The following is a 56,228-nucleotide window of genomic DNA, read 5'->3' as shown; positions in this document are numbered from 1 at the left end:
CGACGACCCGGCTCCGCGCACCGAACGGATCAGCGTCGCACCCGATGGCGCCGGCGGGAACTGGCACTCGGTGGATCCGACTGTCAGCGCGGACGGGCGCGTCGTCGCCTTCATGTCCTCGGCGAACAACCTGCTGCCCGGGACGGACATGCCCAACAACGTCTTCTACCGAACGGCTCCCGGTGCGTCCCTCCAGCGTGTGGAGGTGCCGGGTGAGTCGACGATGGCGCCCAGGGTGTCCGAGTCGGGGCGCCATCTGACGTTCACCTCGTGGTCCGCCACGAGCCAGAAGTACTCCGTGCACGTGATGGATCTGCGCACCGGGCGCACCGAACCCGTCGCGCCCGCACTCCCGGGAGGCTATCGCGCGTACTACGGCCCTGCCCCGCTCAGCGCGAACGGACGCTACCTCGCCTTCGTGGCCAGGACAGCCGCCGACGAGGACGGGGTGGCCCGCTGCCGGATCATGCTCCTGGACCGCCAAAGTCAGCGGCTGTGGCGGGCGGGACCGTCCACGACCCGTGGCTGCCAGGACATCTCCCTGAGTGCCGACGGCCGCAAGGTGGCCTATCAGGTCGGTTATTCGGGCCCGTCCGACGACGACAAGGCGGACATCCTGGTGTACGACCGCGTGACCGGGAAGACCGTGCAGGCCGATGTCACCCATGACGGGGCACCGGCCGACAGGTCGGCACAGGCGCCGGTGCTCAGCGCCGACGGCTCCAAGGTCGGCTTCAACTCGGTGGCGACGAACCTGGTCCCGGGCACGGACCCCAACGGGGACACCAGCACGTCCTGGAACGCCTTCGTCCGCGATCTGCGCACCGGCACGCTTCAGCGCTACGACGGCCACTCCCCCACCGATGTCACCTTGGTGTCGGACTTGTCGGCGGACGGCTCAAAGCTGCTCCTCAACACGGCCGACGCGAACCACGTCTCCCTGGGTCTGATCCTGCGCGAGGTGCGCACCGGTCACGAGGAGTTGCTCTCGCCCGGCCAGGACGGCAAGCCCGTCACCGTGGGCCGCGCGGCACTGAGCGCGGACGAGTCGACGGCCGTCTTCGACTCCTACTACCCCGGCCTGGTGCCCGACGACAACAACCTGATCGGGGATGTCTTCGTGCGCACTCTGCGTTGAGCGGGCGCCCGCCCCGGTGCGTGCCGAGCGGCTCGCACCGGGGCGGGCGGTGGGGTCACCGCGTCGGCAGTCCGTTTCCTGCCGCCGCCTTGGGCTTGGCCGCCCCGGCCGAGGGGAGAGCGAGGGTGAATGGCGGCAGGTCGGGCTTGCACTTCACCCCGTCCGCCGCCTTCAGGTCGACGAGATACCGCGCGACCAGCCGGTTCATACACAAGCTCCGGAACAAGGAGCCGCCATGGCCCCAGCCCTCCAGGGTGGCCACGCGGGCGTCGGGGAAGTGGTCGGCGAACGGGCGGGGGACCACATCCGAACGCAACACCGTCACCCGCGCCCCCACCGCCGCCGGATGCACCACCACCTGACACCCCTGCCCCGCCGCGCGGTGGGATCAGGGGCGGACTGGTACCCGGCGGGCGGCAGGCGTGCCATCGTCAGGCGCGTATCGGCTGGTAACGAGGGTCTCTCCGGTGTCGTCGAACTCCCAGCGATGTGCCAAATGGCCGGCCGCGGCGGGCCATTCGGCACGAACGACAGGGCGGCGCAACAGGCTCTCGAACCAGTCGGCGCAGCGCAGAGCGAGCTCGTCGACCGTGCCAGAGGCCTGGAAGAAGCCGCGCTCGTCTGACTCATGCAGGTTGAAGAACTGATCGGAGACTTTCCCGGCCCGCACGCGCGTGCCATAGAAGTACACGGCCCACTCACCGAGTATCACTCGGCGTTCCTCATCGAGGAGGGAGACCCAGACGAGCAGTGCCGAATCGTCCTCGGGCCTTGAGACATCGCTGGGAGCCCATGGCACCCGCCACGCGGCGGCACGGGAGCGCAGGGCTGCAAAGAAGGCGAGTTCGGCCTCGTCGAAGTCCCAAGGATCCTCGTCATACTCTGCCGAATGCTCAACCTCAAACCAGATGTTGTTGCCCACACACAGACTCTAACCTTGTCCTGCCGCTCCAGTAATCCAGCCGTACTGCACCATTACCGCTGTTCAACGGCTTGTTTGCTAGAGAACTGAGCACGATCATCAGCTTGCTAGCGATGCTCGTGCGGCCCGATCGGTCGCCCTTCGAAGGACCGCTGGAAGTACGCCGGGAGGTGTGCGGCTGACTTCACACCAACCGCACCTCACGTCCGCCCAGTCATGCCGCGCAATTTCGATCTGCGCCGCGTTGATCGATCCCCAGCGCCGGTGTCCCGCTCCTGCGCCACTGAGTCATCCTGATCGCCCACCTACGCCGCCGCGCCCCAGGGCGACATGACCGGCGCGGCCGCCGCCCACGAGGCTGCCCGCAGCGAGGCCGAACGGCACGGCGTCGCTGGGGAACGCGCCCACGGTCAGGCCCACCGCGCCCTGGCCATGACCTTCACCGACCCCGCCGGCGCCAATGACGAGATCGACCTCGCAAGGCAGTACCTGACCTGCCTCGACCTGCGCGCCACCTCCCTGACCGTGCAGATCGCCGCCCTCATCCGCGACGCCGGCACCACAACCACCCAGTTCGACGAACGCGCCCACCTGCCGCGCACCGAAGCCGAACTCACCGGACTCACCACCCTCCAGGTCCTGCTCGAACTCGCCGTCGCCTTCCACCACGCCGTCCGCGGCGAACTGACCGACGCGGGCCTGGAGCGGCCGCGCACCCTCACCGGGCGGCGGTGAGTACCCGTACTACGTGGACATCGCCGCTTTCATGGCCGGCCTGCCCCTGAGCGTCCCCTCCCCCGCCCGGTGGCTGGACGACCCGGATACCACCCGCCGGGGCGAGGCTCCCAGCGTCCGGGAGATCGGCCGCGCCGTCGGGCTGTCCAGCCCCTCCTCCGTGCTCTACCAGCCGCGCCGCCTCGAACAGGCCGGGGCTGTCGTACGGGCCAGCGGCAGCGGCTGGCGGGACTACCGGCTCAGTTGATGAACGAGATCCGGCGCATCGACGTGGTCCGCTTCCTGGAACGGGTGCAGGAACGCGACCTAGTGCTGGATTCCGCTTTCGCTAGGTATATGTCTTGGTGGCGGGGTAGTTGATGGTGTTCGGGGCGGGTGCTGGTTCATGGTTTTGCGGGCACGGCCAGGGCGTGATGAGGTCGAGCGGGCCGTCGTTCGCCGCTTGTCGCGGGCTCGGAAGGCGCCGCGTGATGTGGTGATGCGGGCCCGGATGGTTGAGTTGAGTTGGTCGGGTCTACGGGTTCCGGCTCGTGAAGCGCGTGGCGAAGCGCCCGCACGTTAGGCCCACTGGGCCGGGCGGCGGGCGTTATTAGCGTCGTGCGGATCCGGTTGGGTGTCGGTCCGGGAGGAGAAACAGGGAGGGGGCAGCGCCGGCCATGAACGATCTCTCCGTCACGGCCGGCCCCGCCTCAACCGCGGGCTCCAGTGCTGCGGGAGTGCCTTGGTGCCCGGGAGTCAAGGCCGGTGGCATCGCCCGTGCAGAAATCAACGCGGTCGGTGCCGCCGGATACTCGAAAAAGCTTCCCCGATCGGCAAGACCAACACCGGTTGAAAGATTGCCGAGTTCCCTCCCCCACAGGACTCGCCTCCCGGCGCAGACCACGCCGGCCAGACAGGCGGGGCGAGCGTGGACGCCCCGTCCGGCAGCCTGCCCCTCCGGCTGACCGGGCGTGCCGCGGCCCTCGCCGGGGAGACGGGCGTACGGTCCTGGCTGATCATTCTCACCCACAGCCGGAACCTGGCCCAGGCCCTGGTGGCCGGCCTCGCGCCGGGCAGCCCGTCCCGCCTCTCCGGAGAGCAGGAGGGATAGACGGCCTTGTGCGCGTCACCGACATGCCGGGCCGCGTTCCTCGGTTCCGGGGCGGTTCACCCGGCGGGACTGCGCGAGACAGGGCTCGCAAGAAGCAATGTAGGTCATCTCCACGCTGCGAGGGGATCCTCACCTGGCGAGTTCCTCGTCGCCGCGCGGCAGGGTGCGTCGGCTCAGCGAATGGACCAGGCCGTAGGCGCGCTTGGCCGCCTCTTGCAAGATGTCGGGGGGGTCTTCGGCGGCGGCGCGTTCTAGACCGAAAGCGAGCGTGAGTTTGTGCACGTGAAACCATGCTTGGTCACCGGTGACGCGAGCGACGGTGACGAAGTGCGTCTCGAGGAGGGGGTCGAGGCGGTCTTCCGCCTTGGCCAGGCTGAGATTCTCGAGCGCGGCGACGGCCTGGAGCGGGAACTCGGCGATACCCAGATAGCAGAGTTTGCGCAGGGTGGCCCGTGCCCCGACGGGAAGTTGGACATAGCTGAGCGCCAGGGTGTCGCGCACGCCGCGTCCGCCGACCTCGAACTCATTGAGGCGGGTGCCGTCATGGGCGAGACGTTCTGCAACCTGGGAGAAGCGCTGGTTCGGCCGGGCGGCCATCCGTGCGCCGAGCGTGTCCAGAGCGAGCATGGAGCCGGCACACACCTGCAGGACCCGCCGCACCTCCTCTGGTTCGGTCCGCACCCGGGAGCGGCCCACATGGGATTCAAGCACGGAGAGTGACTCGCCGTCCGAGACCTGCCGTATGGTGATCCGGTGCGTCGCCTGCGGGAGCCCGCACAGGGCGGTGCGGGCCGTGATGAGCACGGCGCACCGTGGTTCCGAGGGAAGCAGCAACTCGACCTGGGTCGCAGCGCTCACGTTGTCCAGGACGATGAGCAGGCGCCTGCCGGCAGTCCGCGAGCGGAAGCGGACGGCTCGCTCCTGCGGCGTGCCCGGGATCTCCGCAGCACCAAGACCGAGGTCGCCGAGGAACCGGCCGAGGATCTCGTGCGCGGTGGCCGCCCCGGCCCCGGCTGCGTGGAAGGCGGCGAAGAGCTGCCCGTCGGGGTAGTCGACGGCTGCCCGGTGCGCCGCCTCCACCGCGATGGTGGACTTCCCGAAGCTCGGCGGTCCTGTCATGACGACAATGGGCGGGCAATCCCGTGGCCCGTTTCCGGCGAGTGCGGCTGTCGTCGCCGCGACGTCTGCCTGCCGCACGGTGCCCGAGGCGCGGGCGGGGAGTTGGCGAGGGGCGGGTGCCGGGGATGGCCGCGCCTCGGCGGCCGGGGCGAGTGCGGGATCGTGGTTAAGGATCTGTTCGTGGAGTCGCTCCAGCTCGGGGCTCGGAGACAGGCCCATCTCATCGGCCAGGAGAGTACGCAAACGAGTGAACTCCGCAAGTGCCCGGTCGATTCGGCCGTCCCGGTAGAGCGCGAGCAGCTGCAGGCGACGGAACCGCTCGGCGAGGGGATCGCTCTCCACGGCAGCCTCGATGACGGGGATGGCCAGGGCCGCCTGCCCCAGCTGCAGCTGCGACTCGACCCAGTTCTCCAACGCGCAGCGATGCAGCCCCTCATGCCAGTTGATGACGCCGTGGACCCCAGCGGCCACCGGGTCGGGAACGGTGAGGTCCCCCCATAACCCCACGGCACAGCTGAGCGTCCGTTCGCCCTCCCGCCAACGACCGTCCTGTATCTCAGTGAGCCCTGCACGGCAGCCCTGCTCGAACTCGGCTAAGTCCAGGGATGCTGTGGCGGAGAGGGTGAGGCGGTAGCCGCCGTTGACGCTGTCGACTGCCGCAGCGCCGGGCTTGAGCGCCTTGCGGATCACGCTGACGTGGGCGCGTAGCTGCGCGCCTGCGCTCCGGGGCGGAGTTCCTTCGTAGATCCCGTCGATCAACCGGTCCTTGGGGACGACCTCGCCCCGCCGCAGGGCCAGGATGCGCAGCACGTAGCCCGGCAGTTTGCAGGACAGGTCGAGACTACGGTCTGGTCGGTCGATGCGGACGGCCCCCAACACGGCAAGCCGAATATCCCCCGTCACGAGCAATACCTCCGTCCCCCGGTGTTGCTGGGGAGAAGGTAGCACTCAGGTTGAACTCATGAACTAAATTAGAACTTGAGGATCAATGCATAGCCGAGTTGGCCGGGCGCACCGCAGGCCGCCGCTACTCTGCCGCACGAGACTTGGCGTACGCCTCGATGATGGTGCGCTCCTGGTCGAAGAGGTTGCCGGGCAGGCCGTGGACGTCGAAGTAGGAGAGTTCCAGAACCTCGCTGCGATCGGGGCGGACCTCGCTCGGCAGGAGTGGCGCCGAATAGACAACCGTGACCTTGAAGATTTCGTCCCCATTGGGGTACTTGTAGTAGAAATCCTTCCCGGAGAAGATACCTACCAGTTCCAGCTCGCCAACCTCGATATTGGTCTCCTCGCGGACCTCTCGCCGTGCCGTGTCCTGGATGGTTTCACCAGGCTCCATGTGGCCGCCGGGCAGACTCCACTCACCCGTGTCGGTGCGCCGGGTGAGAAGGATCTTTCCGTCGCCCCTTTCCACGATGACGAGTGCGCCGGGAAGAAGCAGAGGCCTGGTTCCCACCAGGCCGCGCATTTCCTTGATGTAGTCCATGGCTCAACTCTCTGTGTTTGTCACGTAGGCCAAGGCGATCCGCGCAACTTCTTCGGTGAACTCGTGTCCCAGTTCGGGCAGCACGATATGGCGGGCAAGCCGGCCATATCCCGATCCCGAGTCTAGATCCGCGCGGACCGCGTCGTGCCGCACGAACCGGTCGCGCCCTCCGGTCACCACCAGGACGTCAGGTACCGCGTGCCCGGTATCCGGAGCCGGTATCCGACCGCAGACCAGCACGGCTCGCCCGCAGAGCGACGAGCCGGCCACCGTCATGGCGGCCACCGAGGCTCCCTGAGAGAACCCCACGACACCGGTACGCCGCGCCGGCACCTGGTGGCGCTGCTGCATCCGCGCGATGTACTCGGCCACGGCCGGGGCGGCCCGGCGGGACCGCTCCGCGATCACCGAGGGCTGCGAGGAGATTTCGAACCAGGCCCGCCCCTCCCGGGCGAACCTGGGTGTGCACGGCCCGTCCGGGCCGGCGACCACCGTTCGGGTGTCCTGGCGATCGCTGCCGCCTATGGCCGAGGCCAGGACTCCGGCGATCCCCGCCCCCGTCCCGCCGTACCCGTGCAGCGCGACGATCAGTCGGCGGTGCCTAGGCACTGACCGGCACCTCGCTCCTGGCCGCGGAGTCATCCAGCCAGTGGAGCCACTCCACGGTGGACAACAGCGCGAACGCCAGGGTGCAGGCCACCGCGTCACCGGCGGCCAGGCGCTCACGCAACTGCAGCATTCCGGCAGGCCGCACGCCCAGGCGCTGGTGCAGCGACTCGGTGGCGTCGCCCAGGGTCCGGTCCACCCGCGGCAGCAGGCCGCCCCGCAGCCACTGGCGAACGGGGGCGCGGAAGGGCTGCTTTGGCTGCACGCGGTAGGACGGCGGGAGCAGGTCGGCGAACGCCTCGCGCAGCACTGCCTTCGTCTGGCTGTCACGCACCAGCGAACGCGCCGGGTACCGCCTGGAGAGTTCGGTAACTCCACCGTGCAGGAAGGGCGTTCTGCCTTCGATGCCCTCAGCCATCAACAGATGGTCGGTGCGGCGCAGCAGCGGTTCGAGGCTGTGCTCGTACTCGTGCTCCCGTACCACATCGATGACGGTGGGCTCGATGCCGTGGCGTTGGGCGGCGGCCTCCCGCGACCGGCCCACCGCTCTCCTCAGTTCTCCGGTGGCGGTGGCACACGCGTCTCTTCCGAGTAGTGCGGTGACGAGTTCCAGCCGCTCGTACGGGAGGTAGAAGTCGACGGGATCGGTGAACGCACCGGCGTAGAGCGCCCGGTAGCGGTGGTAGCCGGCGAACAATTCGTCCGCTCCTTCGCCGACCAGCAGCACCGTAATCCCGGCGACTCTGGCCAGCTTCGCCAGCGCCCGGTACATCGGCAGGCTCGACATGGCCACCGGTTCACCGAGCGACCGGACCGCGGCCGGCAGCCCGGCGAGCAGGTCAGCCGGGCCGAACGAAGTCGAGTGGTGCTGCCAGGTTTTGATGACGCCATCGGTAAGACCCAGGTCGCTGAGGTCGCGGACCCCGTCGCCGGTGTCCTGGGGCAGGACGCTGACCGTGGGCAGATCGCGGATGCCGCGCCGCGCGAGCAGCCTGGCCACCAGGGTGGAATCCAAGCCACCGCTGACGGCAAGGCCCACTCGGCGATCGGTCAGCAGCATCCGGTCAACAGCCGTCTCAAGGGCGGTCCGCAGCTCCGCCGCCTCGGGTATGCCGGGGGCACAGGGCGTCGGGCGTGTCAGGACCGACTGGGTGATGCGCCCGTCGCGCAGCGTCAGCCGCTCTCCTGGCCTGACCGCTCTGATCCCCTCGAAGAACGATCCGCCGTCGACGACTCGGCGCCCACTGAGCAGGAACTGCGCGAACGCCGCCGGCCTGACGGGAGCCCGGCCGAAGACGTCCACCAGCGGCCCCACCTCGGAAGCGACCGCAACGCCGTCCGCTGATTCGCGCAGGTAGAGAGGTTTGATGCCCAGCGGGTCGCGCACGGCTCGCAGCGTCCCGTCGGGGAGCCCGCCGACCACCGCGTACATTCCGTCCACCGCCGCTGCCGCGTCCGGTTCGCTGGCACGCCGCGCCTCTTCGAAACCGCCCTCCGGCACCAGGCCGTCGGCGCGGTAGACTTCCCCGTTGAACGCGAAGACGGCGCCTGACCTGGCGAAGGGCACGGAATCCCGGTGTCTGCTCCGTATCCGGAGCCGGGCCATCCCCAGGGCCGCGGTTCCGTGGTCGACGAGGCCGAGGCCGTCCGGTCCGCGATGCCGTAGCTGCTCAAGGACCCCGGCAGCCACTTCGCTTGCCGACCGCTCCCCCGTGTGCGGTTTCAGCGAGACACCCACCACGCCGCACACGGTCAGTCCCGGCTGCCGCAGGGCGGCGGGTCGAGGAGACTGCTGTTGTAGTCGCCGGCCAGCACATGGTTGAGGTAGGTGCCGGAACCGGCGATTACTTGGTAGCTGTGCCGCACCCCCGCGGGGATGAACACCGCGGCCGGACTGTACACCCGAAAGGACTCCTCACCCAGGTGCACGTCCACTTCGAGCCCCTGGTAGTTCTCCTGGGTGCCGAGGAAGACGAACAGGCTGTCGCAGTGGTGCACATGGCCATCGACATGCCCGGCGCCATAGCTGTCGAGTTCGGGGATGCGGCGGGCGATGCAGTACTGGCCGGCGCCGGTGACAAACCTGTCGTCCACCAGGACGAACCGGTCGCCGGGTCCTGCGCGGTGGTGACGCAGTTCCGTCGCGGACACGACCGGCGGCTTGACGATCCACTCGGCCGGAGTCCTCGGCAGTCCGTCTCCGCCGATGACCCGTTCGGCTCCGAACAGTTCAGGAGCGATCCACTCGTAGGAGGCAGGATCGCGATCCACCGCCATGAGATGGAGCCTGGACACATGGCGGAAGACGTTCTTGCCCACGACGGGCCGTCGGTCATCCGGCGCCGACCGGGAGTAGGCGCCGACGCGACGGCTGAGGTCGCGCAGCCGCTGACCGTTCGCACACGTGCGGGTGCCCCGGTGGTCGAGGTTGGCGAGCAGCGCGCCCAGATCAACGATTCCGGCCCGCTCTCCGAGCCCGTTGACCGAGGTGGAAACCCAGGTGGCGCCGGCGTCGATGGCTGCGAGTGCGTTGGCGAGGGCGAGTCCTCTGTCGTCGTGCAGGTGCACCTCGATCTCAGCGTCAAGGCCGCTCGACACCAGCCTCCGCACGAGTTCGCCCGTTCTCCCCGGTTCCAGCACCCCCACGGTGTCGGCGATACCGATCCGGTCAGCGCCCGCTTTGATCGCTCTGGTGTACGTCTCCACCAGCAGGTCGAAGTCGGTACGGCTGCTGTCCTCGACGGTGAACCGCACCTGCAGGCCCAATTGACGTGCGTATCCGACGGACTCGTCGATTTTGCGGTGCACGTCGTCTCTGCTGTAGCCGGGGAGCCTGCTGTTGAGTGAAATCTCGTTGACCCCGAGGAAGATGCCCACCCAGTCGGCACCGGTCTTGGCCACCGCGTCGACGTCGTTGTTGTTCGCCCTGGCGTGTGCGAGAACAGGCACCGCACCACTGGCTTCCACTACCGCTGCCACCCGAAGCTGCTCATGCTGGCCGATCGCGGGGTGCCCGCATTCCACCGTGTCGACGCCGCACGCTATGAGACATCGAGCCACTTCCACGCTCTGCTCTTTGGTGAAGGCGCCGTTGGCAGCCTGCATTCCTTCACGCAGCGTGGCGTCGATGATGCGCACTGGCCGGTCATTCATGGTCGCCCCTCTCCGTTGCCCAAGTCGGACCAGCACCCGTCGCACACACCCCGCCCCGGTACGCGCCGCCGGTGGTATTGCCGTACATGTCGGCGTATTCGGGCGGCAGGGCAGGGCTCCCCGCAAAAGAGAGCCACAACCGTAGAAGCAACCTGCCCTCGTCAGGACCGGCGGCATTACGGAACGCACTCCTGGCGTGCAGGATGTGGAAGTTGTTGATCCATTGCATGTCACCTGGCTGCAGTTCCATCTGCAGCGCCACTCCCTTCCGGTGGAGCAGCTCGTCCATGAAATCCATGGCAGCGACCTGCTCGGCGGTCAGCCGCGGTGCCCGCGCATGACGCTGGGATCCTTCGACGAAGCGCCGCACATAGCGGGCTGAGAAATCCCCTGCGAACTGGCTGAACACCGGAAGTTCACACCAGTCGGGACGACCCGGAGGGGCCTCGCCTCGTTGGTCGTGCGGGAACGCCTGATACAACACCGCCAGCAGATCGGGACGTTCGCATAAAATGAGGTTGTGGAGGGCTTTGCTCGAGACCAGTTGGCTGTGTCCGCCCTCGGCGGCGGCGCGGATGCACAGCAGTCCGATGGCGTCCGTACGGTCGGCGTGAAATGCGAGGGCGCTGGAACTATGGTGGCCACGCTGGGTGGGAACTGCGATCTTCGCCCCTTGATCCTCGACCCGGGCGATGAAGTTTCCTGCACGTGTCTGCGAAACGGGCGCGCCGATCAACCTGCCGAACAGCCAATACGCTGCTTCCACCAGTTCGAACTCGGCGTCCACCGGGAAACCGGTGATCTGGACGAAGCCGGGGAAACCGGCGAGACGCCGGTGTACGTGCCCGATCAGGGAACGTGTTGCGGGCCCGGCCGGGGGAGGCGATGCGTTGGGGTTCTTCTCCGCTGCCTCGTCAAGGAAATCGCGGGCCAGCATGAGCAGTTCGTATGCGACTTGCTGCGGAATGGGGAGGCGCCACTGTTCAGGGTCAGCGGCCAGGTCCGCCCCGAGCCAGTCTCCCGCTACTGCTGTCGGTGCACTGCGTGTCTCGGTCATACACCACTTCCTGCGCGGCAATCAGGCGTGACGTCCGGATGCCCCAGGCCGGACCGGCACCGTCCAGCCGGATCACCGCGCTGGACGGACGCGGACACGGACAGATGGTCGCTGTAGCGCTCATGGGCGTAATCGGCGAACTCGCCTGCGGTGAGTGAATCTCTCATCTCTCTGATGCCATCGACGACTCTCAGGTCCGCGCGAAACCCGATGCGCTTCTCTATGCGGTCGAAGCTGACCCGGTAATCACGTACGTCGGTAGCGGAATCCAGCGTGACGAGTTCAGCTCCTGGCACCTCGGCCGCGATCAACCGACCGATGTCACCGAGTTGGTAGCAGTCTGTAGCGGAGCCGCAGTTGTACACCTGCGGCACGGAGGGTGTGGCGCCTGCTTCTACTGCCAGTTGCAGCGCCTTCGCCGCGTCGTTGACGTGGAGGAATGGCCGCCATTGTTTTCCGCCATGGACTTCGACCTTGCTGTTATGGACCGCGTTCGCCGTCATCACGTTCACCGCAAGGTCAAATCTCATGCGAGGCGCCAACCCGTACAGTGTGGCGAGCCGGACAATGACAGGCGTGAATCCGACATCCTGACTCACCAGGAGATGATGTTCGGCGCGGACCTTGGATTCCGCGTAATCCGACTGCGGTTGCAGAGGTGAGTAGATGTCCGCCACCTCGTCTACGACACCGTAGTTGCTGCAGGTCGAGGAGAAGACGAAGCGGGCCACCCCGGCCTTGCGGCACTCCGTGGCCAGCCGCACGGTGGCAAGGTAGTTGACCTCCCAGGTCAACTGGGTATTGATGCTGCAGGCCGGATCACCTACGACTGCTGCCAGATGAACCACGCAGTCCACGTTCTTCAGCACCGCTGACCAATCAGCGAGGTCGCGAACATCGCCTTCGATATAGTCAACGGGGCCTCCTTCCATGCGCCAGCCCGGAATCAGCCCGTTGTCGAGAACGGTAACGTGATACCCCCCGTCCCGAACCAGCCTTTTCACCAGGGCAGATCCGACGTACCCACAGCCTCCGGTAATCAGAACCCTTCGTCTCACGCTCCCTCCCTGGATTCTCCGGCTCCCTCGCTGTGAGGCTCGATGGCAAGCACGTCAGGAACAATGGCACCCGCGTACCACGGCTGCGCTCGGCGCAACTGTGCTCGCAGTTCCTTCTCGTCCGGCGCACCGCGCACCGTCAGCCGCGCGTGCAGCACCATCGAGCCGTCTTCTGCGTGCCGGGGAGTCAGTTCGCAACTCGTGACGCCGGGCGCGGAAAGCACCAACCGCCTGGTCATCTCTGGATCGATGGCGACCTCACTTCGGTGCCCGTACAGCAGCGAGCCCCGCGCGCCGAGTTCCGGAATCCCCAACTCTGCGATGGGCAGGTCGGGATGTTCGGCCAGCGCCTCGAGGAACGTGAGTCCGTGGTCCAGGAGTTTCCGCGCATCCCTCTCCGCGCACAGCGGCCCGCGCACGGTGAGCAGGAGGAGAGGCTCCGGCAAGTGGCGAATGGTGAGGGCGAGGTCCGGCTTACCCGCGGCCGGGTCGTATCGCATCGTCACGTTCCGCAGCTGCTCCGGAGCGGGTCCGTAGAGAAACGACGCGTGTGCGCGACGGATCGTCGGTACGTAGTTCACTTCGAAGGCGGGCTGGAACACCGAGCCGCTGGAGCGCTCCTCGGAATTGAGCCAGTCCAGCAGTGCGTTCGCGTCGTACATGGTGTTTCCGTTGGCCGCGTCGAGCACCTTGCCCGACTTCTCCAGTCTCATGCGGAGGGTGTCCTCACGATCACCGTCCACGACACAGAAGAAGGGCTGTGCGATCTGCGCAACGGCCCGGAAGTCCGCCGGCAGCGCACGATTCCCGTGGGTGGTCTTGAACGTGTGGCGATGCTGGCCCGACAACAGGCCAACCACCGTGCTGAGCGCGGCCACCCACGCCGTCTGCGGAGACACACGCAACCTGCGGCAGGTCACCATCAGGCGGTCCGACGTATCCCGGTCCAACGGCACCTGACTCACCTGAGCCTGCTCGGTCTCCGGCCGCTCTGCCGCACCGTACGTGCAAGACCGCGGGGCGTTCGCGAGCACCGATCTCCAGTACGCGGTGCTCTCTTGAACATCCGGATGCTCGTTGCCCTTCGCATAGGTGCTCGCCTGCGGTGTGATGCTGCGCGCGGCGCTGCCGTTCTTCCGCAGCAACTCGGCCAGGTGCGCGGTCACCGCCTGCTTGCCGAGCGAATCGACGAAGACGTGCGAAAGGCTCAGTTTGATCGCCGTCACGCGGTCCCGCACGAGGTAGAACACCGCTTTGACGGACGACTCCCGTGGCTGGACCGGAACCGTGCCCCAAAGGTTCTCGTCGGGCCCGTAGGGCCTCGTCTCGATGCAGTCGTGGATCTCGGCGAGTGCCTCACGTGCTGATACCACCCGCTGCCGCGGGATTCCGTCGTCGTCGTGGCACAGGCGGCTGCGGAGTCCCTCGTGCGCGCTGATCAGTTCGCTCAGTGCCTGCGTCGCGGCGTCCAGGGAAATGTCCTCGACCGGCGAGAGGACGAGGGTCTGAACTCGTTCCGGCAGCTCGGCGTCAGTCCAGTTGCGGTGGTTTCGCAGCTGGGATGGATTGAGTTCCAGCAGGTTGTCGTCTTCCTTCATATCGCATCCAACTTTCCTGCAGTACGGCGGCCACTCAGCGAAACGACGGTTACTCAGAGAACTCGATCATGACTGCGGTCGCATCATCCGAGGCCTTCCTGCGGGGAAATCTGGTAGCTGACTCATCGGCCAGCTCCAGCACCCTGGTCTTGTCGATGACCTCCTGGCAACTGGCCGCTCTGAGCGATCGGTAGATTTCGTGGCGGTCGCTGTGGCCGAATATGTCGGTAAGTTGCGTCACGCCGTCTGTTACCAGCGCGGCACCAGCGACCTCGGTCATCGAGAAGCGTCCGTTCACCGCCTCCTCGGCCACACCCGGATCGGCGGCCACCGTAAAGAAGCCCCCCTTGGCATTTCGGAAGGCGTCACCAAATTCCTGATATTCCTTGGTGGTGCGCTCCCACTCATCGGATCCGATGGGAAGGGCATCAAGCCGAGCCCGCCAGGCCCGCATGTCCGGCCGTTCCCTGACGGCCTCTACGCGAATGTCGCGGAGGAAGTGCACCTGAGCCGTGGCTGCCACCGTGGTCTCCAGCATCGCCTCGCTGTCGCCGAGAACCAGGTACTCGAGGTGGTCCACGTCCCAGCGGACCGCCGCCAGCGTCGCCTGCGGTGTGCGCGGATGCCCGAGATCGCATACTCCGGAGTGCTGCTCGGTCGTCCTGGAGATCGCATCGGCCAGACACTGGGCGAAGGACCGGTCCATCCTGGCGGCGAGCTCCAGCAGGCTTCCGCCGACCGAGGTGGTGAACCACGGCGTGCCGTGTGAGCATCCCGTTCCAGGGGCGACGGGCGCGCTGACGCCATCGAGCACGACGGCCACGCCACCGCGTCCCATGGCCGGCAGCGCGGCAGCGGCAAAATCCTCATTCTGCACGGCTCCGAGGGAAGCCCTGCTGGCGATGTCAATGCGCATGTTTATCCCACACCCTCGCTCCGAGAGAGATTACGGACGGCGGGCAGCGACAGCAGAATGAGGCACACCACGATGCCTATGCCGGTCGCGAAATGGAGTAGCTGAACGGCACCTACGACTCCGGCCATGGGGCCGGCCAGCGCCTGCCCCACCGGCTTCATCATCAGCGAGCCCGCCGCGTCGTAGGCGTGCACTCGACCAAGGAACTGGACCGGTACGTGCGTCTGCACGCTGGTGTGGAACATGACGCCCCAGAACGCCATGCTCGCCCCGCCGACGCAATAGCAAGCGCCGAGCATCGGAGCCGACAGGTCGAATGTCGAACTCAGGGGAATCAGCACGTAGAAGAACATCGCGATGGTGGCCGCACGAAGCGGTCGCATCGGACGCAGTTTGATCGCGATCACTCCGCCCAGCACGCTGCCGAGCCCCATGGCGGACATGACCAGGCCAAAGGTCGGAGCGCCGAGCCGATCGACCAGGATGCCGTTGGTGAGGGTCAGGGTCGGCCCCCAGGAGCCCAGCTGCCACAGCATCCAGACCGCTACGACTTGCCACAGCCACCGCCGCGCCACGAACTCGCGCCAGCCGACGAAGAGATCGCTTCGCAGCGAGGTCTTCGGCCCATCGGGCGCGGGCAGGGGCGCCAAGCGCAGCAGCAGCAGGCAGCAGCCGCTGGCGCCGAACGTCAGGGCATCGAAGGCAATCACGGCGGCGGGCTCCATCAACGCCAGCAGCCCACCGGCGACCGCCGGACCGAAGACGACAGTGGACGACTCCGCGATGCGCAGGACGGCGTTGGCTCGCTGCACGTCGGACGCGAGCCTGGGGGTCACGCTGGCCACGCCCGGCTGGAACAGCGCACCGCCGGTGCCGAGCATGGCCAGCAAGGCGAGGATCACCCAGAGCTGCGGTCGTCCGGCCAGCAGCAGGCCGGCCAGGGTGAGTTGGACAGCCAGGCGCACGAAGTCCGCGAAGATCATCAGTCGCCGCGCGCCGAGCCGGTCCGACAGCACCCCGCCGAAGATCATGAATCCCGCGAAAGGCGCCAGATGCGCGGCCAGCCCGTATCCCACACCCGAGATGCCGTAGCCGGCCTCCAGCATGGCGGCAGTGATCGCGACCGGGAGTGCCGCGTCTCCCAGCAGCGACGTGGTCCTGGCCATGAAGAAGAGTCGGAAACCCCGAACCCAGAGTGTGGGGTTGGTGTTCCGCTCCTCGACCTGGACCCCGTCGTTGGTCAACGCGACTCCGTCTTGGCTCCAGGCGCGGCGAGGGAACGTATCTGATCGAGCGTCATGACGTCACGCTCACGGAAATTCGCCACGGCGCTGTCCGCGAAGACGACGACCATGCCCCGGCGGTCCTCGTCGGAAGTGTTCGGCTCGCTCCCGTGCACGAAGGTGGCTTCCCACATCGCGGCATCGCCGGGCTTGAGCAAGAAGTCGTGCCGCTTGGCGAGTTCGGGCACTTTGTAGCTCAAGGTTTCGTGCCACGGGTGATCGGGGTCGTCGCGGTGTTCGATCACACCATGGACATGCGAGCCCGGGTAGCCGTGCAGGCCGCCGTTGGCAGGTGACACGTCGGTCAGGGCGACCCACATGTTGAACGCGCCGGGGAGGTGACGCTCCCACAGTGCTTGATCCTGATGAGGCGCGACGTGCGTGCCGATGCGGGCCGGCTTGAGGAAGGCCGCATGGAGGATCGCCACGGCACTCGGACCTATGAGCGTTTCCGCCAGGTCGAGCGCCCCCATCCGGTGGAGAATCGGCGCGAAGAGCTTCTTGTCGTTCCACAGGAGCCGACGCAGTTTGCGCAACCTGCGGGTTTCGCCCTGCTCGTCGTATTGCGCCTGATAGCCCGGAGGAATCCGGTCCGCCGCATCCAGCTTGTCGAAGTGCTCGAGTACGGCCAGCCGGTCACTTTCACTCAGGCGAGGTCCGAGTTCGAGGAAGCCATTCCGTCGGAACTTTGCCCAGTCCAGCTCGAAGCTTGCTGCGGTCATGTTCACTCCTAGGCGTTAGGCGTGTTCAGCGCATGCCATCGCGCGTGGGCGGCGCGACGGTCGATCTTGTGCTGTGCCAGTCGGGGAAGTGGTTCCGTCGTTTTGACGATGCGGCGCGGTGTCCGCTGGTCCCCCAACTCCAGAGCGAGGTGTTTACGTAGGTCCGCGGTGGTGGTTTCCGCATCCGGTCCTGGTGCCACTCGCACGAGCAGCCCCACATCTTCACCGGTACGCAGCTGAACGCGAATGGCCGCCGATTCCAGCACCCCGGGATGCCCGTTGGCCGCCTCTTCGATCTCATGCAGGTAGACCGTGAAGGCCCCTCTGAGCACCACGTCCTTGTGCCGACCGGTGATCCAGTAGCGGCCGCTTGCGTCTCTGCTGGCGAGGTCACCGGTTCTGACCCAGCCCTCCCGGAACAAATCCTTGTTCGCGGTGTCGTTTGCGTAATAGCCGTGGCTCACCGCTGCCCCGTGCAGTTCGAGTTCGCCTTCGCCCGGGCCGACGACGATGCTGTCGTCCGCTGACCGCAGCCTCGCTGCCACGGTCGCGGGCCGGCCAATGGAGTGTGTCGCTCTCCCGTCAGGTCCGATATCACCGAAGAAGGCGGCGAAGGAGACTTCAGTGAGGCCATAGACATTCAGGAGCACAGCCCCGCAGTTCTCCTGGATGGCCCGCTGCGACTGCTCGAAGAGGGGTGCGCCCCCCGAGAGACAGGCGATGGTTTCCCCGTGTTCGGCTCCGGGATCCACCGACATTTTGGTGAGGAGATCGACGAGCGGCGGGACCAGATAGGTGACGTCAACGTCATGTTCTCTGAGCCTCGCCCAATAGCCTTTCGCTGAGGCAACGGAGAGCTCGGGAAGGACCGTGACAGGTAACCCCATGACAGCGGGCCACAGGTAGTTCATACCGAGGATGCCAAGACCTGACATACGCATGGTGGCGCCGAAGCGGTGCCGCCTTTGCCCCAGGAGCGCGGTCAGCGCGGCACCGCCGGCCCGATAGGCATGGAGCAGCTGGCTGTGCGTCAGCACCACTCCCCTCGGGTCGCTGGTGGAGCCCGAGGTGTAGCTGAGCAGCGCGGTATCCCTCGGTAACGGTTGAGAATCCGCGCCGGCGGCCGGAGCTCTCTCGCAGGTACCACGGGCCGCGTCAAAGATCGTCTCAACGGCACTCAGCCGCAGCACCGAGCGAGTGGTGGTGCGCCCCCATTGGTTGTCCAGGAGGACCGGCACGCCGCCCACCTGCCAGACGGCGAGCACACCGGGAAGAACGTCCGGGTGGTCGATCATGACCACGGCGCAGCGGCCGCCCGGGCCAAGTCCGGCCTCCCGCAGCTTCGGTGCGAGCTCCCGGCTGCGCTCCAGCAGCTCACGCCAGGTCAGCGTGGTCCCTTCGTAGGGAGCGCGGGCGTAGACGAGCGCCTCGCCGTCCGGCGTACTCGCCGCCTGACGCTCGTAGATCTCCAGCAGGGTGTCCGCACTCATGCCGGGATCTCCGACGGGGCCCACCGCACCTCGCCGCCGTGCGGCGTGCACCGGGCGAGCAGGAGGCGCCGCCCGTCGGGCCACAGCTGGCAGCTGACCTCGACCACGGTCGAGTCGTCCTCGTTCGGCTCCATGGAAATCCAGGCCAGCGGCCGGTCGGCGGTGGTACCGGCGCCGTGGGCACGGACAAGGTCGGCGAACTTGGCACGTTCGGCGTCATCGAAGTACGTGAGGACCATGGAGTGGTAGAGCACGGTGGCCTGGCCCGCCGGGCGGGTGGCGAGCTGCTGAGAGGCCCACGAGCAGGCTTCGTCCGCATCGATCGGGACAGGGGGAGCGGACCGTGCGATCTCGAGCGCCGCGTTGAGCCGGGTCATGCGCTCGACGTGCTCAGGCCACACGAACGACCTCAAGAGGTCCATGCACCTCGGGTCTCGCGCGTCGATCGGGTTGAGGTCGCAGCCTCGGCGTTCGACGACCTTCGGGGCTCCGGTCGGCGGATCGCCGTCCTTGAACTGCCCGGTCAGCCGCAAGGCCGAGCGCGGGGGGCCCCAGCTCCGCTCGCCCGCGGCGACGAAGTACCGGTCGATGAGGAGGTTGAGACCGGCGCTCGCACCGACCTCGAGCAGCCGGACCGGCATTCCTGTCGCCTCGGCCACGTAATTGATCGCGGCGGACAGCGGAGCCGCTCGTCCCACCTCATTGGTCTGCACACTGGCGGACAGCTCCCGCTGCACCGCCGGCAACCGGTCCTGGAGGAAGGCCAGAAATGCCGGAACGAGTCGATCGACATCGCACCGCCCGCCGAAAACCGGGTAGTAGTCCGTGATCCAAGAGGGGTTCTCCGCCAGGGCCACCCGGTTGACCGCGCCCAGCAGCCTCAGGCATTGAGCAGACTGGATGGGGTCCCGCGTGTCCGAGGTGAGCAACTCGGTGAGCCGGGGGTCGCGACCGAGCTGGTCCATCACCCCCGTGATCACCCCTACGTAGCCGACCGACCCGGCCTGCCTGCAGATCTCCCGCTGCCAGGCCCAGCCCGCGTGCACCTGCTCCACGGTGAGTGTCATGCCGACTGCACCAGCTTGTAGGCGTTGCGCAGCGTGGAGATCGACTCCGGACTGGCCTCCTCCGGATCGATCGGCGCGCCCCTGACTTCCTCAATGAAGAAGAAGAACTCCAGTGTCGACAGTGAGTCGAGCAAGCCGGAGTCCAGAAGTTCGGTATCCGAGGCGAGCTCCAGGTCGGCCTCGCCCAGAATCTCGCGTAGATACTTCTTGCTCTCCTCGTAGAAGGTCTCTTCATCCATCGTTGTTCTCCTCCCCGCGTCAGCTGCCTACCGGCCTCAGGGACGGTACGGAGTACTCCCACCGCGCCCCGCCGATCCGCCCGGCCCCCCTTTCACCGACCGGCTGATGCACGGTAATGGCGGCGCGCATGACCGTTGAATGATCGTCAACTTAAGGTCCCCCTCGGTGGATGTTAAGTCCGATCTTCCCTGGTTCATGATCGCTCGATCGTGTTACTGATCCCTGCACGGGACGCCCGGTGGGCATGTCAATGTTGAGATGCGAGGCATGGACAGGGAGCCGTACCCCAGCGACTTATCGGACGCACAGTGGGTGTTACTCGAGCCGATGATCACGGCCTGGAAGCAGGACCGGGTGGCCCGGTCGGCGACCGGAGATCCCGGATCCTGCGACCTGCGGGAGGTCGTCAACGCGATCTTCCAGAACCGGACGGGCTGCCAGTAGCGCTATCTACCTCATGACCTGCCGGTCTGGTCGGCTGTGTTCTACTACTTCACGCTCTGGCGAGAGGACTGCCTTGACCAGCAGATTCAGGAACTCCATCGTTGCCAGGTGCGGGAGAAGGCCCGCCGTTTACTGTTTCCAACAAAACCTGTTGATCATGTGACTGTTGGCATCTTCGCTCGTTGGTCTGGTTGTGGCGAAGCATCAGTCGCGGCCGTGGATCGTGCCAGATGAACTGTGGTCGCTCATCGAGCCGTTGCTGCCCGCACCAGCACCGAAGCTGGTGCAGGGCCGACCTCGGGTCCCGGACCGGCAGGCCCTGTGCGGGACCCTGTTCGTGCTGCACACCGGAGCCCCCGCAGCAGCGTGGTCCGAATGTCGTTGATTGCCTTCGCGCGGTCCGGAACGTGGGCGCCGGCAGTGTCCCAGGCCAGGAGATGGCGCGGCGCCACGACGATGATCAGCGCGACGAGCAACACGCTCACGACTGCCGCACCGACGCCAAGCCCCCACGCCCGGCCGGGCTTCGCACCCCAGAGCCCCGCGCCGCAGGCGGCGTCACGTCCCGCACGAGGTGTCCGGGCAACGCTGCGGGCCTTCTCCTTCCACACGCCATCCCAGAAGGCTGCGTCCCCGCGCCCGAACCCAAACGCGGGGCGCGCAATCCGCGCCGCTGACCTCAGCTTCGTTCGCAAGGCAGGCCGGTGGGCTGAGAGTGAAGTCACCAACCACCGCACCGGGTACTGCCCAGACGTCACCTCCTGGCCGACCGTCGCTCGCGCCCTGAAGATCTGGGGCTCGGTCGGCTGGCGGCGGCAGCCGAATCCGGACGTTGTCACGGCTGCGCAACAGCACCGCACGCCTCACGGTTCACCCCGGATTCCCCGCTAGCGTTCCCGTCGCCAGCGCTTAAGACCCGGCGGCCGTCCAACGGCCGCGGGACATTGGAAGGGAACCTCATGAGGCTCAAGCAACTCGGCCGGATCGGTACGGCTGGTGGGCTCACCGTCGCAGCGGTGGGCGCATCGATCGTCTTCACACCGTCCATGGCGTCCGCGGACAGCACCTGGGAGTGCTACGGCAAGCAGGTCAAGCGCTGTGCGACCGTGTGGTGGGACGACGAGGCCGACACATACCGGGCACGAGCGAAGATCACCGACATCGCCGGCGGCGGCAACTACACGGTCAAGGTCAACGACGTGAAGCTCCTGCGCTTCAACGGCACCAGGACACTGACGGTGAAGTCCGCCAAGGACGACGACGGCTGGCACCGCACCCAAGACCTGGCAGGCACCTCATCGGTCAACCCATGCAGGTGGCCGACGAACAGTTTCCAGGTACAGGCGAAGTTCACCTGGAAGAAGCAGGGCGGGACCGCGAGCACCAAGACCTGGCGCCCCGACATGGGCTGGGGCCACGCCTGCAACTGACCGTGTCCGCTCCGGTTCCCTGCCCGAAGCGAACCATCGCGCTCTCGCTCCGGCCAGGGGCACCTGCCCGCCGCCCCTGGCCGGCCCCCGTACGGATTGAGGACACGGTTATCACCTCCTGATCTCTCACGCTGCGACCCCGCCCCTCGCGCTCAGCGGGGAGAGCCAACGACATGCTGCGCGTCCATTCCAGCCACGCCGACCCGGCCCGAATTTCGGATCGCCGCCGTACCCGACACGCTCTGGGACATCACGTCGAGCCAGCACCGGCTCATGCCACGGAAAGGACGCCAGGCCACGGCCACACTGCGCGAACTAGCCATCGGCGCACTCCGCCTCACCGGCTACGACACCATCACTACCGGCCTGCGCAAACACAGCCGCTACGCCACCCGCCCCTGACAACCCTCGACATCACCTGATCCGACAGACCCTCTGAGTGCCGCAGCCCCGGGCTGACACGATCCAGCCAAACGAGTCGTGCCTCCTGATGCAGGACATCGACTAAGGGTTCTCGGCGTGTGTCAGGGTCTCCCAGGCCACGAACAAGTCGTCCGTCCCGGCCGGTCGCATCCGTGCTGCCAGCTTGCGTGTCTGCGGCAGTGGCTCGCCCAGGCGGTTTCCCAAATGGTTGACACCCACCTCCAGGTCAGGGCCCATCGTCAGCTCCGGCTTTCCGCCGCACAGCCACTTCGGCATCCTCTCGCCGAGCTGGTACCGGGAGTGCAACTCCAGTGCCGCGGCCAGGCGTTCACGGACCAAACCGGACAGGTCCACCCCCTGGTGCCAGGCCGTCTCCGCGATATGGGACGTCGCGGCGAGGGCGTACCCGACGTGCTTAAAGTTGCGGCAGGACTCCTGCCCCAGGCCGTTCACGAACCGTTTCTGTCCGAACCAGTACGTCCTGATCTGCTGCGGCGTCTTCACTGTGCCGCCCGGCGGCGGGACCGGGAGCTTTCCGTCTGAGCGGAGATAGAAGTAGGCGGGCACCCGGGCCCGGAAGCGACTCAGCGCCTGATCGAAGGACTTGCGGTCATCGAGGAAGACGGCGATCCCGACAGCCGCGTCGGTCATCGCCAGGTCCCAATTGCCGTTGTAGTCGGCGACTTTGCCGGAGAGCTCGGGCAGGTACACGTGGCGCAGCATCCGTGAGAAGCGGTCCACGTCCTGCTGCGGCCACCCGGCACCGGTGTGCCGCACGATCTCCGCGGCCCGGGCCCAGGTCGACCCCGCCCAGGCGGCCTGCAGGCCCGAGTTGCCCTCTGTGTGGTCCTTGATGACGGCCGACCAGGAGTCCATGATCTGCCTAGCCTTGTCCGCGTGCGCCTGCTCCTCGGTGACGTACCAGAGCAGGGCGTGCGTGTACGCGGCGATGGCATCTTCGCGCTCCGCCGTGCAGGCCGGCGGCTTGGCGTAGGGCTTGCAGGCAACGATCTTGTACGGTCGCGGGCGGCGGTCCAGGACTGCGTACCGGCTGCGGCGCATGGCGTCGTACGCCGCTCGCCACGGCTGTTGCCCGGAGCGCACGCGCTCGCGGACCGCGTCGAGTTGAGTGCGGCCGACGTGCACTCCGGGGTGCGCGAAAGGCGTCGGCTCGGCGGGGTGTGCGGCCGCGGTAAGCAGGGGCGCCAGGAGCACGGAGGCGACCACGGGAGCGGTCCGCCGGGCGATGACGCGAACGAAGGCGGTAGTGCGCGGTACGACGGCGTACGGTCTCGGCATAGCGGAAGCCTCGCCCCTTCCCCGTCGGGGCGCAGGATCTGTTACTCCGCTCAAAGCCCTGCCGAGGGACATGCGCCCGGACGTCGGCGACTTCGAAGACGACTACGAGCGTCGCTTCCAGCTGCACCTGGACGAGAAGGCCCGCAAGGCCGAAGCGAAAGCCAAGGGCAACGTCACCCCCCCTCAAACCACCGCACCTCAAGCGCGTTCCCTGACACGGCCGGGTGACACGGCGCTGCATCCAGGGCCCGGGGCGCAGCGCCAACTTCATGTCCGCAGCCCAGGCCGGGTTGCGGCAGCTCTGATCTAGGCCGTTTCGTTCGGATCTTCCGAGGCTCGTCATACTTCCCGAGTGGAGATGCAAGCCGAGGAGGCAGCACGGCGTTGGCTGGCTGATCAGGGCGTCAGTCGGGTGCGCGACGGGTGGGTGATCGACGAGAAGCCGGACGTGTTGCTCACCGCCAACCAGGTGGCGCACTCCTGGGCCGGTGATGTGTTCGCCGAAGACCTGGATGCAGCCGACCAGGTGCGGTTGGCTTTCGGGCTGCTGGACCTCCTCGACGAGTACTGGGTCACGTGCGAGATCCGGTTCGCGAACGAGGGCGCGGAGGGTCCCCTGCCGGCCGACGTGCTGTGGGACGGCTACCGTCAGCGGCTGGAGGCGGAACGGGACGCCGAGGCCCTCACCTATTCGCTGTGGGTGGACTGGTTTGAGGACCACGCCACTTCCGCGACGGCCTTCGCCGAGGTTCTCGGTAACGACATCGACCGAGTGGTGGCCGAGGAATCGGAAGCCCTGCTCCGCCGAGCCCGTCGGGTTCTGGAGTGTTCGGGACCGGTGCGCTGGACGGTGAAGGAGCTGACGTACCGCACCGCCATGCGGCTTCCTACCCTGCACTCGGCCGTCTTCCGCGGCCTCCTGGCGAGCTTCCACGACGTCTACGGCGACCTGGAGCCGGCTGCCGCACTGGCCTTCCTCGGCCGGCTGGATCTTCCCCCGAACACCCAGCACCTTGCCGAACTGCGCCACGTACTTGCCGCGGGGCACAAGAACCACTACCGCGGCCCTGGTGCCTGGGACGATGCGGTTCGCTCCTGCTCCTGAGTCGTTGGCCTGGCAGACCAAAGAAAGATGCCGGCGACGTAGAGTCCGGCCAGGTAGATGGTTGCGGTCTTCTCGTAGCGGGTGGCGATGCCCCGCCACTGCTTCAGGCGGTTGATGCAGCGTTCGACGGTGTTGCGCTGCTTGTATGCCTCGCGGTCGAAGGCGGGTGGCCTGCCGCCTCGGCTGCCGCGCAGCAGCCGGTGGTCGCGTTGATCGGCCGGAATGGGGATGACCGCCCGAATTCCGCGTTTGCGCAAGTGCTCGCGGATCGCGCGGGAGGAGTACGCCTTGTCGGCCAGGACCACGTCCGGCCTGGTACGGGGACGTCCTCGCTGCCGAGGAACGCGAAGGCGGGCCATGACGTGAGCGAAGGCGGGCGCGTCACCGGCCTGTCCGGCGGTGAGTACGAAGGCCAGTGGCCGGCAGTGGGCATCGGAGGCCAGGTGGATCTTCGTGCTCAGTCCGCCGCGAGACCGGCCGATGGCATTGTCATCGGGTTCGTCAGCCGGGGCCCCTTTTTGCGGGCCCCGGCCGCGTGCTGGTGAGCGCGTACGACAGTGGAGTCGACCGAGACGGCCCAGCTGAGGTCTTCCTCGGCATCGGCCTGCGCGATGAGCGCGGTGAACACCCGCTCCCAGGTGCCGTCGGTGGCCCACATCCGCAGCCGGTTGTAGACGCCCCTCCAGTTCCCGTACTTCTCGGGCAGGTGGACCCATCGATCGCCTCACGGTGATCCCGCCACTGGCCACCCCGCTGCGGCGTCCGGTCTGGCAACAACGGCTCGATCCGCGCCCACTGCGTGTCAGTCAACGGCACGCCCAGACCAACGATCAGACGATCCAAACGAAACGGCCTAGTCGCCTCTATGGAGCGCATCGGACAGGTCCAACCCTTCACCAAGGGCACGGGGATCGCCGCCCCGCAGATCGCTGTCGCACGGGCGGCGGCCGTCGTCCAGCCCGCCGAGCCCGACGCAGCGCCGATCGTCCTGCTCAACCCGCGCATCACCGCCTACTCCGACGAGATGGACGAGCAGTACGAGGGCTGCCTGTCCTTCTTCGACGTCCGCGGCCTGGTGCCCGGCCCCCTACGGATCACAGTGGAGACCGCCGCGCTGGACGACACCACGGTCATGGCCAGGCCACAGACAATGGCCTGCGCACGCGCGCACCGGGGCGGCGACGGGCTCCCCCGGTACCGCCGGATGGTCACCGGCGGCGGAAACGCCCGGCGGCGAGTGTGAGCGTCGCGGGGACGGGCAGGCGTCGGGTGCAGGGGTGACAACCTGACGGGCGCCGCCGATGGATGATCAGTGGGCGGCGCCACCTGTGAGCTGAGTGGCCGCGCCTTCGTGGGACAGGGAGCGGCCGCTCACGCGGTTCACCCGGCTACCGGGCGTCGCATACCTGGTCGCGCCGGGGCAGCTTGCCCGTGGCCAGGTAGTCGTTCACCTGCCCGTCCACGCAGGCGTTGCCGTAGTCACCGTAAACACCGTGCTGGTTGGCCCCGGGCACGGTGATCAGCCGGGAGCGTGACCACTGCTTCCGCGCCTGCCGTGCCCCGGAGTAGGTGGTCCGGGTGTCACCCGTGGCGTTGACCAGCAGCGCGGGCACGTCGTTGTCAACGACGGTCGGCGTCTCGGCGGGGCGGTCCCAGAACTCGCACGCCGTGATGTTGTGCGTCAGGGGACTCGCGAAGGGAGCCGTGGCCCGGTCGGCCTGAATGTTGCGCCAGTAGCTCTCGGTCCCGCGCCGGGCCGCGACATCCCCGCAGAGGATGGCCGCCTGGGCACTGCCCTGGTGCGACCCGGCCTTGGTCGTCATGGACGCCAGCATCCCCGTCAGCCAGGGTTTCGGCGTGACACGCTCACGGTCGGCCGCCCGCGCGAGGGTGCGGGTCGCGGTGGCCAGTTCGGCCCGGGCCGCGTCGAGATCGCTCCCGAGGCCCCCGAAGAAGACGATCGGCAAGAAGTGTTCGTCGACGCGGAACGTCCCGACCCGCAGGGGCTTCTCGGCCGCGGCCTCCTCGATCCGGTCCACCGTGGCCAGCACGGCCGTCGGGGTGCGGCCGAGGCCGTACGTCTTGTGGCGCGCCGAGGTCCAGGCCGCCCAGTCGCGCAAGGCCCGTTCATTGGCCGCGGTGGAGTCCTCCAGGAGCGTCTGGCTGTACCTGGCGGGGTCGATGACTCCGTCGAGCACCATGCGGTCGGTGCGACCGGGGAAGAGCTCGGTGAAGACCTGGCCGAGGTAACTGCCGTAGGAGAAACCGAAGTACGAGATCCGCTTCTCGCCCAGCGCGGCCCTGACGACATCCATGTCACGGGCAGTGTTACGGGTGGTGATGTACGGCAGTACATCACCGTTGGTGCGCCGGCACCGTTCGGCGAGGTCGCGCCCACGGGTGACCGACCGCTTGAACCCCGTCCGGTCCCGGCCTGCGGAGAAGACCATCGAGCCGACGTCCCAGCCGCAGTCCAGCGGCGTGGAACGGCCGACGAACCGCGGATCCATGCCGATCAGGTCGAACTTCCCGGCGGTCTCCCCCATGAACCCGGCCATGCCGGGCGGCATTTCGAGGCTCGGTCCGCCGGGTCCGCCGTTGTTGAGCAGCATCGTGCCGACGCGGTGCGCGGGATCGGTGGCGCGCAGGCGGGAGATGGCGACGGTGATGGTCCGGCCGCCCGGGTCGGAGTAGTCGAGTGGCACGGTGATGTCGGCACACCGGGCGCCCGCGGCGTCGAGCTTCTTTCCGGCGGTGTCATCGGGGCCGAGGGCGCAGTCCTGCCAGTCGACGGCCTGATCGTAGTACCGGCCGAGAGGCTCGGCCGTGGACGAGGCCGTGGACGAGGCCGTGGACGAGGCCGCGGCGGGCAGCGTCCCCGCCCCGACGGCCAGCATCGCCGCGGCGGCGACGGCGCCCCGTGAACACACGTTGATTCTCATGCACCGCACGCTAGGCGCGGCGCCACCTCCGGCTCACTGTGGTCCGCCCCCGAATCGTGCCTGGGGCCAACCCCACCCCGCGGAACTACCTCACCCTCGGCCTGCTCCTGGCTGTCTGGGTCACCGCGGCAGGCGTTTCCGACAACGTCGGCGGCATGCATCTGATGTCTCATCGCCGCCACTCACCCTCGCGTGACCTAAGCCTGGGCCGACAGCGGCTACCGCACCAAAGCCATCGACGACGGCGCCCGCCTCGGCATCGACGTGGAAGTGATCCAACGCGCCCCGGGCGTCAAAGACTTCAAGGCGATCCCGCAACGCTGGGTCGTCGAGCGGACCTATCCTCGGCAGCTCGCCCCTCAACTGCCCCGGATCAGCGCGCTACTTGCCTGGCAGCGGCCACCGCCTCCCTTGGAGATCAGGGTCGGTGTTCACCCAAAGCACCCACCTCGCGATCGCAAGCGCGTACCCTCCCCCCCCCACCCGCACATGAGTTGCCACCTATGCAGGTAGGGCAGCGAGTAGTCCAAGCAGGGCGCGCCCGATCATTAGCACGATCTGCACCCTGCACGAGCGTGTGCATTGACGAAAGGTCACTGTTATGCTAGACATCCAGTCGGAAGCTGCCGGAGTGCAGGCCCAGTACGCCGCCCAAGTAGCCGCGGACCTGGAGACCAACCGTAAGGAACATGAACGCGTCGGGGTCGATGTCGCGGCGCTGAAGGAGCAGTTGCAGGCGCTGGAGAGCGACCACGCGGTGCTGCTGAGCATGCAGCAGGCACTGGGCTCCCCCACCGCCCCGGCGGCCGCCGCCAAGAAGGTGACACCTCGCAAGGGCGCTGTGCCTGGCCCACGGGCGAGTACGAAATACTCCGATGCCGCCGGGACGAAGGAGCCTGCGGCCGCCAAGTCCAAGGTCCAGGACAGGCCAGCTTAGAGTGCGCCCAAGTTCGCCGCGAAGAAGGCGACCGCGCCAGCGTCCGGTCCATCGCTGGTCGAACTGATCCACAGCCACCTCGGCCAGCGCAACGAACCGCGCTCCGCCGCCGAGATCACCACTGCACTCACCTAGGCCTGCCCCGAGCGCACCAAGACCACCGTCGTACGCACCACCGTGGAAGGCCTGGTCGCCAAGGGCCGCGCCCACCGCACCATGCAGGGCTCCTCCGTCTTCTACACCACAGCCACCCGGGCAGGCTCTCCCGCCGCATCGCAGCCGGAGACCTCCACCGGCTGAACTAGGCCTGGGCCGGACGGACTCCAGCCGTGAGCACCCTCCCCGGCCAGACGGAATCGTCTCCTCAGTGGCCCGAGGCGGTGGACCGAAGCGGCTGATCGCCAGGGGCTGGCTGGCCGAGGGCGATCCGGTCCTGTTCTCTCCGGCCCGCCATGAGGCGGAAATGCCGAACACCTCAGTGCTGTCAGCCAGGGCACCGAGCGCCTCAACCCGCTGTCGAACGCCGGTCCATATCGGATCGTTCATGCCGCGCACTACGCGGAGGGTCCGACAGGCCCGAGGCGGTGACCCCTCCCTTCAGCAGAGCCGCACCCAAAGCCGATTAATGCCAGCAAACCAGAATCAAAACACCCAGTTATTCCTTCTGGTCGTCCCATGACGTCCGATACCAGCCCCTGAATGACGTCAGCAGCGCCGCGAGCGCGGCGCCGACCCGGGGATCAAGGCCTGGGCCACGGAGCAGTACCGCGTTGGACGACGGTTTGTGCTCCATAGCTATCTGGCCGTCCGCACGCCATCTCACGCGCCGTGGCGCGCGCGGGAGGTCGCCGTTATCCAGCACGGCGGCGACGAGGGCGAAAGGAAGCAGAGGAGACAACAGCCAGCAGAAGGCCCACCAGAACAGCCGTCCCTTGTAGCCCACGGCGTCCGGCACACCGGCCTGCGACACCGTCCAGCGGACACGCAACCCGCCGCCCCTGAACGCCTTCCGCCGCGTAATGGTGCCGATGATCTGCCCGTAGGCGTCAAGCACCTGATAGGTCACACAGTGCCCCTCGGTGGACTGCGTGACCAGACGAGCCAGCATCTGCGCACGTCCCTCGTCGGCCCACAGGAGGAAGGAACGGGCCCCCCTCTTGCGGTCGCCGCGGTACGCGGGGACGCCGCCGGGCGGAAGCTCGCGCTCCACGTGCGCCAGGACGTGGGGCTGCACTCCCGGACCCGCGATGTGGACGGGATACAGAGGCGGCACCAGGAGCCCGGTGGCTTGCGCGCTCCTGCGCGGTCGCGGGGTGTCGTACATGGTGAGACTGACGGTCATGCGCCCTGCTTCCCATCGTTGATACGGCCGGGTGAAATCGGCGGCGTCCGGGCGGCGGCGCGAGCGGTGGTGTCCGGCGCCGCTGGATCCGGCCCGGGGCTCCGCTCAGCAGTCGCGTCGCGCCTGGAATTCCAACAGGACTGTAGTTCGTCCTCGGAGGGCGCCTGACGTGGTAGGGCTGCGACCACCTCCCCTGCCGGCATGAGGCCTGCCCTCCTCGGCCGCAGTGACTTTGCCCGTCGTCGGCCTCTTCGAGCGTCCTCGGCCTGCCATGTGCCGGCGATGTCGAGCCGGTCGGCGATCGGAGACCGGCTCCATCACCGGCGCCCGCTGGGGACTGCACGGGCTGCTGCGCGGCATGCATCTGCACCAGCGCACGGACCTGTGGGAACGAGCTGGAGTACGTCGGCTGACCAGCTGGACCTGGCATGTCAGGTCGTCACACCGGCGCAGCCCGCAGGTTCCTCGGTACAGCAACGCCTGCTCGTCGTCGCCCAACCTGCCCCGGGCTTGAGCGCGCTGTTCGCCCAGCGCCTCCTTCTCGGCATCACTGCAGGGGTCGGAGACGGGTTCTGTCCTGGCTGCCGAAGCCCCATTCCTCTCATGCCACCGTGGGGCAGGCCGCTCACCGAAAGGGCCGACGGAGGCCTCGAGCGCGTCGGTGGTCGCTGCCAGCAGGGCGGCCGGTCCCGCCGAAGAGCGCATGGCTTTCAGAGTCCCTCGTGCTCGTCACCTTGCCCCCGGCACGTCGGAGGCGCGGTGCACGATCGGCGGCGCGTCCTGGAGCATCTCTCGCACCACGGCGGGCAACACTGTCGTCTTCCGGGAAGCAGGCGCCCGAGCCAGGAAGTGCTGTGACCACAGCTGGATGCGTTCCTTGCGGCGGGTTTCGCGCTCCTGCTGGGCCGCGCCTGCACGGTTCGTGGCCTCCTATCGGCTGAGCAGGGCGGGGCGCCTGGACGCTGTGGCGACCACATGATGACTGAGGAAGCGAAAAGCATCCTGCCCGGAGGCGGGGCTCGGACCGCTGTCGCGCGAGTCTGAACACCGCTACCGTGCAGACGTGATCGGTTCTACGCTGCCTCTTCTCTTTCTTGATGTCGACGGCCCACTCATTCCCTTCGGGGCGACGCGGCAACAGCTTCCAGGCGGATACCCGACCTACCGGACCGGGCGCCAAGTACAGGAAGCTGACACGAATCCGCTGATCACCAGGATCAATCCGTCACTTGGGCCCCGGCTGATGGCACTGCCGTGCGAGCTGGTGTGGGCCACCACGTGGATGTCCGACGCGAACGAACGCCTCGCCCCGTGGCTGGGCCTGCCGGAACTGCCCGTAGTGGACTGGCCCGAGCCGTCCGACGAAGACGAGCAGGACGGGCTCCACTGGAAGACCCGCGACCTCTTCCGCTGGGCAGCCGGACGCCCCTTCGCCTGGGTCGATGACGAAATCACAGACACTGACCGGACCTGGATGGAAGCACACCACCCAGGCCAGGCCCTCCTGCATCGCGTCAATGCCCGGCACGGCATCACAGAGGAGGACTTCGCCACCATCGACCACTGGTTGCGGCAACACCTGGGCTAATGGACCACTCTGCACCACTCATCGAGGTCCCTACGGAAGAGCTACACCCTTCTCGGAGTGCACGGTCTGTTCCTTGGCCGCATGCCGGGCCACTGGCTCCAGCAGCGAGTGCGGCAGTCCAGGCTGTGGGGAGCGGGCGCCCTGCTGATGCTGGTCAGCTGGAACGTGAACTCGCCATCGCTTCTCACCGTGGGAATCGGCCTGGTCGTACTAGGACACGTCGTGAAGCCAACGCGGTAAATCCGCTGGCCGGGGCCCCTCCCGAAGTTAAGTGCCCGTTGTTGTATCGATCGTGGGGCCTGGCGACTCGAACGGGGTTCTGAGTCGGGTGATTCCCGGGTGATTCGGGCATGAAGGCAGGGCCTCTTGGTAGCTCGGGGTTGCGAAGCCAACCGAGAACCAGGAGACCCTGTTGCCGCAGTTCTACGCGCTCATGCCGGTGTTGTTCAACTCGGCCGCCCCCACGTGTGGTTGTTCCGCCCACCGGTTTGGAAACGCGGCCGATCACCCCGAGCGTGTTCGGCGCTATCCGTCCGACATGACGGACGCGGAATGGGAGACCATCCACCCGCTGCTGCCCGTTCCGGCCTGACTGGAGGGCCGGGGCGGACAGCCGGAGAGCTACTCCCACCAGCAGAAACTCAGCGGTCAAGTTCGGAACGACAACAGGCACTAAGAAAATTCGATATGCGGGGTTGCTCCATAAAGAGGGCGAACCGCCCTCCGCACCCGTCGGCCGTGCCTGATCCTGCTCCTCGGACAGTTCATCTGACGGCACGGGTTCCCCAATCCGGATCTGTCGGCGGGCAGTAAATCCCAGGCCCAGGAGGGCGTCAAGGTCGGCCAGGGCGTGGTGACTTGATGCCCCGCTGCGCGCACGCCCGCGTCGACGCCTCGACTCCCCCCAGCCGCGCTCAAATTAGCCATCTTGCGCTGAGCGGACGCCTCTCGTCCGTGCTTCGCCTTGCCGGCCCGCGTTCCGGTGCGGGCATCCGGTCGCCAGGTGAGGACATCCCTGCGCTGCGGAAACTCGGACAGCACACTGCTGGGCGACTCAGTGCATGGCCGGCTGTTGCGAGTCTCCACGTGGCACTCACATCTTCTTCACTGACCTGAGCATGCCTTTTCCGCCAACGTAGCCACGGCGTGGCGCACTTGACAAAGTGTCATGATCGTTTGGTGTTACGATCTCGGGCACATGCCACGTGGACTTTTTCCTCGGCTTGGCTACAGCCAGGGGGCTCTCCGGGTGGTGAAGGCTGCCCACGCCGAGGGTCCGCATGGACAGATTCCGAGAGCTGGACTCCAGCCGCTCAAAGAGAGTCACATGACAATTTTGCAGGATCCGACGGTCTGGGCGCTTGCTGCCGGCGTCCCTGTCGCCACCATGGTGGTCGTTCGCCAGCGAAAAACGACTGAGTCGTTGCGCCGTCAGAAGCGGGGACTCGAAAGCGATCTGACCGAACTTCAGGGCAGCCACGCTGACCTCCAGTCCACCATCGCAGAGCTCCGCAGGGGCTACGACGAGGTGGTCCGACAGGCAAAGGAAGAGGCGGAGAACGCCACCAATACCGTACTGAAGTCTGCGATGCAGACCCTTCAGGGCCTCGCGGCGGAACAGCAGCGGGCCATCTCCGGGCTGCAGAAGAAGTACGGCGATTCGGCCGTGCTGCGGGATCTGCTGGACGTCGACCACATGAACTCGCAGTTCAACCGGCGTGCACAGTCCATTGCCGTGCTCTGCGGCGGATGGCTCGGCCGGCAGCGGGATGCGGCATCCATCTACGACGTGATCCGCGCAGCTCAGGGCCGTATCCGGCACTACCAGCGCATCGACATCGCCTCGCGGGTGGACATCGCGGTGACCAGCCGCGCCGTCGAGCCGGTCGCGCTGACGGTGGCCGAACTGCTCGACAACGCCACCAGCTATTCGGCGCCGTCCTCCATGGTCGACGTCGAAGTGCGGACGGTGCCCAAGGGCATGTGCATCGTGATCGACGATGCAGGCGTCGGGATGAGCGAGGAAGAGAAGACGGCCGCCACCGCTCTGCTGTCCAGTGGGTCCGCGGTGAGCGTCTCCGAACTCGGCAATCCTCCCGCGTTCGGTTTCGCGGTGATCGGTGCGCTGTGCGCGCGCTTCGGGTTCACGGTCACCATCGACAGCACTTCTCCCTACGGCGGCGTCCGAGCGGTGGTGATGGTGCCGAAGGAGTTGCTGACCGACATGCCGGAACCCGCGAGGCCGGCCGCAACGCAAGGAGCCAACGCGGGCACAGGGGAAAGCGGTTCGGCTCCCGCGACGACAGCGGGCGACCTGCCCCGGCGACAGAACAAGCGCCGCGCCATGGCTCTCGTGCCGGACAACCAGCCCGATGAAGCGACTGCGCCGCCGACGCGGTCGGCGGAGGCACGGGTGGCGGCCATGGGCGCATTTCAGCGCGGCACTCTCAGCGGCCGAAGTGCGGGGGTACCGGCCGCCGAACGCGACACTCCTGCCGATACACACGAAGGATTCGATGCCCCGTGAGCGACGATCTGTCCTGGATGCTCGAGGACGCGCTGGCGATTCCCCATGCCCTGCACGCGGTCCTGATCTCTGCTGACGGCCTGCAGATGTCCCGCACCGCGGAGATCGGCCGGGACGACGCCGACAAGGTGGCCGCCGCCGTGAGCGGACTGCAGTCGCTCAGCCGGTCCGTCGGATTCTTCTGTGGTGACGACGGCACGACCTGGCGCCAGACGCTCATCGAGTTCGACGGTGGCTGGGTGTTCCTGAATGCGGCAGGAGGTGGCTCCTACCTCGCCGTGGCAGCGTCCGCCGAGGTCGACATGGGAGACATCACGTATCGGATGCAGCAGCTGGTCAGCCGACTGGGCAAGGCCATGTCGACCGGCCGCCGCACCGACACGGTCACCTCATGACGCATCCGGACCGTACCGAGCCCGAGCTCGTGTCCGAGGCCGGAGAATTAGTCCGGCCCTATGTCATCACCCGTGGACGTGACCTGCTCGACGAGGGCGCGTTCGCCCTCATCACTCTCGTCACGACATCCACCGATGATCAGCAGCGCCCCCAGCGGCTCTCGCCCGAGGAGCAGCAGATCCTGGAGATGTGCTCCAGCGGCTACCTCTCGGTCGCTGAGATCGCCGCCCATTCCCAGCTGCCTCTGGGGGTCGTCAAGGTGCTGCTCAGTTCCCTCGCCGAGGGGGGCTATCTGGTCACCCGTGCGCCGGTGCCCTCGGCTCGTCTCGCCAACAAGGCCTTGCTTCAGGAGGTGCTCGATGGTCTCAAGGCTCTCTCTGTCTGAGGACGCCTACGTGCGCAGCGGTGCACAGCAGACTGCGGTGAAAATCCTGGTCGTCGGGCACTTCGCCGTCGGCAAGACCACTCTGATCGGCTCGCTCTCCGAGATCGCGCCGTTGTCCACCGAGGAGCAGATGACGAGCCTCTCGGAGAGGGTCGACGACCTCAAGGGAGTTCAGGGGAAGACCACGACTACGGTCGCCCTGGACTTCGGTCGCCTGACCCTCAGCGAGCGCATCGTGCTGTATCTGTTCGGGTCACCGGGCCAGCAGCGGTTCGTCAATCTGTGGGACGACATGGCCCGCGGAGCGCTGGGCGCCCTGGTCCTGGTGGACCCCGAGCGACTGGCCGACAGTTTCGAGGTCATGGATCTGGTCGAGAGCTACGGCCTCGACTTCGCCGTGGCCCTCAACCAGTTCGACGGCAGCGCGGTACACACCCCCGAAGCAGTCCGGGAGGCGCTCGACCTGCTGCCCGACACTCCGGTCGTCACCATCGACGCGCGCGACAAAGCGTCGTCCGTCAACGCCCTGATCACCATGGTCCGCTATCTGCAAAAGCGCGCCGCCCTGGAGCACGCATGACAACCCCTCCCGTACCTCCGCCCGGCTGCCCCGCACACGGCAGCGGGCAGCGCATATCCCTTGACACCCCGGAGTTCGCCGCCAACCCGCACGCGTACTACCGTTACATGCACCAGCTCGGCCCCACGGCGCCGGTCACCATCGCACCCGGCGTGGAGGCGACCCTGGTGACCGACTACAACGCGGCTCTGGAGCTGTTGCAGGACCCCACTACCTTCCGCAAGGACGCGCGCCGCTGGCGTGCGCTGAACGAGGGCCTCATCCGCCCCGACAGCCCGGTCCTGCCGTTGCTGGCCTACCGGCCGAACTGCATGTTCACCGACGGCGCCGAGCACGTGCGACTGCGGCAGGCCATCACCGAGAGCTTCGCCCGCGTCAGCAACAGCCGGCTGAGCCGCATCGTCAACCAGGCCGCCCAGTTCCTCATCAACCAGTTCAGCGCTCGCGGCAGTACCGACCTGCTCAGGGACTACGCCCAACAGCTCCCCCTGTACGTCTTCAACGAACTCTTCGGCTGCCCGGCGGAGATCGGAGACCGGGTCCTGTTCGGCATCTCCGGCATGTTCGACGGCGTCAATGCCGAGCAGGCCAGCCAGGTCCTGCTCCAGGCGGTCGGCGAGTTGGTGGCACTCAAGCGCGTCCATCCCGGGGAGGACATCACGTCCTACCTGATGCAGCACCCGGCACAGCTGACCGACGAGGAACTGGCGCACACGCTGGTGCTGCTCCTCGGCGCTGGCGGCGAGCCGGAAGGCAACCTCATCGGCAACGCCTTCTACACGATGCTGACCGTTGAGGAGTACGCGCGCAACGGGCAGTTCGACAAGGCCCTCGATGACACCCTGTGGCGCAACGCGCCCATGTCCAACTACGCGCCGCACTACCCGGTCTCCGACACAGACGTGGCCGGCGACAAGGTCCGCGCCGGTGAGCTGGTCCTGGTGTCCTTCGGTGCCGCCAACACGGCGCTCGCGGACCAGGGGGCCGACACCCGCGGTCACCTGGCCTGGAGCGCAGGCCCGCACGCCTGCCCGTCCAAGGAACCGGCCAGGCTCATCGCCCTGACCGGCCTGGAGGCTCTGTTCAACGCGCTGCCGGACGTTGAACTCGCGGTCCCCGCGGACAGCCTCGCCTGGCGGCCCGGCCCCTTCAACCGGGCTCTGGCCAGCCTGCCCGTCCGCTTCGGTGCGGTCACCCCGCGCCCCGCGGCCGCGCCCGAGCCGACGGCCGCGTCCCCTCGCCACCAGGCGCACCCTCCCCTGGCGCCCACGCCCGCGCCCCCGGAGCCGCAGGCCACCGGCAAGCCGGCGCGCTGGAGCAGCTTCGTGAGGTGGCTGACGGGCCAGTAGCCGGTGCACCCCCTGTGATGCAGACGACACGGGCAGTTGTTGTAGCCTGCATGAAAGATCAACTGCTGGGGTAGGACAGCGCGGAGTGTCTGGAGTGACACGAGATAAAGGAGAGGCAGTGAACCCCGCAACCTCCGCGCCCCGTTCCGCAGGCAACCGACCGGGCCAACGGCGCACCACATCCAGCAGCAGCAACTCGTGCGGGTGCGACGACCCCGAAAAGGCGCAGGGCCGAATACCCGCCGCTCACGGCGGATCGGCCCTCGTCTCCCTCCTCGTCGGCGCAGCACATCCCCCTACCTCCGCGCCATGCAGACGCTTCTTGCGCCGTGCCGTGCGAGGAACGCGATGACGTCCCTGCCGGAGGCGGGCATACCGGCAGACGAACCCGGTAAGGCAACGCTCGGCGATCACGTGCTGGGTCAACTACAGGGCCTCGGCGCCGCGGTGGGCCTGAGCGAGGCGGACACCGCGCTGTACGGGCAGGTCCTGCTCGACTCCCTCGCGGACTCCGCCCGGCGCCCGTTGTCTCTGCCCCCGGCGTCACCCAGCTTCCTCTCCGACGACCACACCCCCGTCGAGTTCTCCCTGGCCTGCACGTCGGACGCCGCGCCGGCACTGCGGGTGCTCGTGGAGCCCGGATGGACCCACGAGGACATGAGCGACAGCGGCCGCGCCGGACTCGAGGCCATCCACGCGATGGCCGCCCGCTGGAACTTCTCCACCGGTCAACTCGACGCCCTGCACGACTTGTTCCTCCCCGCTACGGCCGAGGGGCCGCTGGCACTGTGGTACGCGCTCGATCTGCGCGCGGGAGGGGTCCCCGGCGTCAAGGTCTATCTGAACCCCTCCGCCGCCGGACCCGAGCACGCTGCACACACCGTGCAAGAGGCGTTACGCCGACTTGGCTACGACAAGGCCTTCGCGCAGCTTCCCCCCGCGGCGGGCTATCCGTTCCTCGCACTGGATCTGGGCTCCTGGGAGTCACCTCGCGTCAAGGTCTACGTGAAGCACCCGCGTATGTCGGCCGACGACGCCTGCGCGCTCAGCCATGACTCCGGGGCCGCAGCGGCAGACATCCGCCACTTCTTCCACGCGGCCGCCGGGCCCCTCCCGCCATCCGGGCAGCAAGGGGACGGTGCGCCGCGCCTGCTGCGGCGGTCCGCGCTCACCTGCCATGCCTTCACCGAAGGCGACAGCGACCCGAGCGGCTTCACGCTCCACATCCCCGTCCGTGACTACGTGCGCGACGACGAGGAGGCCCTCGACCGGGCAACCGCACTGCTGACCCGGTTCGGCATGGACCCCACGGTCCTGCGCCGGAGCCTGCGCGCTCTCACACAACGGCAGCTCACCGACGGTGTGGGGCTGATCGCCTACCTCGCTCTCGTGTACGAGCGAAACCGGCAGCCCCGCATCACGGCCTATCTGTCCTCCGAGGCCTATCTGACCAGGGCGCCGACAGAGCAGTACGCGCAAGTCGGCCTGTTAGCTGCACAACGCACCCAGAGCGCTCTGAACTCCGGTCGCAAGGCCGCCGATCATGCCATCCCGCACACCGCACCAAAGGAAGTCTCGTGGAGCCGTACCGCATCAAAGTTGTAGAACCGATCGCGTTCACCACCCGAGCGGAGCGCGAGGCCGCGCTGAAGCGGGTCGCCTACAACCCCTTCGATCTGCGTGCCGACGAGGTCACCATCGACCTGCTGAGCGACTCGGGGACCGGTGCCATCTCCGCGGACCAGCTCGCCGCGGGCATGCACGGCGATGAGTCCTACGCTGGCAGCCGCAGCTACTACCGGTGGCACGAGGTCGTCTCCGAACTCACCGGATACCCCCACATCCTGCCGACACACCAGGGCCGCGCCGCCGAGCGCATCCTGTTCTCCGCCCTGCTCAAGCCCGGCACGAGCGTGCTGTCCAACACTCACTTCGACACCACCCGCGCCAACGTCGAACTGACCGGCTGCCAGGCATACGACCTGCCCTGCGCCGAGGCGAAGGACCTCGACAGCGATTACCCGTTCAAGGGCAACATCGACCTGATCTCCCTTGAGCAGGCGTTGGAGAACGCGCATCAAGCGCCCGTGGCGGCCGTGCTGATGACCATCACCAACAATGGTGGCGGTGGCCAGCCGGTCAGCATGGAGAACCTGTACCGGACCGCCGAACTGTGCCGCCGCCACGACGTGCCCCTGATCCTGGATGCCGCGCGTTTCGCGGAGAACGCCTGGCTGGTGACCCAGCGCGAGCCCGGCTACGCCAACCGCACCCCCCGCCAGGTCGCCGAGGAAGCCTTCCGCCTCGCGGACGGCTGCGTCATGAGCGCGAAGAAGGACGGCATCGTCCACATCGGCGGCTTCATCGGTCTCAAGGACCCTGAACTCGCCGAGAAGTGCGCGGGCCTGCTCATCGCCACCGAGGGCTTCACCACCTACGGCGGCCTGGCCGGCCGTGACCTCGACATGATGGCCCGCGGACTTGTGGAAGTCACCGAACCGGCCTACCTCGCCGAACGCGCCGACATAGCCGCCCACCTCGCCGCGCGCATCCGCGAGGCCGGAGTCGACATCGTGGAGCCGGCAGGCCTGCACGCCCTCTACGTCAACGCCGGGCGGCTGCTGCCCCACATCCCCCCGCACCAGTACCCGGGCACCGCACTGGTCTGTGAGCTCTACCTACGCGGAGGCATCCGCTCGGCGGAGCTGGGCAGCCTGTACCTCGGGGAAGAGGACGAACAAGGCAACTCCATCAAGACCGCACCTTATGAACTCGTGCGGCTGGCACTCCCCCGTCGGGTCTACACCCGCAGCCACTACGACCATGTCGCCGCCACCCTGGCCGACATAGCCAAAAACCCCGAATCGGTGCACGGCTACCGCATCGTGGGTCAGTCGCCGATCCTTCGCCATTTCAGCATCAAGCTGGAGCCCGTGCAATCCGGCGGCTGATCTCTCCTCGACACGTCGCGTCGCTCAAGAAGTGGGGGCCGGCAGCGCCGGCTCCCACTTCTTGAGCTTGACTCTGAAGCTCCTGAGGCATCTGAAGATGTCCTTCGTCTTGAGCCCTTCTAGGGTGCGTCGTGCCACGTAGTCGCGGGTGCGCGGGTCGTGACGCATGCGGACCAACACGATTGTGTGCAGCGCGCGGTTGGCCTGGTGGTCTCCGCCACGGTTGAGTCGGTGGCGGTCGGTGCGACCGGAGGAGGCTGGCACAGGTGCGGCAGCGCACAGGTGGGCGAAAGAGGCTTCTGAGGCGAGCCTGTCAGGGTTGTCGCCGACGGTGACCAGCAGCTGCAAGGTCGCCACCCATAACCATGGTTACGAGGAACCTGGCCAGTAGTCACGGTAGAAACCGTTGCAGTACTAGAACCTAACGAAGCACTACTAGGCCCGGCGTGCGGCACCAGGTCGGAGAGGAGACAGAACACTAGGCACGGAACGACAGCTGCCCGCGCTTGTCCACATGGATGGCCCGGTCAAACCACTCCACACGCTGCACGCCGTCAGTACAGCTCATCGAGATGTCCTGGCAGAAGTAGCCGGTATTCTTACCAGGCTCCGCCGTGAAGACTTTCGGCAGCCGATCGCACCGCGGATCCACCGGCGCCAGAGGGCCTTCTGTTGTCCCGTTCTTCCCCTTCTCCCAGGCAAACAGATCGTAGACCGACTGGGCGGTGTGCACAGTCTTCAGCGGCCGGGCCGTGTAGACGAAGTCCTGGCTGAATACGCCGGCGCTGCCCGATGTCATCCCCTTGCTGGTCACCAGCCACGGCACGGTCACTCCCTCGAATCCAACAGTGCAGCGGACCGTCTCGCCGCGTGGCCGCACGACCTCCCCGTCGCACTCGCCGGCGTCGGTCTTACCGATGACGCCTGCCATGTCCAGGGTCTCCTGCCGCAGGTGGTTGAGTACCTTCTCGACGGGCTCCGCCTTGAGATCCGGCGATGGGAGCGCTTCCTCCAGCTTGGAATCGGCGAGACCGGGGTGCCGCTGGCTCGGCTCGATCTCCACCGGCCGCTTCTCACCCTTGACCGACGACAGCTTCGGCTTCGCACCGCAGCCGCTCGGCTCGCCGGCGCAGCCGACAGCCAGGGCCATCACGGCTGCCACTACAGGGATCATGAGATGCCTCATCTCAATGTCCTATCCGCACGGGCCGGATGGCACACCCGACTGGATCGCAGGACGTCAACCGGACGAGGCCCACGCTCCCGCGCTGAGTGCCCCGGCGAGAGTCCGGCTACTGCGGGCCAGGGGGAAGCCATTGCTTCCCCCTGGCCTTGCCGGTATGCAGGACGAACAAGATCCCGCACAGCGCCTGCCGGTCCGGCACCCGCGGTCTGCCCTCAACCTGCTTCGGAGCGGGCTCGGTCAGCAACGGCTCAATGAGCGACCACAGTTCGTCCGACACGATCCACGGTCGCGGCTGACGGTTCCCCATAACCAGACCAACGAGCCGACAAGCCAACAAGCCAACAGTCACATGATCAACCGCTTTTGTTAGAGCCAGTTAGCGTGCTCAGTGATCGCCGCCTGGATCAAGGCCGACGTCTCACGCCACCGACGCCACTGCGTCTGGCACTCCTCATCCATGAGGCCCGCGAGCTTCGCGCGGTCTTCCTCGGCGGAACGTTCCAGCTTGATCAATTCATCGGAGATGTCTGCCACGAGCGGATCTTAGAGGTCGTTTCATCTTGTTGTTTCATCCCTGGATGCGGCTTTGGTGTGCTGGTGTCGGGTCACGCCAGGAGATGGTGTTCTCTCCGGTGAGGTGGCGGGCCATGAGGTCGGTCATGGCGAGGTGGATCATGGCTTCGGAGTGATGCGGGTGGGTCTCGTAGTCGCGGGCCAGGCGGCGGTGGAGCATCAGCCAGCCGTAGGTCCGCTCGACCGCCCAGCGTTCGGGGATCGGCGTGAACCCCCTGCTTCCGCGGTGGCGTTGGACGATTTCGAGGTCGATGCCGACGGTGGCGGCGTGCTCGATGAAATGTTTGCGGTAGCCGCCGTCGACCCACACCTTGCGCAGGCCGGGGTAGTCGGCAGCGGTCTGCTCGAGAAGGGTGCGGCCGGCCGTGGAGTCCTGGACACCGGCCGCGGTGACCAGCACGGCCAGCAGCAGGCCAAGCGTGTCGGTGGTGATGCTGCGTTTGCGGCCCACGATCTAATGGGCGACAGATCGGACCCGTGAGGACAGCCATCGCCGGAGTTCGATACGCGCCGTTGCCGGCGGCCGGCGCCAGCGCAATGCCCACCCACGATCCGGGCACGAGCCCTCAAAGAAGACCGGCGAGTGCTGGCGCTCGCCATCGGCAACGTAACCGACCACATGATCTGACTGTTGAGATCGTGGTCCGAGCCGCCCGCGAGGGTCACCTCTGATGTGTTCGGGAGCCGGAGAGCTCCTGCCAAGACCGAGGGCCTCGCGGGTCGCTGGGGTCACGAACGGCTAATCGGATGTCAGGCCGTGGAGCCCTGCCAGTCGCACGCACCTTTCGGACTCAGCCGAAACCTCTTACCCACGCCCCCGGAGCGCTGCGAGCCTCATGGAGACAACAGACCCGACACGGGGGAACACTATGAACATACGCACACGCGCACTGCTGGCCATCTCGGCGGGCGCACTGACGCTGGGCGCCGTCGCCGCTCCTGCCTCCGCCGACCAGCGCAGCGGCACTGTCGACGGGGCGCACTGGTACATCGGCACCGGCAACGCCTACGGCAAGGTGGTATGGGACGACCGCAACTCCAGCGGCGACTCCGACCGGCTCTACCTGTTCGACGACCTCATCCCCGCCGGATACTCGGTGAAGATGACGGTCAAACAGGGCTCCTTCAAGGACACCGTCTACGCCTCCAACGGCGGCTCCGACAGCATCCGCATACCCGGCTTCAGCAAGGGCGAGAAGGCCAAGTTCAAGGCCTGCGCCCGGGACAACGGCGAAACGGTCACCTGCCGACCCTGGACCACCGTCACCGAATAGGACGAGGAGCAAGGTCGACGCGGTCGGGGCCACGGCCCCGACCGCGCCGACCACCGTCACACATCCGCTGGGATGTGCGACGCCCTGGCCGGTTGCCCGGTGGGGGCGGCCCAGGTTTAGGGGGGCCGCAGCGGTCGGCCCGGCACTGACACGCCGGGCGTCACGACCTGGAAGCGCCGTCGGAGACCAACCAGCCAGATCACCCGCGGCGCACGGCCACGCTCATGGCCAACGATCGGATGAAGACCCCGCCCGGGACCTCCGGGCGGGGTCTTCGTGCTACTCGTCCTCGAACTCGCTCAGGTAAGCGGCGTCAGGGTCATCCAACAGACCCTGCACGTGGCCTTCCTCGCGCTCGGGAAGCGCACCAGGCAGCCGGCGCACAGCTGGCCCCCCTCGCCCTCTCGCACAGCCCTGCAGCCAGTGCACGCGGCATCGAAGTGAGCCGTCTGCGGGCGGCGTTGGACCTGTACGTGGGTGGGTTCGCCGGTATGCCGCATCCCCTCCCCCACAGATCAACGGCCCGCTCCCGCCTCACGGGTCCAAGTCGAACTCACGAGTTTTGTCAGATGCGTTGACGAACTACCTGCCTGCTCCTAGCTTCAACTCGCCACGTTTCATATGTCATATATGAGACGCGGTATGCCGTACGCGACGCACATCCGCCCTGGGCAGGGCTGTTCAGAGGAGAAGAGGACCTATCATGCGTTCCCGCACCCGCAAGGGCACCCGCCGATCCGCCCCGACAGCCATCACCCTGACCGCCCTCCTCGGCCTCACCGCCACCGCGTGCGGTGACAACGGCTCCGGCATCGCGGGTGGGGAGGGCGGCGAGGGCTCCGGCAAGGGGACGATCACCTTCTGGGACAACAACACGGCCGTCCGCCGCGACATCTGGCTGGAGATCATCAGGGACTTCGAGAAGAAGTACCCCGACATCAAGGTCCAGTACGTCGGCGTTCCCGCCGAGAACGCCCAGTCGAAGTACGACAACTCCATCCAGGGCGGCGGCCTGCCGGACGTCGGCGGGGTCGGCGCCGCCATGCTCGCCGGGATCGCCGCGCAGGACGCCCTGGAGCCGCTGCAGGACCGGCTGGCCGAGAGCCCGCTGGAGGGCGAGCTCAGCGAGAGCATGCTCAAGTCGACGGCCTCGGCGGGCGGCACCTCTCAGCTGTTCATGGTCCCGACGTCCGCGAACAACGGTGTCATGTACTACCGCACCGACCTCTTCAGGGCCGCCGGCCTGGACGCGCCGACCACCTGGAACAAGTTCTACGAGGCGGCGGACCGCCTCACCGCCAAGGACAAGAACCGGTTCGGCTACACCATTCGCGGCGGCGTGGGGTCCATCGCCCAGGCCCTGGACGCGATGTACGGGCAGAGCGGCATCAAGTCCTTCTGGAACGCCGACGAGACCAAGACCACGGTCAACCACCCGAGAAACGTCGCCGCTCTCGAGAAGTACACGGCCCTCTACAAAAAGGTGACACCGGCCGCCGACCTCAACAACAACTTCACGCAGATGGTCGCCCAGTGGGACGGCGGCCAGATCGGCATGCTCAGCCACAACCTCGGCTCCTACCAGGACCACGTGAAGGCCCTCGGCGCCGGAAAGTTCCGCGGCCTTCCGAACCCGAAGGCCGCGGGCGGCAACCGCGTCCAGGTGTCCAACCCGATCGACGGACTGTCGATCTTCAAGACCAGCACCAAGAAGAAGGCCGCCTGGAAGTTCATCGAGTACGCCTCCTCCCACAAAGCGAGCTCCAAGTTCAACGAGTCAGCGGGCCTGATCCCGGCCAACAATGCGGCGGCCAAGGACGCCTGGGTCGAGAAGTCCGAGCCGACACGCCTGGCCGCCGAAGCGCTCAACTCCCCCACCACCACCATCGTTCAACTGCCGTACTACCTGCCGGACTGGAACACGATCTCCAAGGCCGACAACGAACCCGCCTTCCAGAAGGTCATGCTCGGAAAGACCAGCGCAAAGGACTTCCTGGACGACCTCGCCGACCAGCTCAACACCGCGCAGGCCGACTGGAAACGACGGAACGGCTGACGCGCGCGATCAGCGGTCGAGTCGTCGTGGGGCACCGGGCGGCCAATCACTGGAAGCCACAAACGGCAGAGCCTTTTGAACCACACCCGGCACCCCTGGGCGGGTCAACCATACGAAGGGCTCACCGCATCCCGCAGAACAACGTAGGGAGCCTTTTCCAACCTCAGGTTGAGGCGTGACGAAGGGCGGGGATGGTCTTCACGATGGCGGTGGCTCGGTTGGTGCTACAGCGGAGTTTCCGCGGGAGGCGCCAGCCCTTCAGGGCGGCTATGGCTTGGTCGCCGAGGCAACGGATTCCGGCCTGGCCGCTGTTGTGCCGACGTCGCCGCAGCTTGAGATGCCGACCGCGGAAGGGCGCCCGGGTGGTGCCGCCGGCGCCTTGATACGCCTTGTCCGTCCAGCACTTCACCTCCGCGTCGCGGGGGGTGTAGTCACCGGCAGCACCCGTGTCGTGGCGAGCGCCCGGAGCGGTGGGTGAGGCCGCCAGGAGTCGACCTGTCGCATCGGCGATGGCCTGCCACGCCGGGCTCGTCGGACATGGCGGCGCCGACCCGGTTGGGAGCTGCAGGGGAGCTGCGCACCAACCGGTGACCGGTGGGTGCGGGCTCGGTCTACCGGTTCGCGGCTTCGCGAGAGGCGGTCCGGTTCGTGCGAATGACCGCGCGGCCCACGGCGTTGCGCACCGCGAGGCCCGGCCGGGTGCGGGGCACCATGAGCCTGGAGAGCAGGCCGACGCGTCGCTGCCGCGGGCCTACCTCACGGCGGAGCCGCGACTCGTAGGCGGTGAAGGCGCGGGCGTGATCACCGGGATGGGTGGCGAGCTCTTCTGCGAGGGCGTACGCGCCCGCCATCGCCATGCTGGACCCGTCGCCCAGCAGGGCTGTCGCCGCCGCCGCGTCCCCGAGCAGTACGACCCGTCCGCGGGACCACGAGGGCACCCGGACGGTGGTCAGGGGGTCGAAGAACGGAGCCGGGTGGTCGAGGAACGCCGCCACGAGTTCCGGTGCTCGCCACCGCACGTCGGCGTAGGCGTCGGCCACGGTCTGCTTGTGAAGGGCGATGTTCTTGCGGTCGTGGGGCGCCAGCTGTGCGGCCCGGAAGGTGAAGATCGCGAGCGGAGTGGTCCGCGAGGGGTGGAGGACCAGCATCCGGTTCGGCGCGGTCAGCATCGTCATCTCGGTCGGGTCCTCGATGGCGTCGGGTTCCAGCGGGACGGTCGCGCCGTACAGGCCCAGGTCGCTCGCGAACTGCCGCTCGGGGCCGAATACCAGGCGCCGTACGGTGGAGTGCATCCCGTCGGCACCGACGACCAAGTCGAAGCGCCGTGGCGCGGACCGCCGGAAGGTGACGTCCACCCCACCTTCGTCCTGGTCGAGAGCGGTGACCGTGTCGTCGAACAAGAACTCGGCCTCGGTCTGCGCCGACCGGTGGAGCACCTCGGACAGGTCGGCTCGGGTCACTTCGACCGTCGGAGTCTTGTCCGAGGTGAGCGGGAGTTGCAGGATTCGCCTGCCGCCGGGGTCGAGCAGGGACAGCGACCGATTGCGGGTGGCGAGCCCATGGAGCTGCGGGAGGATGCCCATGCGGTCGGCGACCGGGATCGCGGGCCCCTTCACGACGATCGCGCTACCACCGGAGCGCAGCTGCCGGGCGTGTTCGACGACCGTTGGCCGGTATCCATTCCGGGAGAGCCAGTAGGCGAGTGCGGGCCCTGCGATTCCGGCACCGACTATCAGCACCTCGGGTTTCTTCATGACGATGACCTCTCTGAGTGTCGATGACCAGTTCCCCGGTGAGTGCCGGTGCCGGTGCCGGGGCTCAGGGCGCGGCGGCACGGGGCAGCACAACCCGGGCGAGGTACGAAAGATTTCGTACCTCAGTGGAGCACGTCCTTCAGGTACGATGCAAGTCGTACCTGAAGGAGGTGTGGCGTGGCCGGGAGGAACCTGGTCGGCCCGGAGGCCGATGCGCTCGATCTGGGTGCGGTGTTTCGCGCCCTCGCCGACGAGAACCGTCGTTCGGTGATGACGGAGTTGGCCGCCGACCGCAGCGACAGCGAGCGGGGCTGCAACTCGTTCGATCTTCCGATCTCGAAGCAGACCCAGACCCACCACTTCCGGGTCCTGCGCGAGGCAGGTCTCATTGACGAGATCGACTACGGCAACCGCAAGGGCATCCGACTACGACGCGCGGACATCGAGAAGAGATTCCCCGGGCTGCTGACGCTCCTGGGCGCAGAGTCCCCGGGCGGTACCGCTCCTCGCTGAGCACAGCTGAGCACACCGGAGGGGAGTCCGAGTCGTCCCTGAGCCGCGAGCTCGGCCGAATCCAGCTCGCGCCCGGCTCGCAGGTAGCCGAGCACGACGCGGGCACGAAGGGGATCGGTGTCGCTTCGCCCCCCGTCCCGCGCTCGTGATCGGCGCCGAACTCTTCCGCACACTCCCTCACGCCACCACCCACTGAGGTTTCCTCAACCTGCGTGCGGAGCAGGGCCACTGGGGGGTGAGGGTGGGGTCCGGGCGTAGAGAAGCTCCTGGTAGACGGTGCGTGTCGAGTCCAAGCCATCCTGCCAGGAGCTTTCCGCATGCTCGTCTACCCAGCCGGGGCCGATCTGTCCACCTCCGCTCTGCGCTTCCTCGCCCGTGAGTTGACCGCACGTCGTCTTGCGCAAAGGACACGATGGCGCCGGCTGGCCGCCGGACGGAGGGCACTGCTCGTGCTGGCTCATCTACGATGCGGCCATACCTACGCCCAGCTCGCCGCCGGATTCGGTGTGGGCACCACCACCGCCTACCGGTACATCGCCGAGGCCGTCGATATCCTGGCCGCTCTGGCTCCAACCCTCGCCGAGGCGGTGAGGACAGCCTCCGGCAAGGCGCGAGGTATCACCTCCCTTCGACCATGCCTACGTCACCGCGCTGCGGGGCAACCGCGTCGTACTCGAAGCGCGCTCGGCGATCGCCCGGCGCCGCCGGGACCAGCGTGACGGGACCAGGTGGGACCCTCGCGAGCCCCTGCTCCATGGGCGGGCGGTCGACGAACAGCTCACCCGTCTCACCCGGGGCCGGGTCAGCGGGCACAAGCACGAGCCATCCGAAGGCACCGAAGGCTCAGGGCACTGACCGGGCACACCCCTGCCGTCCGCAGCGGTAGCCGACCCATCACGCGCGGGACATTGGCCTATGGGCGTGGACTCTCTCGGGCCTTGACCGCCTCGTGCGGTGGCCACGAACGTTGGTTGCTCAGGCGGCTTGAGGTCGTGGTCGTCCCCAGCGTTGTTGGCGGTCGCTGCGGACCTTGGCGCGTTCGCGGCGTTGGGCGGCCAGGACGTCGGGGTGGCGGGCGTTCGCGTTGCGCCATCGCAGGTAGTCCTGCAGTTTGCGGGCCAGCACGGTGTGGTTGGGGTGGTTGGAGCCTGCCAGGACGAAGTTCCGTAATCAGGGGCCGCTCGGCTCCGTGCCCTGGTCGGTGCCCGTGGTAGTACCCGCTGTGCACGGTGCGGCTCGCTCGCCCTCGCGGACGTGGTGGACGTAGACCACATGCAGCCGCTCGCACTCGGGGCGAGAACACAGACGGCAACGTTCAACCCCTGTGCCACGGCTGCCACTCGGCCAAGACCGCCGAGGACTTCTCCGGAACCGTCACCGGGACGTAAGCCACGCTGCAAGCCCGCTTCCCGTTGCGGTGCTGAGAGCTGCCACCAGCCATCCAGGGACGCGCTGAACGATGATGCGCACTCCGCCTAGCCGCACGTCGACTACGGCAACGGCTGGATTGGTCTCGTCCTCGGCAGTACGGCGCTGCATGCTCCTGTTTGTCATGTTCCAAGGCTGCAATGAACCTTGCATGGGTTGCTAGATCGTTCTTTCGAGTACATAGCGATGGCTACTTCTGTTGTAATCACGACGCGCACTCACGCTCTGCGCCGATACACAAGAAGGCGTAGAGGAATCTACGTTCTCTACGCAGAAGGCCAGTTCCCTGACTTTCGGTCGCCGATAACAGTTCTATTTCGGCTCCCCCGAGGTGGCACGCCCATACCCCCACTTCCCTCGACCCCTCGACCCCTCGCTGGAGGTGATCCCCCATGCCCCGTAAGCCCCGTCCTCCGGCCGACGCGCAACCCCCACACCAACCCGCGCACCCGACGACGCACCAATGAACAGCAGCGTGATGGAGCCATGCAGCCCAGCCCTGCGTCGATAGAAGTACAGGCGTAGGAGGGGCCATGTCCGCGTACAAGTGATCGTGGCCCTGGCAAGATTTCCGTGAAGTTGGGGAGTGCCACCGTGCGCCGGTGACGCCCCGTTATTGGTCACGGCGTCGGAGCAGGGCCATGAGGATGAGGCGGTGGCGGAGAAGTGGAACTCCCGCGCGTCCGGCCATGATCCGCTTCTGGAGCTTCAGGTCGGTGATGCGGACTTCGTTGACGCCGGAGTTGAACGGGGTGGTGATGTCCTGGACGACTGCGGGCTGGTCTTCGCGGATGGGCGTTGGCCAGGCTGACCAGGGCGGGGAGGCGGGAGGTCGCGAGTTGCTCGAGCCAGCGTGTCAGTAAGGTGGCGTCGCGGGAGTCGAGCATGGCGGCGAACTGTCGCACCAGGTCGTGGGTTTGGTCCAGTTCCGGGCAGTGCTCGAGCAGCTGTTTGAGTGCCTCGGTGGCGTGCAGGCCGCGCTGGGGTGGCGTGGTGGTGATCCAGCGGGCGACCTACCGGGGCGAGGGCGGTTGCTCGCGCGGTGTATCGATCGGCAGGCCCCGGCGCAGCGGCGCGATGGCCATCTTGACCCGCTGGTAGTGGCCCCGGTAGCCCTTGGCGAGGATCTCCTGGTGCAGCATCGTCGCGCTGTGCTCGCCCTCCTCCCACCGCTGCCGCAGGTACTCCAGGTACGGATCGATGCTGGTGGGCCGCCGGGAGGGCGTGCGGCGTACGCATTCCTGCCAGGTGGCGGCTCGCGCGTATTTGCCCACGGTGCGCCTGTTCAATCCGAGCTGGTGGGCTGCGGCGTGAAGAGAGACGCCGGTGTCGGTCACCGCGTGCACCGCTTCGAATAGTCTTTTCGCGTGGCGGCGAGCACTGGTGTCGGCCTGGCCGGACGGTTCCGCCTGGCTCGGTGGCGGCGGTGCCGCTTCAATCGGGAACTGCTGCGGGCAGGCAGCTGCGATGGGCGGCGGCAAAGGTCGCCGCCGACAGGCGTCGCCCGTCGGGCAGTTGGAGCGGTGCAATGAGCCACCGCTTCGCATAGAGCACTACCCAAGGCAGGTCGGTGTTCGCCTCCACGGCCTTGACCATGAGGGCGTGATCCACGGAATCGAAGAACTTCTGGACATCGAGGTCTAGGACCAGTCCTTCTTCCAGCACCTCTGTCGGCATCGCTCGACCGCCTGTAACGCCGACCGCCCGGGCCGATACCCGTAGGAGTCGTCATGGAAGATCGACTCCGTCCTGGGCTCCAGCGTCAGGGCGACCACCGTCTGAGCAATTCGGTCGGCCACAGTGGGCACCCCGAGGACTCTCGTTCCTCCGGGCTTAGGGATCTCGACTGCCTTCACCGGCGGCGGAAAGTACGTACCCGAGGGCATCCGGTTCCAGATCTTGTACAGGTTTCCCCGCAGATCCTTCTCGAAGTCCTCGATTGAGCACTCGTCCACTCCGGCCGCACCTTTGTTGGCCTTGACTCTTTCGTATGCCTCCCACACCAGTCGCTTCGAGATGACGAACGGCTTGTCCGCCAGACCTGACATGCCCACCCGCTTCCTCCCGGAGAACATCCGGTTGTTCGCGCGAACAAATCATCAATGAGCCGGCCCCTTCGCTCCACCCCGGTTATCGAGGCTTCACCACTACTACGAACCGGTCCGCCAGCGCGTGCCGTATCGGTACTCAGCACCTCACGGTTTCCGCCGCCCGGCGCGCTCCCTCTCGCCAACTCCCCTCTCTCAAGCAGGGTTGGACGGATCGGCACTCGCCTTCCCACGTTCCATGCAGAAGCCGCAGACCGGACTCGCGCCGCCTCAATGCCGGACACCGCCTGGCCAATAGACGGCACCCCGCCAGGCTCATCTCGGCGCCCTTTAACCGCCCCGGTTTTGATGTCAGCTACTTGTTTCGACACTTCGTCAGCGGTTCGCTTTCGCTCGCCTTTCCGGTCCCCACCTGACGCCTCTTGGACGCCTTTTCCTCAACGCTCACCACGACGGTCTTCAGCCCACGCAGCTTGAGGTGGTTTGACGCCTGCCCCCGCAGGGCGACGCCGAAGGGCCACAAAACCCCCGCCTGCGGAGCGACGCCCGGAACGCACGCTTGCCGCACGTCGCCGAACGACATGCGGTTCACGGGAAGGTGATGGCACTGTCGGCGGGCGTGAGCATGATCCAGCGCAGGGTCGGAGCGTCGCAGGGTACGCAGGCGGCGACACGGACCTCCGTCGGACGCGGTGAGACCGTCGGCAGGTACATCGGTCGTGCCGAGCCGAGCGGGAAGCGGCCCGCGGGCGCGTGGGACTGCCAGAGCCGTTCCACCTCCGGTGCCCGGCGGATGGCGTGCACGACCTCGTCGAGGCGAGTGTTCTCTCCGCCGTGCTGCCAGGAGAGCCGCAGCTGTCCCAGTAGCGGTTCGGCCCAACTGTTCTGCCATGCGCGCAGTTGGTAGCGGGCCTCCTCGGAGAACGCCCAGAGCATGACGTTGGCCTGCGGGCGCACGAGCCAGGGGCAGTGGCGAGCGGCGATGTCGTTCGCGTGGATGACATCCCAGGCCTCATCGCACAGAAAGCTGATGCAGCGCTGCCGACGCACCAGCTCGAGCAGTTCGGGTGCGGGGTCCACGTGCCCCGCCTGCGGCTCGGTGTGGCCGGTGCCCCGGTAGAGCGCGGCTGCCTGGGCGGGTCCGAGTCCCAGGATGCGCACGACGCCAGCGATGAACTCCCGGCTGTAGGGCCGGTCCTCGCCGCTCTCCAGCGCGCGGTACCAGCGCTCGGAGACGCCGAGGAGCAGGGCCATGTCGAGCTGGGTGAGGCGAGCGCGTCGGCCACGCCCCGGCACCAGGGTCGGAACCGCCTCCAACGGCCGGGCCGCGCGCCAGGTGCGAAGCATCCGTCCGAGGTCCTGACGGCGGGCATCCATAAGGCAAAGCTCCAGTAAATTCAGCGGTGCGCCCCGGGCGCGGCCATGGCGAGTGGGCTGGTCAGAGCGGTCGAATTCACGCAGGTGGGGACAGTACGTCGGCGTACCAGAACCGGAACCTCACAGTACCGGAACCACAAAGTTCCGGTGGGGCCCGTCGTCGGCGGTCATGGTGTGGGCCGCAGCGGCGCCGGGCCGGGCGGCCACCACGTCGCCCCGGGTGTTCCGCATGCGCCCTGCCCGCACGCCCTTGGAGGTTCTTCCGATGACCTACTTCCTGCCCGAGACGGACCCGGTGCTGACCGCGGCCCGAGGCCTCGCCCTGACCCACCCGGACGCGATCGCGGTGCACGACGCCCCGCTCTACCTCACCGCACGCTCGCCCCACCCCAGCCGGCGTGTGGCTCTCGTGTCGGGCGGCGGGTCCGGTCACGAGCCGCTCCACACCGGCCTGCTCGGCCGTGGCGGCCTTGACGCGGTGTGTCCGGGACAGGTCTTCGCCTCCCCGCACAACCGGCAGATCTACGAGGCGAGCCGGGCGACCGCCAAGCGGGACGGTGTCCTGCTCATCGTGAAGAACTACACCGGCGACGTCATCAACTTCCAGATCGCGGTGGAACGCCTGCGCCACGACGGCATCACCGTGGCGACGGTCCTGGTCGACGACGACCTCGCCACCGACATCGCGGACAGTGCGACCGGCCGCCGCGGCACCGCGGCCACCGTGGTGGTGGAGAAGCTGCTCGGCGCCGCCGCGGACCGCGGCGCGACACTGGAGGAACTCGCCGCTCTCGGCTCCCGGATCGTGTCCCGGTCACGCAGCCTCGCGGTCGCCGCCCGTGCGCAGACGTCGCCGACCACCGGGGAATCCGCCTTCGACCTGCCCGCCGGAATCCTCGACTACGGCGTCGGCATCCACGGCGAACGCGGCATCCGCACCATGGTCCGCCCGCCGGTCGGCACTCTCGTACGACAGATGACGGACGAACTCCTCGCCGCGCTTCCTCCCGGCCCCGACGAGGTGCTCGCCCTCGTCAACGGCCTGGGTGCCACCACCAGCCTGGAACTGCACTCCATCAGCACTCTGCTGGTGGACGCACTCGGCGAGCGCGGCGTCCGGACCGCCCTCGTCGTCCCCGGCACCTACACCTCCGCCCTGGACATGGCCGGCTTCTCGCTCACCCTGACGCGGCTCGAGGAAGGCTGGACGGACCTGTGGGCCGCACCCACCGACACCCCGCTCAGTTTCCCGAAGCACGTCATCGCCGTGGACTCCGGCGCGCCCTCTCCGGCGCCGGTGGCCGCCCCGCCCCTCGCCGATGACCGACAGGGCAGCCGTGCGGTGCTCGACCGCTACGCGCTGATCGTCACCCAGGTCCGCGACAACCTCACCAAGCTGGACCAGCTCGTCGGTGACGGCGACTTCGGCGACAACCTCGCCGGCGGCGTGCGACGCGCCGGTCGCCGCGCGGACGAGACCGGCGTCGAGGGGACCGCCGCACTGGCCGATGTCTTCCTCAACGAAGTGGGCGGCACCAGCGGCCCGCTGTTCGGGCTGCTCTTCCAGCACTTGGCCGCGGTCTCGCCGGCCGACGGCCAGCCGCCGTCCCTGACCGCGCTGGCCGACGCCACCGGTGCGGCGCTCGCCGCGATTCAACGGGTCGGCGGCGCGGCCCCCGGCGACTGCACACTCGTCGACGCCCTCGCCGCCACCGCCGACACGCTCGCCTCCCCGCCCCCGGAAGCCGCCGAGGCTCCCTTCACCTGCGCCGCGGAAGCAGCCGTCCGGGGCGCTCTGGCCACCGCGTCGCTGCGGGCCCGGCGCGGCCGGGCGAGCTACGTCGGCGATCACGCCCTGGGCGTTCCCGATCCCGGTGCGCTGGCGGTTGCCCTCCTCTACACCGCGCTGGCCGATGTGTACGAGCCGTCCACGGCCACCCGCCTGCCGGCCCCCGGATACATCACGGCGCACTGACCGGTGACCGCCTCCGGCTCGCGATTCAGAACCCGTCCTCGATCCCTTGATCAGCACGCCGCACTCGCACTCGACGCCGAGCCGACCTGGCCCGACCAGTACGCCTACGCCGTCAAGCGCCGCAAGCGCTGACTACCCACCCCGTATAGCTACAGCCTCCGCCGCGGTGCCCCCAGCAGGGAAGGCGTGCTGAACCACCGCACTGGGAGATCCCCATGAACCACCTGCAGGACAACGTCGTCGTCATCACCGGGGCCTCCTCCGGCATCGGCGCCGTCAGCGCCAAGGCCCTCGCCGCCCGCGGCGCCAAGATCGTTGCCGCCACCCGCGGCCAGGAAGACCTCGACCAGCTGACCGCCGACATCGAGAAGGCCAGCGGCACCGCAGCCGCCCGGCTCACCGACGTCGCCGACGCCGCAGACGTGCAGGCGCTGGCCGACTTCGCCCTCGCCGCCTACGGGGTGTCGACGTCCTCGTCAACAACGCCGGACTGATGCTCTTCTCGTACTGGAAAGACCTCGCGCTCGACGACTGGAACCGGATGCTCGACGTGAACATCCGCGGCTACCTCAACGGCGTCCACGCCGTCCTGCCCGTGATGCTCCGCCAGAAGTCCGGCCACATCCTCAACATGGACGCGGTGGCCGGACACCAGGTCGACGACGGCGCCGGTGTCTACAGCGCGACGAAGTTATTCGTGCAGGCCATGACCGAATCCATGCGCAAGGAACCCGGCGTCCACGAGGGCATCAAGGCCTCCACAATCAGCCCCGGCGTCATCGACACCGGCTGGGCCAACAAGGTCACCGACCCCGCCGGGCGCAAGGCCGCCCAAGAGCTCAACACCATCGCCATCAGCCCCGAAACCATCGCCGACGCCGTCCTCTACGCACTCGACCAGCCCGCCGACGTCACCGTCAACGACCTCGTCATCTCCCCCACCCGCCAGAACTGGTAACACCCCTGGGCCCCGAAAAAGGTCCCTGCGACGGCGGGACGACCCACATCGAGCCCACCCACCGTCGCCCTGGTTCCTCGCAGTGGCGCGGAGGAATCCGCATGTCCATCTCCCCATCAGGCACCGTAGACAGCCCCAATGCCCCCCCGGACTGAGTCACTGGCGGCTCCCGCAGGGTGGAACCCGTCACGGCCCCCTGCCCACGGCCCAACTTCCGTCTGAGTTCCCCCTCGAACGACTACAGGAATCTGCGAACCCACGCACTTCCATGTATGCGCTGCTGGGCTTGCAGCGTGCCCGTGTGCGGGCTCTGTCCCTGCGCGCCGATCTCGCCCCACCGCCACGGATGTGGCCGGCCATGGTGAAGCCGAGGGCGGCCGGGGTGGCGTCTGCTCGGACGCCGATGGACTCGACGCTGCGGCAGGCGGAGGACAGCGCGGATGAACCCGCGCGTACGGAAGGGGCTGCTGTCCCGGGTGGTGCTACGGACGGGGCTGGACACCCTGGAGATCTGCGCGGTGGTGCTGCGGGTGCTGACCCGGAGCCTGACCGACCTGGCGAAGTTCCGTGCGGAGGAGTCACTGTTCCCGCCGGACGTGTCGGCCGGCCTCCAGGAGCTGTTCGAGCAACTAGCCGACGCCATCGAGAGCTTCGCCCGGCTGATCACCTCCCAGGTGGCCGCCAACGCGGAGCAGGCCGAGGAGCGGCTGACCGCCGCCCTGGCCACGAGCCGGCTCACCCGCGACCGGGTGGCCGAGATGCTGCTGGAGGACGTGCAGGAGCACCCCAGGCAGTGGCAGCTGCACGGCGCGCTGCTCGCCGAGATCGACCGGATCCTCGACGAGCTGGACCTCGACAAGCGCACCGAGCGCCTCATGCAGGAACTGGACCGCCGTTCGGCGGAAGTCAGCGAGCGCCACCCGCGGCTCGCGGCGCTGCGCCGCCGGCTGCGCGGCGAGAGCGGCACGGAGCGGCGGCCGACCGTGGAGGCCTGAGACCCCCCACAGGCACGGAACACGACGTGCGTGGCTCGACCGAGGAAAGAAGAGGCGTACGAACCGGCCAAGGCCCCGCCCTGGCCACCGACTTCGACCTGGACTGGCTCCCTGCCGCCGCGTGGCAGCACGTCGGCGACTCCGTCTGGGAGCCGCTCGTCTCGCCCGCCGGCGGCGAGCGAGAGCTGGGCAGCCCGGCCGACGCCCTGGTGGTAGTGCTGAGCACGCTGGCCCAGCGCCAGCACGACCGCGAACGCACCGTCGACCGGCTCCAGACGGTCATCGAGACCGGGCTGCTGCCCACCGAGCTCTTTGAAATGGCGGTGTGCTACCAGGCCAAAGCCCAGCGCGCGACCTCGGCCGCACGGCAGAATCGCGACACGGCTTGCAGCTGGTCGCTGACGGTAGCGGCCGCCTCGCCACCGCTGCCCGCCGTGTCTCCTTTCAAACCAGCGGCCCGAACCGTTCGAGTGCGCCTGCTTCCCGGTGAGCTCCGCTTACCCTCTGACGGGTACTTACCTGCGCACAGCCTCCGACGCCCTGCGCCACGCCCTCGCGGCGCTGCCGGCCAGTCCTCCGGCGGATTGAGAGCTGACGACAGATCGTCGTCACCTCTTCGGTTCTGGCTCAGCTTCTGTGGAGCGACTACGAAGAGCTAGTTACTTGCGATTCACGGTGCCTTCGCCGATGGCGACTGTCCCTGCTGCGCCTGG

The 56,228-nt window shown here is 67.6% G+C and carries 51 protein-coding genes and 11 pseudogenes (1 of these 62 running past the window's edge); 30 read left to right on the top strand and 32 right to left on the bottom strand.

The genetic code is table 11. The annotated features are described in order from the left end of the window. Nucleotides 1-1,138: the 3' portion of a hypothetical protein gene (locus tag ACWGI2_RS40515; protein ID WP_453700985.1), read on the top strand. 83 nt of this gene lie to the left of the window's left edge; the window shows 1,138 of its 1,221 coding nt (coding positions 84-1,221); the start codon falls outside the window, past its left edge; it ends in the stop codon at nt 1,136-1,138. 55 nt (nt 1,139-1,193) lie between these two features. Here ACWGI2_RS40515 and ACWGI2_RS40510 read toward each other — a convergent pair whose 3' ends face one another. Both ACWGI2_RS40510 and ACWGI2_RS40505 read right to left on the bottom strand, forming a co-directional pair. Continuing rightward, nucleotides 1,194-1,496, bottom strand: coding sequence for an alpha/beta hydrolase (locus ACWGI2_RS40510; protein WP_453700983.1), 303 nt, complete (start codon nt 1,494-1,496; stop codon nt 1,194-1,196). A 30-nt stretch (nt 1,497-1,526) separates the two neighbouring features. Next, on the bottom strand, nt 1,527-2,060 hold the full coding sequence (locus tag ACWGI2_RS40505; protein WP_453700981.1) for a hypothetical protein: 534 nt from the start codon (nt 2,058-2,060) through the stop codon (nt 1,527-1,529). A gap of 330 nt (nt 2,061-2,390) precedes the next feature. On the opposite strand from ACWGI2_RS40505, the gene ACWGI2_RS40500 reads away from it, so the two are divergent. The 3 genes from ACWGI2_RS40500 (at nt 2,391) to ACWGI2_RS40490 (ending at nt 3,885) form a co-directional block, all read left to right on the top strand. Then, nucleotides 2,391-2,795, top strand: a complete 405-nt coding sequence (locus ACWGI2_RS40500; RefSeq protein ID WP_453700980.1) for a hypothetical protein — start codon at nt 2,391-2,393, stop codon at nt 2,793-2,795. A 13-nt stretch (nt 2,796-2,808) separates the two neighbouring features. Beyond that, a complete protein-coding gene (locus ACWGI2_RS40495) occupies nt 2,809-3,042 on the top strand; it encodes a LexA family protein (RefSeq protein WP_453400506.1) in 234 nt (77 codons plus the stop codon). A gap of 660 nt (nt 3,043-3,702) precedes the next feature. Continuing rightward, nucleotides 3,703-3,885 (top strand): hypothetical protein, encoded by a 183-nt coding sequence (locus ACWGI2_RS40490; RefSeq protein WP_453700978.1) that lies wholly within the window; start codon nt 3,703-3,705, stop codon nt 3,883-3,885. Nucleotides 3,886-4,014: 129 nt separating this feature from the next. On the opposite strand, the gene ACWGI2_RS40485 is transcribed toward ACWGI2_RS40490, so the two are convergent. The 14 genes from ACWGI2_RS40485 to ACWGI2_RS40420 all read right to left on the bottom strand — a co-directional run bounded on the left by ACWGI2_RS40485 (nt 4,015) and on the right by ACWGI2_RS40420 (nt 19,679). Then, nucleotides 4,015-5,907 (bottom strand): BTAD domain-containing putative transcriptional regulator, encoded by a 1,893-nt coding sequence (locus ACWGI2_RS40485; protein WP_453700977.1) that lies wholly within the window; start codon nt 5,905-5,907, stop codon nt 4,015-4,017. A gap of 124 nt (nt 5,908-6,031) precedes the next feature. Continuing rightward, entirely contained in the window at nt 6,032-6,490 is a 459-nt protein-coding gene (locus tag ACWGI2_RS40480; protein ID WP_453400503.1) for an NUDIX hydrolase, read from the bottom strand. 3 nt (nt 6,491-6,493) lie between these two features. Further along, entirely contained in the window at nt 6,494-7,099 is a 606-nt protein-coding gene (locus ACWGI2_RS40475; RefSeq protein ID WP_453400502.1) for an alpha/beta hydrolase, read from the bottom strand. Further along, complete coding sequence (locus ACWGI2_RS40470; protein ID WP_453700976.1) at nt 7,092-8,837, bottom strand: asparagine synthetase B family protein; 1,746 nt, start codon at nt 8,835-8,837, stop codon at nt 7,092-7,094. Before ACWGI2_RS40470 ends, ACWGI2_RS40475 begins: the two co-directional genes overlap by 8 nt. Before the next feature lie 11 nt (nt 8,838-8,848). Beyond that, nucleotides 8,849-10,234 carry a homocitrate synthase/isopropylmalate synthase family protein gene (locus ACWGI2_RS40465; protein WP_453700974.1) on the bottom strand — a complete coding sequence of 462 codons (1,386 nt, stop codon included), beginning with the start codon at nt 10,232-10,234 and terminating at the stop codon, nt 8,849-8,851. Between the two features lie 7 nt (nt 10,235-10,241). Then, nucleotides 10,242-11,306: a TauD/TfdA family dioxygenase gene (locus ACWGI2_RS40460; protein WP_453400499.1), complete on the bottom strand. Its 1,065-nt coding sequence runs from the start codon at nt 11,304-11,306 to the stop codon at nt 10,242-10,244. Continuing rightward, nucleotides 11,303-12,364 carry an NAD-dependent epimerase/dehydratase family protein gene (locus tag ACWGI2_RS40455; protein ID WP_453700972.1) on the bottom strand — a complete coding sequence of 354 codons (1,062 nt, stop codon included), beginning with the start codon at nt 12,362-12,364 and terminating at the stop codon, nt 11,303-11,305. Before ACWGI2_RS40455 ends, ACWGI2_RS40460 begins: the two co-directional genes overlap by 4 nt. Then, complete coding sequence (locus tag ACWGI2_RS40450) at nt 12,361-13,962, bottom strand: condensation domain-containing protein (RefSeq protein ID WP_453700971.1); 1,602 nt, start codon at nt 13,960-13,962, stop codon at nt 12,361-12,363. Before ACWGI2_RS40450 ends, ACWGI2_RS40455 begins: the two co-directional genes overlap by 4 nt. A gap of 49 nt (nt 13,963-14,011) precedes the next feature. Next, on the bottom strand, nt 14,012-14,878 hold the full coding sequence (locus ACWGI2_RS40445) for a hypothetical protein (protein WP_453700970.1): 867 nt from the start codon (nt 14,876-14,878) through the stop codon (nt 14,012-14,014). Between the two features lie 2 nt (nt 14,879-14,880). Beyond that, nucleotides 14,881-16,122: an MFS transporter gene (locus ACWGI2_RS40440; RefSeq protein ID WP_453400495.1), complete on the bottom strand. Its 1,242-nt coding sequence runs from the start codon at nt 16,120-16,122 to the stop codon at nt 14,881-14,883. After that, complete coding sequence (locus ACWGI2_RS40435) at nt 16,119-16,883, bottom strand: phytanoyl-CoA dioxygenase family protein (RefSeq protein ID WP_453700968.1); 765 nt, start codon at nt 16,881-16,883, stop codon at nt 16,119-16,121. Before ACWGI2_RS40435 ends, ACWGI2_RS40440 begins: the two co-directional genes overlap by 4 nt. Nucleotides 16,884-16,891: 8 nt before the next feature. Then, the gene (locus ACWGI2_RS40430; protein WP_453400493.1) at nt 16,892-18,373 is read right to left on the bottom strand and encodes a class I adenylate-forming enzyme family protein; all 1,482 of its coding nucleotides are present in this window, start codon (nt 18,371-18,373) and stop codon (nt 16,892-16,894) included. After that, entirely contained in the window at nt 18,370-19,440 is a 1,071-nt protein-coding gene (locus ACWGI2_RS40425; protein WP_453400492.1) for a DUF2332 domain-containing protein, read from the bottom strand. Before ACWGI2_RS40425 ends, ACWGI2_RS40430 begins: the two co-directional genes overlap by 4 nt. Then, nucleotides 19,437-19,679 carry a phosphopantetheine-binding protein gene (locus tag ACWGI2_RS40420; protein ID WP_268772101.1) on the bottom strand — a complete coding sequence of 81 codons (243 nt, stop codon included), beginning with the start codon at nt 19,677-19,679 and terminating at the stop codon, nt 19,437-19,439. Before ACWGI2_RS40420 ends, ACWGI2_RS40425 begins: the two co-directional genes overlap by 4 nt. Before the next feature lie 268 nt (nt 19,680-19,947). On the opposite strand from ACWGI2_RS40420, the pseudogene ACWGI2_RS40415 reads away from it, so the two are divergent. The 4 genes and pseudogenes from ACWGI2_RS40415 to ACWGI2_RS40400 all read left to right on the top strand — a co-directional run. Beyond that, nucleotides 19,948-20,268: pseudogene (locus ACWGI2_RS40415) on the top strand (transposase); the annotation flags it as partial. A gap of 76 nt (nt 20,269-20,344) precedes the next feature. Next, nucleotides 20,345-20,476, top strand: a pseudogene (locus ACWGI2_RS40410) (transposase); the annotation flags it as partial. A 607-nt stretch (nt 20,477-21,083) separates the two neighbouring features. Continuing rightward, entirely contained in the window at nt 21,084-21,554 is a 471-nt protein-coding gene (locus ACWGI2_RS40405) for a hypothetical protein (protein WP_453400491.1), read from the top strand. 273 nt (nt 21,555-21,827) lie between these two features. Next, nucleotides 21,828-21,956 carry a hypothetical protein gene (locus ACWGI2_RS40400; RefSeq protein WP_453700966.1) on the top strand — a complete coding sequence of 43 codons (129 nt, stop codon included), beginning with the start codon at nt 21,828-21,830 and terminating at the stop codon, nt 21,954-21,956. Between the two features lie 102 nt (nt 21,957-22,058). Here ACWGI2_RS40400 and ACWGI2_RS40395 read toward each other — a convergent pair whose 3' ends face one another. Beyond that, entirely contained in the window at nt 22,059-23,276 is a 1,218-nt protein-coding gene (locus ACWGI2_RS40395) for an alginate lyase family protein (protein WP_453700964.1), read from the bottom strand. Nucleotides 23,277-23,634: 358 nt separating this feature from the next. On the opposite strand from ACWGI2_RS40395, the gene ACWGI2_RS40390 reads away from it, so the two are divergent. Next, nucleotides 23,635-24,381, top strand: a complete 747-nt coding sequence (locus tag ACWGI2_RS40390; RefSeq protein WP_453701015.1) for a hypothetical protein — start codon at nt 23,635-23,637, stop codon at nt 24,379-24,381. Here the strand turns inward: ACWGI2_RS40390 and ACWGI2_RS40385 are convergent. Next, a pseudogene (locus tag ACWGI2_RS40385) lies at nt 24,333-25,212 on the bottom strand (IS5 family transposase). The gene ACWGI2_RS40390 and the pseudogene ACWGI2_RS40385 sit on opposite strands and share 49 nt — an antisense overlap. Between ACWGI2_RS40385 and ACWGI2_RS40380 the strand changes: the two are divergent. Continuing rightward, the gene (locus ACWGI2_RS40380) at nt 25,181-25,624 is read left to right on the top strand and encodes a peptide deformylase (RefSeq protein ID WP_453700963.1); all 444 of its coding nucleotides are present in this window, start codon (nt 25,181-25,183) and stop codon (nt 25,622-25,624) included. The pseudogene ACWGI2_RS40385 and the gene ACWGI2_RS40380 overlap by 32 nt on opposite strands. 145 nt (nt 25,625-25,769) lie before the next feature. On the opposite strand, the gene ACWGI2_RS40375 is transcribed toward ACWGI2_RS40380, so the two are convergent. Next, nucleotides 25,770-27,323 (bottom strand): alpha/beta hydrolase, encoded by a 1,554-nt coding sequence (locus ACWGI2_RS40375; RefSeq protein WP_453700961.1) that lies wholly within the window; start codon nt 27,321-27,323, stop codon nt 25,770-25,772. Between the two features lie 92 nt (nt 27,324-27,415). On the opposite strand from ACWGI2_RS40375, the pseudogene ACWGI2_RS40370 reads away from it, so the two are divergent. From ACWGI2_RS40370 to ACWGI2_RS40360, 3 genes and pseudogenes are all read left to right on the top strand, one after another. Continuing rightward, nucleotides 27,416-27,665, top strand: a pseudogene (locus ACWGI2_RS40370) (IS5 family transposase); the annotation flags it as partial. Between the two features lie 259 nt (nt 27,666-27,924). Beyond that, complete coding sequence (locus tag ACWGI2_RS40365) at nt 27,925-28,260, top strand: hypothetical protein (RefSeq protein WP_453700960.1); 336 nt, start codon at nt 27,925-27,927, stop codon at nt 28,258-28,260. 177 nt (nt 28,261-28,437) lie between these two features. Further along, on the top strand, nt 28,438-28,560 hold the full coding sequence (locus ACWGI2_RS40360; protein ID WP_453700958.1) for a hypothetical protein: 123 nt from the start codon (nt 28,438-28,440) through the stop codon (nt 28,558-28,560). Between the two features lie 355 nt (nt 28,561-28,915). Here ACWGI2_RS40360 and ACWGI2_RS40355 read toward each other — a convergent pair whose 3' ends face one another. Next, complete coding sequence (locus tag ACWGI2_RS40355) at nt 28,916-29,602, bottom strand: hypothetical protein (RefSeq protein WP_453700957.1); 687 nt, start codon at nt 29,600-29,602, stop codon at nt 28,916-28,918. Nucleotides 29,603-30,665: 1,063 nt separating this feature from the next. Between ACWGI2_RS40355 and ACWGI2_RS40350 the strand changes: the two genes are divergently transcribed. The 10 genes from ACWGI2_RS40350 (at nt 30,666) to ACWGI2_RS40305 (ending at nt 39,378) form a co-directional block, all read left to right on the top strand. Further along, nucleotides 30,666-31,190, top strand: a complete 525-nt coding sequence (locus tag ACWGI2_RS40350; RefSeq protein WP_453700956.1) for an HAD domain-containing protein — start codon at nt 30,666-30,668, stop codon at nt 31,188-31,190. A 57-nt stretch (nt 31,191-31,247) separates the two neighbouring features. Beyond that, complete coding sequence (locus ACWGI2_RS40345) at nt 31,248-31,430, top strand: hypothetical protein (RefSeq protein ID WP_453700955.1); 183 nt, start codon at nt 31,248-31,250, stop codon at nt 31,428-31,430. Between the two features lie 172 nt (nt 31,431-31,602). Next, nucleotides 31,603-31,782: a transposase gene (locus tag ACWGI2_RS40340; RefSeq protein ID WP_453700954.1), complete on the top strand. Its 180-nt coding sequence runs from the start codon at nt 31,603-31,605 to the stop codon at nt 31,780-31,782. Between the two features lie 735 nt (nt 31,783-32,517). Then, nucleotides 32,518-33,717 (top strand): ATP-binding protein, encoded by a 1,200-nt coding sequence (locus tag ACWGI2_RS40335; protein WP_453700953.1) that lies wholly within the window; start codon nt 32,518-32,520, stop codon nt 33,715-33,717. After that, nucleotides 33,714-34,112 (top strand): roadblock/LC7 domain-containing protein, encoded by a 399-nt coding sequence (locus ACWGI2_RS40330; RefSeq protein WP_160509868.1) that lies wholly within the window; start codon nt 33,714-33,716, stop codon nt 34,110-34,112. The genes ACWGI2_RS40335 and ACWGI2_RS40330 overlap by 4 nt, the downstream gene beginning before the upstream one ends. Then, nucleotides 34,109-34,498 carry a DUF742 domain-containing protein gene (locus tag ACWGI2_RS40325; RefSeq protein WP_190086118.1) on the top strand — a complete coding sequence of 130 codons (390 nt, stop codon included), beginning with the start codon at nt 34,109-34,111 and terminating at the stop codon, nt 34,496-34,498. Before ACWGI2_RS40330 ends, ACWGI2_RS40325 begins: the two co-directional genes overlap by 4 nt. Further along, nucleotides 34,473-35,078 carry a GTP-binding protein gene (locus ACWGI2_RS40320; protein ID WP_160509866.1) on the top strand — a complete coding sequence of 202 codons (606 nt, stop codon included), beginning with the start codon at nt 34,473-34,475 and terminating at the stop codon, nt 35,076-35,078. Before ACWGI2_RS40325 ends, ACWGI2_RS40320 begins: the two co-directional genes overlap by 26 nt. Continuing rightward, nucleotides 35,075-36,427 carry a cytochrome P450 gene (locus tag ACWGI2_RS40315; RefSeq protein WP_453700952.1) on the top strand — a complete coding sequence of 451 codons (1,353 nt, stop codon included), beginning with the start codon at nt 35,075-35,077 and terminating at the stop codon, nt 36,425-36,427. Before ACWGI2_RS40320 ends, ACWGI2_RS40315 begins: the two co-directional genes overlap by 4 nt. Before the next feature lie 348 nt (nt 36,428-36,775). Further along, the gene (locus tag ACWGI2_RS40310; RefSeq protein WP_453400475.1) at nt 36,776-38,032 is read left to right on the top strand and encodes a tryptophan dimethylallyltransferase family protein; all 1,257 of its coding nucleotides are present in this window, start codon (nt 36,776-36,778) and stop codon (nt 38,030-38,032) included. Then, nucleotides 38,005-39,378 carry a tryptophanase gene (locus tag ACWGI2_RS40305; RefSeq protein WP_453700951.1) on the top strand — a complete coding sequence of 458 codons (1,374 nt, stop codon included), beginning with the start codon at nt 38,005-38,007 and terminating at the stop codon, nt 39,376-39,378. The genes ACWGI2_RS40310 and ACWGI2_RS40305 overlap by 28 nt, the downstream gene beginning before the upstream one ends. A 75-nt stretch (nt 39,379-39,453) precedes the next feature. Here the strand turns inward: ACWGI2_RS40305 and ACWGI2_RS40300 are convergent. The 5 genes and pseudogenes from ACWGI2_RS40300 to ACWGI2_RS40280 all read right to left on the bottom strand — a co-directional run. Next, nucleotides 39,454-39,723, bottom strand: a pseudogene (locus ACWGI2_RS40300) (transposase); the annotation flags it as partial. Between the two features lie 133 nt (nt 39,724-39,856). Next, nucleotides 39,857-40,540, bottom strand: a complete 684-nt coding sequence (locus ACWGI2_RS40295; protein WP_453700949.1) for a hypothetical protein — start codon at nt 40,538-40,540, stop codon at nt 39,857-39,859. A 172-nt stretch (nt 40,541-40,712) separates the two neighbouring features. Further along, nucleotides 40,713-40,871 (bottom strand): annotated as a pseudogene (locus ACWGI2_RS40290) (transposase); the annotation flags it as partial. Nucleotides 40,872-40,930: 59 nt separating this feature from the next. Continuing rightward, entirely contained in the window at nt 40,931-41,098 is a 168-nt protein-coding gene (locus tag ACWGI2_RS40285; protein ID WP_453700947.1) for a hypothetical protein, read from the bottom strand. Between the two features lie 34 nt (nt 41,099-41,132). Then, nucleotides 41,133-41,591: pseudogene (locus ACWGI2_RS40280) on the bottom strand (transposase); the annotation flags it as partial. 415 nt (nt 41,592-42,006) lie between these two features. Here ACWGI2_RS40280 and ACWGI2_RS40275 point away from each other — a divergent pair. Continuing rightward, complete coding sequence (locus ACWGI2_RS40275) at nt 42,007-42,411, top strand: hypothetical protein (RefSeq protein WP_453700946.1); 405 nt, start codon at nt 42,007-42,009, stop codon at nt 42,409-42,411. Between the two features lie 703 nt (nt 42,412-43,114). Beyond that, a complete protein-coding gene (locus tag ACWGI2_RS40270; RefSeq protein WP_453700944.1) occupies nt 43,115-44,467 on the top strand; it encodes an ABC transporter substrate-binding protein in 1,353 nt (450 codons plus the stop codon). A gap of 611 nt (nt 44,468-45,078) precedes the next feature. On the opposite strand, the gene ACWGI2_RS40265 is transcribed toward ACWGI2_RS40270, so the two are convergent. After that, nucleotides 45,079-46,221, bottom strand: a complete 1,143-nt coding sequence (locus ACWGI2_RS40265; protein ID WP_453700942.1) for an FAD-dependent monooxygenase — start codon at nt 46,219-46,221, stop codon at nt 45,079-45,081. A 177-nt stretch (nt 46,222-46,398) separates the two neighbouring features. Here ACWGI2_RS40265 and ACWGI2_RS40260 point away from each other — a divergent pair, with 177 nt between their 5' ends. Together ACWGI2_RS40260 and ACWGI2_RS40255 are read left to right on the top strand one after the other, a co-directional pair. Beyond that, a complete protein-coding gene (locus tag ACWGI2_RS40260; RefSeq protein WP_435281736.1) occupies nt 46,399-46,734 on the top strand; it encodes an ArsR/SmtB family transcription factor in 336 nt (111 codons plus the stop codon). 317 nt (nt 46,735-47,051) lie between these two features. Further along, a pseudogene (locus ACWGI2_RS40255) lies at nt 47,052-47,345 on the top strand (helix-turn-helix domain-containing protein); the annotation flags it as partial. A gap of 364 nt (nt 47,346-47,709) precedes the next feature. Here the strand turns inward: ACWGI2_RS40255 and ACWGI2_RS40250 are convergent. From ACWGI2_RS40250 to ACWGI2_RS40225, 6 genes and pseudogenes are all read right to left on the bottom strand, one after another. Beyond that, nucleotides 47,710-47,904: pseudogene (locus ACWGI2_RS40250) on the bottom strand (IS630 family transposase); the annotation flags it as partial. Nucleotides 47,905-49,175: 1,271 nt separating this feature from the next. Beyond that, nucleotides 49,176-49,451, bottom strand: a complete 276-nt coding sequence (locus tag ACWGI2_RS40245) for a hypothetical protein (RefSeq protein WP_453700941.1) — start codon at nt 49,449-49,451, stop codon at nt 49,176-49,178. A gap of 145 nt (nt 49,452-49,596) precedes the next feature. Then, the gene (locus ACWGI2_RS40240) at nt 49,597-49,839 is read right to left on the bottom strand and encodes a hypothetical protein (RefSeq protein WP_453700940.1); all 243 of its coding nucleotides are present in this window, start codon (nt 49,837-49,839) and stop codon (nt 49,597-49,599) included. After that, entirely contained in the window at nt 49,803-50,210 is a 408-nt protein-coding gene (locus ACWGI2_RS40235) for a reverse transcriptase domain-containing protein (protein ID WP_453700938.1), read from the bottom strand. Before ACWGI2_RS40235 ends, ACWGI2_RS40240 begins: the two co-directional genes overlap by 37 nt. 355 nt (nt 50,211-50,565) lie before the next feature. Continuing rightward, nucleotides 50,566-50,802: a hypothetical protein gene (locus ACWGI2_RS40230; RefSeq protein WP_453700936.1), complete on the bottom strand. Its 237-nt coding sequence runs from the start codon at nt 50,800-50,802 to the stop codon at nt 50,566-50,568. Next, the gene (locus ACWGI2_RS40225; protein ID WP_453700934.1) at nt 50,799-51,587 is read right to left on the bottom strand and encodes an MmyB family transcriptional regulator; all 789 of its coding nucleotides are present in this window, start codon (nt 51,585-51,587) and stop codon (nt 50,799-50,801) included. Before ACWGI2_RS40225 ends, ACWGI2_RS40230 begins: the two co-directional genes overlap by 4 nt. A 265-nt stretch (nt 51,588-51,852) precedes the next feature. Here ACWGI2_RS40225 and ACWGI2_RS40220 point away from each other — a divergent pair, with 265 nt between their 5' ends. From ACWGI2_RS40220 to ACWGI2_RS40210, 3 genes and pseudogenes are all read left to right on the top strand, one after another. After that, entirely contained in the window at nt 51,853-53,562 is a 1,710-nt protein-coding gene (locus tag ACWGI2_RS40220) for a dihydroxyacetone kinase subunit DhaK (RefSeq protein ID WP_453700932.1), read from the top strand. Nucleotides 53,563-53,777: 215 nt separating this feature from the next. Next, nucleotides 53,778-54,520: pseudogene (locus tag ACWGI2_RS40215) on the top strand (SDR family oxidoreductase). A gap of 403 nt (nt 54,521-54,923) precedes the next feature. Further along, a pseudogene (locus ACWGI2_RS40210) lies at nt 54,924-55,515 on the top strand (hypothetical protein); the annotation flags it as partial. Between the last annotated feature and the right edge of the window lie 713 nt (nt 55,516-56,228).

This window comes from Streptomyces sp. NPDC054866 (assembly GCF_053610745.1).
This window is presented reverse-complemented; position numbering and strand designations above follow the sequence as displayed.

Bases quoted from the DNA above. Each gene is read 5' to 3' on its own strand.
- ACWGI2_RS40315 (WP_453700952.1), top strand. From the start codon at position 35,075: ATGACAACCCCTCCCGTACCTCCGCCCGGCTGCCCCGCACACGGCAGC.
- ACWGI2_RS40240 (WP_453700940.1), bottom strand. From the start codon at position 49,839: ATGCCGACAGAGGTGCTGGAAGAAGGACTGGTCCTAGACCTCGATGTC.
- ACWGI2_RS40420 (WP_268772101.1), bottom strand. From the start codon at position 19,679: ATGGATGAAGAGACCTTCTACGAGGAGAGCAAGAAGTATCTACGCGAG.
- ACWGI2_RS40425 (WP_453400492.1), bottom strand. From the start codon at position 19,440: ATGACACTCACCGTGGAGCAGGTGCACGCGGGCTGGGCCTGGCAGCGG.
- ACWGI2_RS40325 (WP_190086118.1), top strand. From the start codon at position 34,109: ATGACGCATCCGGACCGTACCGAGCCCGAGCTCGTGTCCGAGGCCGGA.
- ACWGI2_RS40225 (WP_453700934.1), bottom strand. From the start codon at position 51,587: ATGGATGCCCGCCGTCAGGACCTCGGACGGATGCTTCGCACCTGGCGC.
- ACWGI2_RS40355 (WP_453700957.1), bottom strand. From the start codon at position 29,602: ATGACCGTCAGTCTCACCATGTACGACACCCCGCGACCGCGCAGGAGC.
- ACWGI2_RS40365 (WP_453700960.1), top strand. From the start codon at position 27,925: ATGCTAGACATCCAGTCGGAAGCTGCCGGAGTGCAGGCCCAGTACGCC.
- ACWGI2_RS40375 (WP_453700961.1), bottom strand. From the start codon at position 27,323: ATGAGAATCAACGTGTGTTCACGGGGCGCCGTCGCCGCCGCGGCGATG.
- ACWGI2_RS40270 (WP_453700944.1), top strand. From the start codon at position 43,115: ATGCGTTCCCGCACCCGCAAGGGCACCCGCCGATCCGCCCCGACAGCC.
- ACWGI2_RS40310 (WP_453400475.1), top strand. From the start codon at position 36,776: ATGACGTCCCTGCCGGAGGCGGGCATACCGGCAGACGAACCCGGTAAG.
- ACWGI2_RS40265 (WP_453700942.1), bottom strand. From the start codon at position 46,221: ATGAAGAAACCCGAGGTGCTGATAGTCGGTGCCGGAATCGCAGGGCCC.
- ACWGI2_RS40400 (WP_453700966.1), top strand. From the start codon at position 21,828: ATGCCACGGAAAGGACGCCAGGCCACGGCCACACTGCGCGAACTAGCC.
- ACWGI2_RS40275 (WP_453700946.1), top strand. From the start codon at position 42,007: ATGAACATACGCACACGCGCACTGCTGGCCATCTCGGCGGGCGCACTG.
- ACWGI2_RS40405 (WP_453400491.1), top strand. From the start codon at position 21,084: ATGAGGCTCAAGCAACTCGGCCGGATCGGTACGGCTGGTGGGCTCACC.
- ACWGI2_RS40335 (WP_453700953.1), top strand. From the start codon at position 32,518: ATGACAATTTTGCAGGATCCGACGGTCTGGGCGCTTGCTGCCGGCGTC.
- ACWGI2_RS40430 (WP_453400493.1), bottom strand. From the start codon at position 18,373: ATGAGTGCGGACACCCTGCTGGAGATCTACGAGCGTCAGGCGGCGAGT.
- ACWGI2_RS40480 (WP_453400503.1), bottom strand. From the start codon at position 6,490: ATGGACTACATCAAGGAAATGCGCGGCCTGGTGGGAACCAGGCCTCTG.
- ACWGI2_RS40390 (WP_453701015.1), top strand. From the start codon at position 23,635: ATGCAAGCCGAGGAGGCAGCACGGCGTTGGCTGGCTGATCAGGGCGTC.
- ACWGI2_RS40450 (WP_453700971.1), bottom strand. From the start codon at position 13,962: ATGAAGGAAGACGACAACCTGCTGGAACTCAATCCATCCCAGCTGCGA.
- ACWGI2_RS40445 (WP_453700970.1), bottom strand. From the start codon at position 14,878: ATGCGCATTGACATCGCCAGCAGGGCTTCCCTCGGAGCCGTGCAGAAT.
- ACWGI2_RS40395 (WP_453700964.1), bottom strand. From the start codon at position 23,276: ATGCCGAGACCGTACGCCGTCGTACCGCGCACTACCGCCTTCGTTCGC.
- ACWGI2_RS40460 (WP_453400499.1), bottom strand. From the start codon at position 11,306: ATGACCGAGACACGCAGTGCACCGACAGCAGTAGCGGGAGACTGGCTC.
- ACWGI2_RS40220 (WP_453700932.1), top strand. From the start codon at position 51,853: ATGACCTACTTCCTGCCCGAGACGGACCCGGTGCTGACCGCGGCCCGA.
- ACWGI2_RS40500 (WP_453700980.1), top strand. From the start codon at position 2,391: ATGACCGGCGCGGCCGCCGCCCACGAGGCTGCCCGCAGCGAGGCCGAA.
- ACWGI2_RS40435 (WP_453700968.1), bottom strand. From the start codon at position 16,883: ATGACCGCAGCAAGCTTCGAGCTGGACTGGGCAAAGTTCCGACGGAAT.
- ACWGI2_RS40235 (WP_453700938.1), bottom strand. From the start codon at position 50,210: ATGTCAGGTCTGGCGGACAAGCCGTTCGTCATCTCGAAGCGACTGGTG.
- ACWGI2_RS40320 (WP_160509866.1), top strand. From the start codon at position 34,473: ATGGTCTCAAGGCTCTCTCTGTCTGAGGACGCCTACGTGCGCAGCGGT.